The sequence below is a fragment of the Streptomyces sp. NPDC002088 genome (genome assembly GCF_040296605.1).
Classification (GTDB): Bacteria; Actinomycetota; Actinomycetes; order Streptomycetales; family Streptomycetaceae; genus Streptomyces.
The window spans coordinates 574,671-631,486 of sequence record NZ_JBEOXO010000002.1 but is presented as its reverse complement, the minus strand read 5'-3'; the positions used below and the strand labels follow the sequence as shown (position 1 = coordinate 631,486).

Here is a 56,816-nt window from a genome sequence, read left to right as displayed (position 1 = left end):
GTGACGCCGACGAGCAGAACCGTCGCCGTCGTCAGCCCGACGTCAGAGGTGACGAGTTGCCCGCCGGCGACCTTGTGGGCGACGGCCAGCGACCACTGCTGGACACTGAGCGTGCGCGCACCCGGCACCAGGGAGCCGAACAGCGCCTCCCAGACGAGGGCGTAGACCAGCCCGAAGACCACCGCGTGCCGGGACACCGTGCCCAGCAGGAGGAAGAGCGCCGCGTACGCGATGGAAGCGACCAGCGCGGCCACCGTGTACGCGACGGCGATCTGCTGCCCGTTGCCGTTGAGGATCAGCCCGGCGATCAGGGTCGGCAGCGCCGAGAACACCATCGTCACCGCGATCGCCACGATCAGCTTGGTGAAGATGATGGTCGGCCGCTTGAGCGGCTTGGACAGCAGGTACACCACCGAGCCGTCGTCGATCTCCGGCCCGATCGCGCCGGTGCCGGCGATGACGCCGATGATCGGCACCATCGTGGCGAGCGCCAGCCCGCCGAGCACGTCCGACGCCGTCTGATCGTCGGCTCCGGTGAGGGCCCGGACGGCCACGGAGATCACGATCAGCAGCAGCGGCAGCGCGCCCAGGACGAGGGCACGTCGGCGGCCGAGCAGGGCCCGGTAGGTGAGCCGGGCGACTGTGGGGTCGTACATCTTCGGCCTCCTACGCCGCGACGAGATACGAGAAGACGGACTCGAGGGACTCGTCGGACGGCGAGACCGTGAGCAGGCGGATGCCGTGGTCCCTGGCCACCCTGGGCAGCAGGGCGGTGAACCGGCCGAAGTCGACGGCCTGGATACGCAACGCGCCTTCGGCGAGGTCGACTTCGATGCCGGACGTCGACGGGTCGGCGATCAGCGCGGCCGCGAGGGCGCGGTCGTCGCTGGAGCGCACCAGGTAGCGGTGCGGGCGGTCGGTCATCAGGCGGCGGATCCTGCGGAAGTCGCCACTCGCCGCATGCCGGCCGGCGACGATCACCTCGATGTGCCAGGCGAGTTGCTCGACTTCCTCGAGAATGTGTGAGGAGAACAGCACCGTGCGGCCCTCGTCGCCCATGCGTCGCAGCAGCTCCATGAGCTGCATGCGCTGGCGCGGGTCCATGCCGTTGAAGGGCTCGTCGAGCAGGAGCAGGGAGGGCTCGTGGACCAGCGCGGAGGCCATCTTCACGCGCTGGCGCATGCCCTTGGAGTAGGTAGCGATCTTCCGGTCCTGCGCGTACTCCATCTCGACGGTGGCCAGCGCCTTCTGGGCGGCCTTCGCGCCCAGTCCGTGCAACTCGGCGTTGGCGACGACGAACTCGCGCCCGGTGAGGAAGTCGTACATCGCCTCGCGCTCGGGGACGATGCCGATGTGCTTGTAGATCTGCTCGTTGCGCCACACCGGCTGTCCGTCGAGAGTGACGGAGCCGGTGGAGGGGGCGAGGAAGCCGCCCATCATGTTGATGAGGGTGGACTTTCCGGCGCCGTTGGGGCCGAGCAGGCCGGTGACGCCGGGGCCGATCGTCATCGTGATGTCGTTGACGGCGACCACGTTGCCGAACCAGCGGGAGACGTGGTCGATGCTGAGCGTGGTCACAGTCCGGCCTTTCGGTAGCGGCGCATGAGGAGGCCGTAGCAGGCGGCGATGAGGCCCAGGACGGCGAGGACGTACACCACGCCCTCCCCGTGCGACGGGCCGATCTCGCCGGGGTACGACGAGCTCGCGCCCAGGAAGGCCGACTGCACTCCGTCGATGAGCGTGATGGGCGAGAACAGGCCGACCCAGGGGATGACGTCGGTGCTTCCCTGGTTCTCGGCGATGGCCTGGAGGGTGGAGACCGCTCCGTAGGAGATGGTCAGTACGGCGATGACGGCGGCGATGCCGAAGCCGCGGCGCGGGGTCACGGCGGCGATGACCAGGCCGAGGCCGGCGAAGAGCAGCGAGAGCAGTGCCACGGCGACTAGTCCCTGCGCGAATCCCTCGGTCTGGTCGGTGAAGTCGAGCTTGGCCAGCAGCGCGCCCACGTACAGCACGAGCAGCGGGGCGGCGGTGAGGACGAACAGCGCCGAGGCCAGTGCCGCGTACTTCGCGCGGACGTAGTCGGCGGTCTCGATGGGCCGCGAGAAGTACAGCGGGACGGTCTTGAAGCGCAGGTCACGGGAGACGGACTGGGGCGCCTGGGAGGCGACGTACAGGCTGATGACGGCCTGCATGACGATCGCGTAGCGCGTGTAGTCCAGTGGCAGGTCCTTCGCCTTGGTGGCGACCGCGACAGCGACCATGATGGCCGCGGGCACGCACATCACCACGAACAGCAGCATCGGCAGCACCTTGGACTTGACCGAGCGGCCGAGGCCGTACGCGCCGCGCAGGGACTGCGAGTACAGGGAGCGGCGGGCGTAGGCGCGGCCCAGGCGCGGGCCGTCGTAGGTGCGGTAGCCGATGTCGTGGATGCGGGTGTCGTGGACGGGGGTCCGGTCACCCGTCGGGGTGCTTGCTACGGGGTGCTCAACCGCCATGGCCGACCACCTCCTTCCGCTGTGCGGCGCTGTCCGTGTCGTTCGTGAAGACCTCGGAGATGTGGTGCCGGCGCTGTTCCATGCGCACCAGGCCGAGGCCGAGGTCGGCGACGACGTCGCGGACCAGGTCGTACGTCTCCTCGCCCTGGGCGGTGAGCAGCAGGACGTGGCCCGCGCCCGGCAGTCCGCCGCTGCCGTCGAGGACGTCCACCCCGCGCGCGTGGAGCGCGTCGCGCACCGCGCGGGTGCCGTCGGGGTGCGCGTCGGTGTCGGTGACCTCGACGGCGAGCGTGGTCGTGGTCTGGGTGAAGTCGGTGGTGGAGCTGGAGCGCAGCAGTTTGCCGCCGTCGATGACGACGACGTGGTCGCAGGTGCGTTCCAGTTCGCCGAGGAGGTGCGAGGTGACCAGGACCGAGATGCCGAAGTCCGTGTGGATGCGGCGGATGAGGCCCAGCATGTCGTCGCGGCCGACGGGGTCGAGGCCGTTGGTCGGCTCGTCGAGGAAGACCAGCTGCGGGTCGTGGACCAGGGCCTGGGCGAGCTTCACGCGCTGCTTCATGCCGGTCGAATAGCCGCCGATGGGGCGGTAGCGCTCCTCGTACAGGCCGACGTGGCGCAGTGTGTCCGCGGTGCGCTCGCGCGCGGCGGTGGGTGGCAGGCCGGACATGCGGGCCATGTGCACGACGAACTCGGTGGCCGAGACATCGGGCGGCAGGCAGTCGTGCTCCGGCATGTAGCCGACGCGCTCCCGGATGGCGGCGCCCTTGGTGGCGACATCGAGTCCGAGCACTTCGGCTCGGCCCTCGGTGGCGGGGGACAGACCCAACAGGATCTTGATCAGTGTGGACTTGCCGGCCCCGTTGGCTCCGACGAGTCCGGTCACACCGGGCCCGACATCCACGGAGAGCCGGTCAAGCGCGGTCACCCGGGGGAACCGCTTGCTCAGGCTTTCGGTCGCGATCACAGTCACGCCTTCGACGGTAGTGACGCGCGCCACGCCGGACATCACCCCGCAGAGCCGTCTTGGTGTCAGTCTGGAGTCGTACGGGGGTCTCAGGGTCACCCTGAGGTCGAACAACGTCTGGCCGGTTTTCCACATCGTCTCCGCTGTCCACAGGCTCGCCCACGCCTATTGACGCCACCTCTAACAACTGCCACATTCACCAGTGTCAAGTTACGAACACGTACCGCAGTCGGCGGCTGGGACGGGTGGGGCGTTGGCATGACGACGGCAGAGACACGCGAACTCTCCGAGGAACTGCGGGGATTCAGGCGGGTGCAGCGCCTGGCCTACGAGTGCGCGGAGGCGGTGGCGAGCCGGTTGCAACCGGGCGTGACCGAGCGCGAGGCGGCGCGCATGCAGCGGGAGTGGCTGCGCGAGCGCGGGGTACGGGACTGGTTCCACCTGCCGTTCGCCTGGTTCGGCGACCGCACTGCGTTCGTGAACTTCCGTGTGCCGCTGCAGTTCTTCCCGACCGACCGCCGGCTGGAGCCCGGGATGCCCTTCATCCTCGACATGGCCCCGGTGTACGAGGGTTACACGGCGGACATCGGCTACTCGGGCTCGCTCGGGGTCAACCCGGTGCAGGACAGGCTGATGGCCGATCTGGAGGCCCACCGCGCGCTGATCCTGCACGAGGTGCGCGAACGGCGGTCGCTGCGCGAGATCTACGAGGACGTGGACCGCCTCATGGTGCGTCAGGGCTACGCCAACCGGCACCGCGCGTACCCCTTCGGTGTGATCGCGCACAAGGTCGACCGGGTGAAGCAGCGCCGCTGGTCACCGCACGTCTTCGGATTCGGGACCCAGTCCCTCAAGGGGTTGCTGGGGGACGCGGTCCACGGCCATCGCGAGGGCTGGTCGCCCCTGTGGTCGCCGTACCGTTTCTCCGACCACCCGCCGCAGCCGGGCCTGTGGGCGGTCGAACCTCACCTCGGCTTCCGGGGGACGGGCGCGAAGTTCGAGGAGATCCTGGTGGTCACCGACTCCCGGGACCCCGGGGAGAGCGCGTTCTGGCTGGACGACGATCTGCCGCACGTGCGGCGCTGGGCGGAGGACAGGTGACGAGGGTGACGACGCTGAAGGACGCGCGGGAGCGCTGGGTGCGGACCGGCGGGGTCGAGCTGTGCGTGGCCGAGCTGGGCGACCCGGAGCAGCCGACGGTGGTCCTGGTGCACGGCTATCCGGACAGCAAGGAGGTCTGGTCGGAGGTGGCCGTCCGCCTCGCCGACCGCTTCCACGTGGTCCTGTACGACGTCCGGGGCCACGGCCGCTCCACGGCGCCGCAGCCCCTGCGTGGGGGCTTCACCCTGGAGAAGCTGACGGACGACTTCCTGGCGGTCGTGGACGCGGTCAGCCCGGACGGGCCGGTGCACCTGGTGGGGCACGACTGGGGGTCGGTGCAGTCCTGGGAGTTCGTCACGGTCGGGCGCACCGAGGGCCGGATCGCGTCCTTCACGTCGATGTCGGGGCCGTCGCTCGACCACTTCGGGCACTGGATCAACGCGCGCGTGAAGCGGCCGACGCCCCGCAGGGTGGGCCAGCTCCTCGGCCAGGGCGCCAAGTCCTGGTACGTGTATCTGCTGCACACGCCCGTGCTGCCCGAACTGGCCTGGCGCGGCCCGCTCGGCAAGCGCTGGCCGAAGATCCTCCAGCGCCTGGAAAAGGTCCCGGGCGGCGACTACCCGACCTCGTCACTGCCCTCGGACGCCGCGCACGGAGCGTGGCTGTACCGGGACAACGTACGGGCACGGCTGCGCAGGCCGCGCGAGGACGCCTACGCGCACGCGCCCGTGCAGCTCATCACGCCTCTCGGCGACGCGTTCCTGTCGGAGCGGCTCTATGACGAGCTGGAGCAGTGGGCTCCGCGGTTGACCCGCCGCACGCTCCCTGCCAAGCACTGGGTCCCCCGCACCCGGCCCGATCAACTGGCGGCCTGGATCGCCGAGTTCGCGACGGGTATCGAGGGCGGTCGACCGCGGGCGAAGGCCACCGGCCGGTACGCCGAGCGTTTCGGTGGGCAGCTCGTGCTGGTCACCGGCGCGGGCAGCGGCATCGGGCGGGCCACGGCGTTCGCGTTCGCCGAGGCCGGCGCCCATGTGGTGGCCGTCGACCGGGACGGGGAGGCCGCGGCCCGCACCGCCGAACTGTCCCACCTGATCGGCGCCCCGCGAGCCTGGGCGGAGACGGTCGACGTCTCCGACGAGCAGGCCATGGAGAAGCTCGCCGAGAAGGTCTCCGCCGAGTACGGCGTGGTCGATGTGTTGGTCAACAACGCGGGTATCGGCCTGTCGGGCTCCTTCTTCGACACGACACCGGACGACTGGCGCAAGGTCCTGGACGTCAATCTGTGGGGCGTCATCCACGGCTGCCGCCTCTTCGGCCGGCAGATGGCCGAGCGCGGCCAGGGCGGCCACATCGTCAACACCGCTTCTGCGGCGGCGTACCAGCCCTCCAAGGCCCTGCCCGCCTACAGCACCTCCAAGGCGGCGGTCCTGATGCTGAGCGAGTGCCTGCGCGCGGAACTGGCCGGGCAGGGCATCGGCGTGACGGCGATATGCCCCGGCATCGTCAACACCAACATCACGTCGACGGCGACCTTCGCGGGCGCGGACGCGGAGGAACAGCAGCGCCGCCAGAAGCGGACCGCGCGCCTTTACGGCCTGCGCAACTACCCACCGGAGAAGGTCGCCGACGCGATCCTGCGCGCGGTGGTCCGCAACGAGGCGGTGGTTCCGGTGACTCCAGAAGCGCGCGGTGCGCATCTGCTGGCGCGGTTGATGCCGGGGGCGTTGCGGGCGTTGGCGCGGGTGGAGCCTCCGATGTAGGGGCACGTCACGCCACACAAGTCGATCTTGACAAAACCACCTGAATCGACGGCCGGTTGTCCACAGATTCTTCAATTCACCTGTGGATAACTACAGTTGGCTGTGGATCAAACATCCACGGCAAAACAATATGCGTGATCCAGGTCTCGCGCGGCATGCTGTCGAGATGGACGAAAGACGCACCGTGAAGGTGTCGAAGTACCTCTCGAAACATCTGCGCCACCAGCCCGAGCGCATCGGCCTGACCCTCGACGAGGGCGGCTGGGTCGAGATCGAGACACTGATCGCGGCGGCCACCGCGCACGGGTTCCGCTTCACCCGGGCCGAACTGGACCACGTGGTCGCCGCCAACGACAAGAAACGCTTCGCGATCGAGGGCACCCGGATCCGCGCCAGCCAGGGCCACAGCGTCGAGGTCGACCTCGGACTGCCGTCGGCGACCCCGCCGCCGTACCTCTACCACGGGACCGTGGCCCGCTTCCTGGACGCGATCCGCGCCGAGGGCCTCAGGCCCATGAACCGGCACGACGTACACCTCTCCGCCGACCGCGAGACGGCGACCCGCGTCGGCGCCCGCCGGGGCCGGCCCGTCGTGCTCTCCGTGGACGCCGCCGCCATGCACCGTGACGGCCATGTCTTCCACGTCAGCGCGAACGGAGTGTGGCTGACCAAGGCCGTACCGCCGCAGTACCTGCGGTTTCCGCAGACGCACTGAACACGCCGGACCACTGGAACCCCCGCCCGCCCTGACATCCGCCGCCCACACCGGCATGATCAGCGCTGTGGCCCACCTCCTCACCACCGAAGCCGCCGTCACCGCCCTCCGCGCGATCGCCGCCGCGTACGCGCGCGAGATCGAGGTGACGCACGACATCGGCGCCGGCCAGACCTCGCGCCGCAGTGCCGCGGGCGTCGGCGTCACCACCGACCCGGACGGCTCCCTGACCCACGCGGCCCACGTCGAGTTCTGCGGCCTGCCCCGCGTGAGCGTGCGCCTCTGTCCCGAGGACGACGCCCTGATCACGGTCGAGGGCGTTGAGTGCCCCGACATCCCGCGCGATGACGTACTTCCTGATCGTGCCGCTGCCAGACGTCCGTACGGTCAAGGAGTACGTGCCGACGATCAGCCTCAGCCCGTGGTTGAGTGAACGCGTACGGTGACTGTTTCACGTGAAACACATTCGGGCGCATACGCTCGAAGCATGAGTCTGCGTCTGAGCACCGTGATCCTCCCGCACCGTCGCTGGCACGAGGGCGGCCGTTCGACATGGATGCGTGCCGAGCAGCTCGGCTTCCACAGCGCGTACACCTACGACCATCTGTCCTGGCGCAGCTTCCGGGACGGCCCCTGGTTCGGGGCGATCCCGACGCTGACGGCAGCCGCGGCCGTGACCGATGAGCTACGTCTGGGCACCCTGGTGACCTCGCCGAACTTCCGGCACCCGGTGACCCTCGCCAAAGAGCTGATCTCCCTCGACGACATCTCCGGAGGCCGCGTCACCCTCGGTGTCGGCGCGGGTGGCACCGGCTTCGACGCCACCGCGCTCGGCCAGGATCCGTGGACACCGCGCGAGCGGGCCGACCGGCTGGCCGAGTTCGTCCCACTGCTCGACCGGCTCCTGACGGAGGACTCGGTGTCGTACAAGGGCGACTTCTACTCGGCGCACGAGGCGCGCAACATCCCCGGATGCGTGCAGCGCCCGCGACTGCCCTTCGCCATAGCCGCCACCGGTCCGCGCGGGCTGAAGCTCGCGGCACGGTACGGGCAGGCGTGGGTGACCACCGGCGACCCCAAGCTGTACGAGAACGGCACTCCTGACGAGTCGGTTCGGGCCCTGCGCGGCCAGGTCGAGAAGCTCACCGACACCTGCGCCGTACTCGGCCGGGACGTGAACCAGCTCGACAAGATCCTGCTCACCGGTTTCACCCCGGACCGCGGCCGTCCACTGGAGTCGCTCGACGCGTTCGTGGACTTCGCGGGCCGGCACCAGGAGCTGGGCTTCACCGAGCTGGTGATCCACTGGCCCATCCCCGACTCGGACTTCGCCGCGGACGAGAAGGTCTTCGAGCAGATCGCCATGGAGGCACCGGCGCAACTGAGCTGACCTCGACGCCATGTCATCTGTGTCTCATCTGTGCAGGCTCCCGCACGCCCGTGCGAGCATATGCGCGAGAATGGCCGGGTGACCTCAGCGACCAGAGAGCCCGAGACCCCGGCCGCGGCCGTTCCGCCACGGCTGATCGCCACCGATCTCGACGGCACCCTGCTGCGCGACGACAAGTCGGTGTCGCCGCGCACGGTCGCCGCCCTCGCCGCCGCCGAGGAGGCGGGCATCGAGGTCTTCTTCGTCACCGGCCGCCCGGCCCGCTGGATGGACGTCGTCAGCGAACACGTCCACGGCCACGGCCTGGCGATCTGCGGCAACGGTGCCGCCGTGGTCGACCTGCACGGCGGCGCCGGCACACACCGGTTCGTGAAGGTGCGGGAGCTGGCGCGCGCGAACGCGCTGGACGCCGTAGGACTGTTGCGCGACGCGGCGCCCGGCACGGTGTACGCCATCGAGCAGACGTACGGCTTCTACCAGGAGCCGGACTACCCGAAGCTGCACATGGAGATCCCCGACAATCGGGCGCCCGCCGAGGACCTGCTGGCGCCGGACGGTCCCGGTGCAGCCGAGCCGGTGCTGAAGATCCTCGCGTACCACCCCGACCTCGATCCCGACGCCTTCCTCACCGTCGGCCGCCTCGCGATCGGCGAGCGCGCCAACGTCACCCGCTCCAGCCCGAGCGCCCTGCTGGAGATCAGCGGCCCCGGCGTGTCCAAGGCCAGCACCCTCGCCCTGTGCTGTGCCGAACGGGGCATCTCCCACGAGGAGGTCGTCGCCTTCGGGGACATGCCGAACGACGTCGAGATGCTGACCTGGGCGGGCCAGTCGTACGCCATGGGCAACGCCCACCCGGACGTGGTCGCCGCTGCCTCCGGGCGGACGGTCGCCAACAACGAGGACGGCGTGGCGGTCGTGATCGAACGGATGCTGGCGGAGCGGGTGTAGCCGCCCACGGCTGTCCGCCCGGCGCCCGCCTTCCTCAAGCCACAGCGCCGAGCCCCTCTCCGGTGCGAGGCGCACCCGGAAGTGCAGGTGGCGGGCCGGTGGAGTTGCCGGTGGTGCCCGACTGGCCGATCCACCGCCACGGGCTCGGTCGCGGTACGGGACCCGTGCGGACTGTGGTTCAGTACGGCGCCTGCCACACCACCGTCGTACCGCTGCCGTCGTCACCGATACCCGGCCCGTACCGGCTGTCGCCGCCCAGGGACTCGGCGCGCCGCTCGAGGTTGCGCAGGCCGCTGCGCCGACCGCCCTCGGGGATGCCGATGCCGTCGTCCGCGACGGTCAGGCGGATGCCGGGCCGCCCGTCCGGCAGGGTGACGGTCGCGTCGACCACGACATCGATCCGGGAGGCCTCGGCGTGCCGGAAGGCGTTGGAGAGGGCCTCGCGCAGAGCGGCGATGAGATTCGTGCCGGTGAGGTCGCCGACCAGGTCGTCGACCTCACCGACGAAGTGGTGCGAGGGCCTGAAGCCGAGCGGTACGGCGGCCATGTTGATCTCGCGCAGCACGCGCATACGCAGCCCCGACGGCGCCTGTGCGGGACCCTGCTCGAGCGCGAAGATCGCGGTACGGATCTCCTGGATGGTGATGTCGAGTTCGTCGACGGCCTTGCCGACGCCCTCCTGCACCTCGGGCACGACGGACCTGCGCTGGGCGCTCTCCAGCATCATCCCCGTCGTGAACAGCCGCTGGATGACGAGGTCGTGCAGGTCGCGGGCGATGCGGTCACGGTCCTCGTACACCGCGAGGCGCTCCCGGTCGCGCTGTGTCTCGGCCATCATCAGGGCGAGCGCCGCTTGCGAGGCGAACTGCACCGCGAGGGCGCGCTCGGTCTGCCTGAACGGCTGCTCTCCGCGCGCGCGTGGCGTGACCAGGGCGCCCAGAACGCGCCCGTCGCTCTGCAGGGGCAGCATCATGGTCGGCCCGTAGGCGTGTGTGAACCCGATGGCCATGCGCGGGTCGTCGGCCGCGTCGTCGACGAAGACCGCCTGTCCGTCGAGGAGTTCGGCGACGATTCCGCTCTCCGGCGGGATGACGGCGCCCAGCAGGACCGACGGCCGGCCGGAGGCCACGGCGACGATCTCCAGGCCCCCCTCATCGGCGGGCAGGAGCACGACTCCGGCGGCCGATCGGGAGAGTCGGCGGGCGTGTTCGGCGACGATCTGGAGGGCGTCTTCGGCGTCGCCGCCGGACAGCAGGGCGGTGGTGACGGCGACCGATCCGTCGATCCAGCGCTCGCGCTGCGTGGCGGCCTCGTACAGGCGGGCGTTGCCCACGGCGATGCCCGCCTCCGTGGCCAGCACCCGGACCATGTCGAGGTCGTGGTCATTGAACGCCTCCCCGCCACGCTTCTCGGTCAGGTAGAGATTGCCGAAGATGTCGCCGTGGACGCGGATGGGGACGCCGAGGAAGCTGCGCATCGGCGGATGGTGCCTGGGGAAGCCGCAGGAGCGCGGGTCCGTGGTCAGGTCGGCGAGCCGGACCGGTTCCGGGTCACGGATGAGCGCGCCCAGCAGCCCCTTGTGCCCGTCGGGCAAGCGCCCGATCCGCCGGGCGGTCGCCTCGTCGACCCCGTGGTGGACGAAGTCGGACAGCCCTTCCCTGTCCTCGGCAACGACGCCGATGGCCGCGTACCGCGCGTCCGTCAGGTCGGCCGCCGTCTCACAGATCCGGTCCAGCGTGGAGTGCAGCTCCAGGCCACTGCCGACGGACCGCATCGCCTCCAGCAACCGTGGCACCCGCGCGGCCAGCTCGGCCGACAGGTCCGACGGGGGTTCGGGGTGCGCTGTGGTGGGCACACCCCGAGCCTAATCAGCCCCATTTGCCACGGAAAGTCGACTTCGTTCCGCCGGCCGCCCGAGGGCACGAAGCGGCAGCCCCTCACCGCGCCCCCACCAGCAACTCCGACTCCGCCTCCCGCCGCACCATCCTGCGCAGCGGGCCTGCCACGGCGGCCAGTTCCGCGTAGGACCCTCGCTGCACCACACGCCCCTCGTCCAGTACGAGGATCTCGTCCACGGCCTCGAGACCGGCCAGCCGGTGGGTGATGAGCAGTGTCGTACGGCCCTCGGTGGCGGCCAGCAGATCGGCGGTGAGCGCGTCGGCCGTCGCCAGGTCGAGGTGCTCGGCGGGCTCGTCGAGCACGAGCACGGGGAAGCCGGCGAGCAGCGCGCGGGCCAGCGCGAGGCGCTGCCGCTGTCCGCCGGACAGCCGGGCCCCGTGCTCGCCGATCAGCGTGTCGAGCCCGTCGGGCAGGCTGTCCGCCCAGTCCAGCAGCCGGGCCCGGGCGAGCGCGTCACGCAGGTCGTCCTCGGTCGCGTCCTTCCTGGCGAGGAGCAGGTTCTCGCGTACCGAGCTGTCGAAAAGGTGCGCGTCCTGCGCGCACAGTCCGACGTGCCGCCGTACGTCGTCGCCGTCCAGCGCGTACGCATCCACGCCGCCCAGCGTGTACGAGCCCGCGTCCGCGTCCAGGAAGCGCAGCAGCACCTGCGCGAGCGTCGTCTTGCCGGACCCGGACGGCCCGACCACGGCGATCCGGCGCCCTTCCGCCAGTGTGAGGTCGACTCCGCCGAGCGCATCCCGGTCCTGGCCGGCGTGCCGGGCGGTCAGCCCCTTGACGACTACCGGGAACGGCGACGCGGGCGCCTGCCGGGGCTGTTCCGGTTCGCGGACGGGCTCGGGGGCGTCGAGCACCTCGTACACGCGCTCCGCGCTCCTGCGCACCCGCTGCCGGAACTGCGCGGCGAGCGGCAGTCCGAGGACAGCCTCGAAGGCGGCCAGCGGGGTGAGGACGACGACGGCCATCGCCACCCCGCTCAGCCTCCCGTCGGCGACCGCCCGGGCGCCCATGAGGGCGGCGGCGGCCACGGTCAGGCCGGACAGCAGCGCGGTGAGCCCGTCGCCGAGCGCGGTGGCGGTGGCGGCGCGCGAGGCGATCCGGGTGAGCGCGGTGTCGGCCTGCCTGGTCTCGGCGGTACGCGCGGGCAGAGCGCCGGCGACGGTGAGCTCCGCCGTGCCGGTGAGCAGGTCGGCCACCCGGATGGCGAGGACGCCTCGGGCGGGGGCGAGCCGGCGTTCTGCGCGCCGGGCCACGGCGCTGGTCACCAACGGCACACCGACCCCGGCCGCGAGCAGTCCGGCCGCGAGTACGGCGCCCGCCTCGGGCAGCAGCCAAGCCGTGAAGGCGACGGACCCGGCGGACACGAGCACGGCGGCTCCGGCGGGCAGCAGCCAGCGCAGCCAGTAGTCCTGCAGGGCGTCCACGTCGGCGACGAGCCGCACCAGCAGGTCGCCCCGGCGGGCCCGGCGCAACCCGGCGGGCGCCAGTCGCTCCAGCCGCCGATACACGGCGACCCGGGTGTCCGCCAGCATCCGCAGCACGGCGTCGTGCGACACCAGCCGCTCGGCATACCGGAAGACGGCCCGCCCGATCCCGAAGGCCCGCGTGGCCGTCACGGCCACCATCAGGTAGAGCACGGGAGGCTGCTGCGAGGCCCTCGAGATGAGCCACCCGGAGGTGGCCATCAGCCCGACGGCGCTTCCGAGAGCGAGGCTGCCGAGCAGCAGTGCCAGCGCGAGCCTCCCCCGCCGGGCGCCGGCCATGGCCCGGACCCGAGCCAAAGCACCGTGTGCGCTCGTCGTGGGCGGCGCTTCCGCCTCGGCGGCGAGGGACGTTCCTACGGGCTCCGCCTCTGCCGGCCGCGCCTCGGCGCTCCTGGCCCCCGCCTCCCCACGGACGGCAGGCCCCGCCTCCTCCAGCCGCACCACCCGGTCCGCCACGCCCAGCAGAGCCGGCCGGTGCACCACGAGCAGCACGGTTCGTCCCACCGCCAGCCGCCGCACCGCCTCGACGATCTCGGCTTCGGTCTCCCCGTCGAGCGCGGCCGTCGGCTCGTCGAGCAGCAGCACGGGCCGGTCCGCGAGGAACGCCCGAGCCAGTGCGAGCCGCTGCCGCTGCCCGGCGGACAGTCCCGCACCGTCCTCCCCGAGCACGGTGCCGGTCCCGGCCGGGAGGGCGTCGACGAACTCCAGCGCCCCCGCGTCCCCCAGCGCCCGGCGCACCGCACCGTCGTCCGCGTCGGGCCGCGCCAGCCGTACGTTCTCGGCGATCGTCCCGGCGTAGAGGTGGGGGCGCTGCGGCACCCATGCGATCCGGGACCGCCACTGTTCCAGGTCGAGGCCGGTCAGGTCGGTCCCCCCGACCCGGACCCGTCCCTGGGCCGGTGTCACGAAGCCCAGCAGGACGTGCAGCAGCGTCGACTTGCCCGCCCCGCTCGGCCCCACGAGTGCGACCGTCTCGCCGGGTTCGACGGTGAAGGACGTGTCGGTCACGGCGTCCGTGGACCGCCCCGGATACCGGACCGTCACCCCCTCGAAAGCCATGCCTCCCGTCGGCACGGCGGCCGTTCCCGTCGCCGGGACAGGCGTCACCAGCACGGCGAAGATCTCCTCGGCCGCCGCGAGCCCCTCCGCCGCCGCGTGGTACTGCGCCCCCACCTGACGCAGCGGCAGATACGCCTCGGGCGCCAGCACGAGGATGACCAGACCGATGTACAGGTCCATCTCGCCATGGACGAGCCGCATGCCGATCGTCACGGCGACCAGGGCCACCGAGAGCGTCGAGAGCAGCTCAAGCGCGAAGGAGGAGAGGAAGGCGATCCGCAGCGTGCGCATGGTTGCCTGCCGGTACTCGCCGGTGATACGCCGGATCGACTCGGCCTGCGCCTTGGCGCGCCCGAACACCTTCAGAGTCGGCAGCCCCGCGACCACGTCGAGAAAGTGCCCCGAGAGCCGCGACAACAGCCGCCACTGATGGTCCATCCGGGACTGGGTGGCCCAGCCGATCAACATCATGAACAGAGGGATGAGTGGCAACGTGCCGACGATGATGGCCGCGGAGACCCAGTCCTCGGTGACGATCCGCGCGAGCACCGCCACCGGCACGACCACCGCGAGCCCCAGCTGCGGCAGATAGCGGGAGAAGTAGTCGTCGAGGGCGTCGACTCCCCGCGTGGCGAGGGCGACCAGCGATCCGGTCCGCTGTCCGCTCAGCCATCCGGGACCGAGTGCCGCCGCCCGCTCCAGCAGCCGCCCGCGCAGCTCCGACTTCACGGCCGCGCTCGCACGGTGGGCCGCGAGTTCGGTGAGCCAGGAGATCAGGGCACGGCCGCCGGCGACGGCCACCAATAGCAGCAGGGGAGTCCGGAGCTCGCCGACCGACATCCCGTGCTGGAACGCGCCGACCACCACCTCGGCGATGAGCATCGCCTGCGCGATGACCAACCCGGACCCAACGGCCCCCAGGCCGACGACCGCCACCAGGAAGAAACGAGTGGCTCGGGCGTACCGCAACAGACGCGGATCGATCGGTTTCACGTGAAACATGCCCTTCGGTCCAGAGGGGTGTGTTTCACGTGAAACACACCCCCGGTCGGACTCAGTGCGCGGCTTCGGCGATGTGCTGCGTGCCGATCCGCTTGCGGAACACCCAGTAGGTCCATCCCTGGTAGAGCAGGACGATCGGCGTGGCGATCCCTGCGCACCAGGTCATGATCTTCAGGGTGTACGGGCTCGACGAGGCATTGGTGACCGTGAGGCTCCAGTCCGCGTTGAGCGAGGACGGCATGACGTTCGGGAAGAGCGACAGGAACAGCATGGCCACGGCGGCCACGATGGTGACGCCGGACAGGGCGAACGACCAGCCCTCCCGCCCCACCTGGTTCGCCACGAGCGCCGCGATCAACGCTGCCACTGCCACGACCAGAGCCACCAGACTCTCGCCGTCACCGCTGTCGGCCTGCGTCCACACCAGGAAGACCAGCGCCAGTACGGCCGACACCAGACCGACCCGGAGAGCCAGCGCCCGTGCCCGTTCCCGGATGTCCCCGACGGTCTTGAGCGCGGTGAACACCGCACCGTGGAAGGTGAACAGCGTCAGCGTCACCAGACCACCGAGGAGCGCGTACGGGTTGAGCAGATCCCAGACGTTGCCGACGTACTCGAAGTTCTGGTCGATCTTCACGCCCCGCACGATGTTGCCGAAGGCCACGCCCCACAGGAACGCCGGGATCAGCGAGGTCCAGAAGATCGCCGTCTCCCAGTTGCGCTGCCAGTTCTCCTCCGGCCGCTTGGCCCGGTACTCGAAGGCGACGCCCCGGACGATCAGGCAGACCAGGATGACCAGCAGGGGCAGGTAGAAGCCTGAGAACAACGTGGCGTACCACTCGGGGAACGCGGCGAAGGTCGCGCCGCCCGCCGTGAGCAGCCACACCTCGTTGCCGTCCCAGACGGGACCGATGGTGTTGATCAGCACCCGCTTCTCGGGCCGGTCGCGGGCGAGCAGCTTGGTGAGGATGCCGACCCCGAAGTCGAAGCCCTCCAGGAAGAAGTAGCCGGTCCACAGGACGGCGATCAGGACGAACCAGACGTCGTGCAGTTCCATGACTGTGCAGCTCCCTCGGCCTAGTACGAGAAGGCCATCGGCTTGTCGGCGTCACGGTCGCCGCCGATCTTCGTGGGCGGGTTGAGGTCGGCCTCGGTGAGCTCGGGCGGGCCTGCCTTGACGTACTTCACGAGCAGCTTGACCTCGACGACGGCGAGGATGGCGTACAGCGCGGTGAAGACGATCATCGAGGTGAGGACCTCGCCCTGGGAGACACCGGGGGATACCGCCTGCCGGGTCTGGAGCACGCCGTAGACGACCCACGGCTGGCGGCCCATCTCGGTGAAGATCCAGCCCCAGGAGTTGGCGATCAGCGGGAAGCCCAGGGTCCAGATCGCCACGAGCCAGTACAGCTTGCTGAGCTTCGGGCTGAGGGCCTTGTTCCTGAAGAGGACCAGATGCGGCACCTCGTCGTCGGCGACCCGCAGGTGCTGGGGCAGCATGAACTTCTTGCGTGTCAGCCAGAGTCCGACCAGGCCGATGGCGAAGGACGCCATACCGAAGCCGATCATCCAGCGGAATGCCCAGAAGGTGACGGGGATGATGGGCCGGTAGTCGCCGGCACCGTACTTCTCCTGCTCGGCCTTGTTGGTGTCGTTGATACCAGGGACGTACGAGGTGAAGTCGTCGTCGGCGAGGAACGACAGTATCCCCGGGATCGACAGTTCGACGCTGTTGTGGCCCTTGCTGACGTCTCCGTACGCGAAGATCGAGAACGGCGCGGAGTCCTGTCCGTCCCACAGCGCCTCGGCGGCGGCCATCTTCATCGGCTGCTGCTTGAACATGACCTTGCCGAGGGTGTCACCGCTGATCGCCGTGAGCAGGCCGGCGATGACGACGGTGACCAGCCCCAACCGCAGCGACGTCTTCATCACGGAGACGTGCTTCTTGCGGAACAGATGGAAGGCGGCGATGCCGACCATGAACGCGCCGCCGGTCAGGAAGGAGGCGCTGAGCGTGTGGAACGCCTGGGTGAGCGCGGTGTTCTGGGTCAGGACGTGCCAGAAGTCCGTGAGTTCGGCTCGTCCCTTCGCCTTGTTGATCCGGTAGCCGACGGGGTGCTGCATCCACGAGTTGGCCGCGAGGATGAAGTACGCCGACAGGATCGTGCCGATGGAGACCATCCAGATGCAGGCCAGGTGGATCTTCTTGGGCAGCTTGTCCCAGCCGAAGATCCACAGGCCGATGAAGGTGGACTCGAAGAAGAAGGCGATGAGGGCCTCGAAGGCGAGCGGGGCACCGAAGATGTCGCCGACGAAGCGGGAGTAGTCCGACCAGTTCATGCCGAACTGGAACTCCTGCACGATGCCGGTGACCACACCCATCGCGATGTTGATCAGGAAGAGCTTGCCCCAGAACTTCGTGGCCCTGAGGTACTTCTCCTTCTCGGTGCGCACCCAGGCGGTCTGCAGGCCGGCCGTGAGGGCGGCGAGCGAAATCGTCAGGGGGACGAACAGGAAGTGATAGACGGTGGTGATGCCGAACTGCCAGCGCGCCAGTGTCTCCGGCGCCAGAGCCAATTCCACGTCGTCAGTCTCCTTACGTCGCCGTGGTACAGCGGCAGTTTGCCCCATTTTGTTACGCACATCAGCGGAGCAACCGGGACTCGCTTGTGAACGCGTTCACATTCACAAGCAATTATGACGCATGGCCGTTCGAAGCCGGAGGGGCGGGGGGGTCTCTTGGCGCGGAGGCCACGAAGAGGGGTACTACGACACAGGCGTCCGTTCCACGTGGAACGGACGCCCAGTAGGTCGTCGCACCGTCTTTGTGGAGCCCTACAGCTCCTTCCGGAACCCTTCCGCCACCCTCAGGAAGATGTCGTTCGCCTCGTTCTCCCCGACCGTCACCCGCACACCCTCACCCGGGAACGGCCGGACCACGACGCCCGCCTGCTCGCACGCCGCCGCGAAAGCGACCGTGCGCTCGCCCAGACGCAGCCACACGAAGTTGGCCTGGGTCTCGGGGACCGTCCAGCCCTGGGCGCGCAGCGTGTCGACCACACGGTTGCGCTCGCAGACCAGAGAGCCGACCCGGCCGATCAGTTCGTCCTCGGCGTTCAGGGAGGCGATGGCCGCGTCCTGCGCGAGCTGGCTCACGCCGAACGGCACCGCCGTCTTGCGCAGCGCCGCCGCCACCGGCTCATGGGCGATGGCGAAGCCGACGCGCAGGCCGGCGAGGCCGTACGCCTTGGAGAACGTGCGCAGAACGCAGACGTTCGGCCGGTTGCGGTACAGCTCGACGCCGTCCGGCACCTCGACGTCGCGGATGAACTCTCGGTACGCCTCGTCGAGCACGACCAGCACATCACTGGGCACCCGGTCCAGGAAACGTTCCAGCTCGGCCCGCCGCACCACCGTGCCCGTCGGGTTGTTGGGGTTGCAGACGAAGATCAGCCGGGTGCGGTCGGTGATCGCGTCCGCCATCGCGTCCAGGTCGTGCACGTCGCCCGGCGTCAGCGGTACCTGCACCGACGTGGCACCGCTGACCTGCGTGATGATCGGGTACGCCTCGAAGGAGCGCCAGGCGTACATCACCTCGTCGCCCGGCCCGGAGGTCGCCTGGATCAGCTGCTGGGCGACGCCGACAGAACCGGTACCGGTCGCCAGGTGCGAGACCGGGACGGCGAAGCGCTCGGCAAGCTCGTTCATCAGGGCCGTGCACGCCATGTCCGGGTAGCGGTTGAAGGCGGAGGCCGCGGCCGTCACGCTCTCCATCACACCTGGCAGTGGCGGGTAGGGGTTCTCGTTGGAGGACAGCTTGTACGCCACCGGGCCGTCGGCCGCGGCGGGCTTGCCCGGCTTGTAGGTGGGGATCCCCTCCAGCTCGGCGCGCAGCTTGGGGCTTGTCTCGCTCACCGCAGTCCTCCTCGTGACCACCACCGCTTTCAATACTCCTCACCTTATGAGGATTCAGCGCGGCCGCGTACCGGTGGTACCCAACCTCGTCGGCATGCCGGGCCGCCTCCAGGTTCACCTCATTCGCCACACCAGCATCAGGAGCATCGCCGCGCGATGGCGCGCGAAGGCGCAGGAAAGCGCAGGTAGGCGCACGAACGAGGGGGGCGCGTCATACATATATCTATGCGCCGGTAGCTCACGCCGTGGCGCGCATCCCCCGTGAAGGTGAGTTGAGACCTCTTCGAGACATCGGGCACTTGGCAGGCCCGCGCCTGCCGACAAGTCACGTATTGGCATTGAATCATTCAACTGTCTTGTTTTCTAAGGTAGTTAGCCGCAAATGACCATGCAGAAACGTGCCTGTCAACGCATGCATATGCGTCCGCCCTACCCCACCACATGAGCCCTACTATCGGCTCGCCATGACAGCAGCAGGGAAGCACCAGGTGAGCCGCGCGGAAACCTCACGCCGAGGCAGCCGGCCGGGCCGGGCGGGCATCAGGGATGTGGCCGCCGCCGCCGGGGTCTCCATCACGACCGTCTCCGATGCCCTCAACGGCAAGGGCCGGCTCCCCGACGCCACCCGACGCCATGTCCGCGAAGTCGCCGACCGACTGGGCTACCGCCCGTCGGCCGCGGCCCGAACCCTCCGTACCGGCAAGTCGGGCCTCATCGGCCTGACCGTGACGACGTACGGGGACGAACCTTTTACCTTCACAGAGTTCGCGTACTTCGCGGAGATGGCCAGAGCCGCCACCTCCGCCGCGCTCGCCCGCGGCTACGCCCTCGTCATTCTGCCCGCGACCTCGCGGCACGACGTGTGGTCGAACGTCGCCCTGGACGGCACGGTCGTCATCGACCCCTCCGACCAGGATCCGGTCGTCAGCGAGCTGGTCCGCCAGGGTTTACCGGTCGTCTCCGACGGCCGCCCAGCCGGCTCGCTCCCGGTCACCGCGTGGGTCGACAACGATCACGAGGCCGCCGTCCTCGGCATCCTCGACCACCTGGCCGACGCGGGCGCCCGACGGATCGGCCTGCTCACGGGGACGACGACGGACACGTACACCCACCTGTCGACCACCGCGTATCTGCACTGGTGCGAGCGCGTCGGCCAGGACCCGGTGTACGAGGCCTATCCGGCGCACGACCCATGCGCGGGCGCCGTCGCCGCCGACCGCCTGCTCGCCCGGCCCGACCGCCCCGACGCCGTCTACGGTCTGTTCGACCCCAACGGCACCGACCTGCTCGCCGCCGCCCGCCGCTACGGGCTGCGCATCCCGGACGACCTGCTGCTGGTCTGCTGCAGCGAGTCCGCTGTGTACGCCAACACCGACCCGCCCGTCACCACGCTCTCCCTGAAGCCGCGCCGCATCGGCACGGCGGTGGTCCAGCTCCTCATCGACGCCATCGAGGGAGTCGAGTCGGACCGGCCGGTCGAGCAGGTGATACCCACCGAGCTGATCGTGCGTACCTCGTCGCAGCGACGGCCGCCACGCACGACGATCAGCCCGCCGAGAGCTCCCGAGAAGGGGTAGGGCGGCGGCTGCGGGGCGCGCCGGGCGATCGGGACATCGGCCGTGGCGCGCCGCGCCGGGGGGGTGGCTGGGCAGTCGGCAGCAGCGGTGCCCGGACGCGGCGCGTCGGGCGGAGGACGCGGCCGGATCCCTTGGCGGGTGAACATGGCTCCGTCCCCGGCAGGGGGAAGCAAGCGGCGGCCCTGTTGACGGAAGTGACCCCGGATCCGGTCGACGGGCAGCCCGAACCCGTTGACAGAGGCAGGCCGGGCCGGACCCTTCGTAGGACGTGGCTGTGAAATCGGCGCCCGGCTCGCCCGTCGGCCGGTCGATGCCTGCGTCAGCAGGTGGACAAAGCCCTGCCCAATCGGGGCGAAAGCCGCGGTGAACTGGAGTCTTGCTCTGATTCACCACCCCTGGGTCATCACACGGCCCGATCCGCATTCCTATGATGGGCCCACGGCACCCCGGGCCGCTGCGACCAGGCAGTCCGAAAAGGTGCAGATGCGGCGCGATGGTGGAGGGGTCTGATGACTCAGGGGGCCGGTCAGGGACCCGAGGTGGAACGGACGGCGACGTTGCGCGACTTCCGGGTACCCGCGTACGTCCATGAGACCGGTCCGTACGCCCACAACACCCACCCCGGCGAGGCCGTCACCCCCGTCGAGGATCCGGTGGAGCTCCCCGAGGAGTACACGCCCACCCAGCGCGACCTGCCCGTCATCAACCGGGGTGACACCCTTCAGGTGGCCGCCGAGGCGGCGGCCGCCGCGGTCCCGCAGCCCGCAGTCGGCCCGGGCCCGCTGTACGTCGTCGGCGACGTGCACGGCTATCTCGACGAGCTGGTGGCTGCCCTCCAGGCACAGGGCCTGATCGACTCGGCGGGCCAGTGGTGCGCGGGCACCGCGCGGCTGTGGTTCCTCGGCGACTTCACCGACCGCGGGCCGGACGGCATCGGCGTCATCGACCTCGTGATGCGGCTGTCCGCCGAGGCCGCCGCGGCCGGCGGCTACTGCAAGGCCCTCATGGGCAACCACGAACTGCTGCTGCTCGGCGCCAAGCGGTTCGGCGACACCCCCGTCAACTCCGGCGCGGGCACCGCCACCTTCCAGGCGGCCTGGCTGCTCAACGGCGGCCAGAAGACCGACATGGACCGCCTCCAGGACCACCACCTGCAGTGGATGGCCCGCCTCGACGCCGTCGAGGCGGTCGACGGCCACCTGCTCGTTCACTCGGACACCACCGCCTATCTCGACTACGGCGACTCGATCGAGGCGGTCAACGACACCATCCGCGAGACCCTCACCCGCAACGACCCGGACGAGGTCTGGGACCTGTTCCGCAAGTTCACCAAGCGCTTCTCCTTCCGCGACGAGGGCGGCGCCGACGCCGTGCGCTCCCTGCTCGATACGTATGGCGGCACCCGCATCGTTCACGGCCACAGCCCGATTCCCTACCTGCTGGGCGAGGTCGGCTCCGAAGACGACGAGGACGACACCGGTCCCGTGGTCGACGGCCCGCACGTCTACGCCGAAGGTCTGGCCATCGCGATGGACGGCGGCGTGACCATGGCCGGAAAACTGCTGGTCCAGCAACTGCCGCTGACTGCCTGAACGTTCACCGGACATATGTCCGGCCGTCGGGGTCCGTGCAGGCCAGCACCCAATTCTTGAAACCCCCTGTCACCCTGAGCCGTAGCCGCTCTACTATCGGCTTATCCGTAGCAGGCTCCCCTCCGTTTCTGCCCGACGGCTCGTCGCCATGCGAGCCTCAAGCCCTACGGAGCATCGGGGGATGCACATGAACAGCGTTCCGCAGCACCTGCTGAGCGAGGACCGCCAGGAGTACGAGCGGATCCTCGGTGAGGCGCTGCGCTCCGCACCAAACCGCCCGGAACTGGCCGCTGTCGGACAGCGGCTCAACTCCGAACAGCTGCGCACCATGGCGCTCAACGCCACCGCACTCATCACGGCGGCCGCGGCGACCGAGTACCAGCATTACGTGAAGGTCCGCGAGGAACTGCGCCAGCCGGCGCCGTCCACCCCGTCGTCGTCCGTGCCCGAATCCGGCTCCGCGGAGCCGGGCGCGGGCGCAATGGGGCTCGCTGCCACCATGGGAGAGGTCGCCGAGACCGCCGGCGCGGGCGCCGTCGCGGTCGTCGCGGTCCTGGCCCCCGTCCTCGCCGGAACCGCCGCGGCGATCTTCCTGCTCGTGGGCTACCTGCTGAAGATGCTCGACCCCAAACCGGCGTTCGCCCAGACCATGATCACCGCCGGATGGGTGTTCGGCGCCATGACGGCGGCCGCGATTCTCGTCGCCACCGTCGGGCTGCTGCTCACCGCACTGCACAACCGGCCCTCGCTCGAGACCGGACCGCAAGCCGAGCTGAACGAGGAAGTGGCCCGGGCCCGGGAAGCCTGGCGCGAGGCTCTGCTGGAGCGGGGCATTCTGCCTTTCCTGCGGGAGGCACTCGCCCAGCCCGGCACGACAGCCGCCGGGCGGCGTACGCCCCCGCCTACGCCGACGGGTCGCATGCCGCGCCTCGGCTACGACCGTCCGGGCTTCACCAGCCCCGACGACGGCCCGGCCGCGGGCCCGCGCCCGAGCTACTCGAGCCCGGACTTCACCAGCCCGGACTTCGGCGGACCGGAGCACCAGCCGGAATAGTCCCTCGGCTTGCGCCCCCGCAGGGGAGGCGCAGGCCGGGCAACCGGCCACCGCACCAGCGACGGACCCATACACGGGCGCCAGACAGGACACGGGCGACGGCCACCTGCACATCCGGTTCCCCCTGCCCCGCACCGCACCGCGGTCCGAGCCTCCGCACCGGCCCGCGGGCGACGGTGCTCAAGCCAGGACCACGCGTGCCGGACGGCCCCGAAAGTCACGGCGCCCGGGACCGCCACGGCCGTCAGTCCGCGATCGGCAGCTACACCGAGGCACGTCGCTGCTCGGCCTATCGCCACCGTCGCGTGCCGAGCGGTGCACGCTCATGCGGACGGCAGCTTCTCGGTGGCGTCCGTCGCGGCCCGTACGAACTCGCGGACGCGCTCTGTGGTGTTCCCCTCCAGCCAAACCGGCCCTCGTTCGATCGGCTGTGCGTCGTGGATGGGCACATAGGAAACGTCCGGTCGAGGGTAGTAACGGCGGGCATGTTCTCCGACCGGAAGGACGCCCCTGCCCATCGCAACCAGCGTGAGCATCTCGGAGAACGAACCCCCGGCCGGCCCCTTCGGAACCAGCCTGCCCGACGGGGTGTGGTCCGGTGTGCGATCCCGCTTGAACGCCACTGAGGTCACCTCCGGGTACTGCACCACGGGGTGTTCCGCGAGCACTTCGAGCGACACCGACTCCTCGCCGGCGAGCGGATGCCCGGCAGCAACGGCGAGTACCCGCTTCTCCGACAGCAGTACTGGCCCACGGGCCATTCCGTCGAACGGGTACGAGGCGATGAGGACGTCAACCGAGCCGTCAAGCAGACTCGCACGGGAGTTGGACAGCTGAACCTCCCTTACATCGACCCTGCAGTCGGGGTGTCGTTCGCTGAACAGAGCGACCGCTTTCAGGAGTGCAGGTGCCGTCCATTCGCCGAGGAAGGCGACCCGCAGTTCTCCCGTGACACCACGGCTGGCGTCGGCGGCTCTTCGCAGAGCGTCCGCCATCCCGGCGACCAACGGCACCAGGTCATCAGCCAACTGCCGCCCTATCGCGGTGAGTCGAACGGTTCTACTGGTCCGCTCGAACAGCACGCCACCGATCCGCCGTTCAAGCTTCTTGATCACCTGGCTCACCCGCCCGGTTGTGACGTGCAGGCGCTCGGCGGCACGGCCGAAGTGCAGCTCCTCGGCAAGCGTCAGAAAGATCTCGATCTCCACCCGCTCCAGCACGATCCCCCCGTCGTTTAATCAGGCTCAACGATCGTATTCCGATCGTGCCTTGATGGCGGATTTCTCCCAGTGGATGGTAAAAGGCGTCCGCCTGCCCTCCACCATCCAAGGAAGCCACCATGAACGCCTCGGACACCACCACCTACCCGGCCGAGCTCGACGGCGACCTGCGGGAAGCCGGCGAGAAGGTGCGCCCCGTCACCGATGCCGCCCTGCCGAAGGTGAAGGCATTCGACCATCTGGTCCTCAACGTCGGGGATGTCGAGCGCTCCCTGGACTTCTACGCCGGGCTCCTCGGTCTGGACCCGGTACGCGTGGCCGAGTGGCGGGCCGGCAAAATCCCGTTCCCATCGGTAAGGATCGCCCCTGAGACCATCATCGACCTGGTCAGCCGCCCTCGGGGAGAGTCCAACGTCGACCACATCTGTCTCACCGTGGAACCGCTGGACTGGGACGAATTCATCAAGTCGGGGACTTTCACGGTCCTCGAAGGCCCCGTTGAGCGCTTCGGCGCACGCGGCACCGCCACGTCGGTCTATGTCCAGGACCCGGACGGCAACACCGTGGAACTCCGCTGGTACCCGCAGGACGCCGCAGCCTGACCGCGCTCGGGCTCACGGTCCGGGTGGGCCACACCCCGGACCGGGAGCCTCGGAACGCGCTCAGTCGGCCGCTTGGCCGCGTCAGTCCGCCATGGGCAGGTACACCCTGTTACCGCTCGCCGCGAACTCCTTCGACTTCTGGAGCATCCCCTCAGCGATGTCCTCGGGAGACGCCCCCTCTGTCGCAGCACCACCGAACCGCTCTGTGATGCTTTGGCTGATCTTCATGGAGCAGAACTTCGGCCCGCACATCGAGCAGAAGTGGGCCGTCTTGGCGGGCTCTGCCGGCAGAGTCTCGTCGTGGAACTCCCGTGCCGTGTCAGGGTCGAGGGCGAGGTTGAACTGGTCCTCCCAACGGAACTCGAAGCGGGCGTCGGACAGCGCGTCGTCCCATTCCTGCGCACCTGGGTGCCCCTTGGCGAGGTCGGCTGCGTGGGCGGCGATCTTGTAGGTGATGACGCCGGTCTTGACGTCGTCACGGTTGGGCAGGCCCAGGTGTTCCTTGGGCGTGACGTAGCAGAGCATCGCCGTGCCCCACCAGGCAATCATCGCGGCACCGATGCCGGAGGTGATGTGGTCGTACGCCGGCGCGACGTCCGTCGTCAGCGGGCCGAGCGTATAGAACGGAGCTTCATCGCAGATCTCCTGCTGAAGGTCGATGTTCTCCTTGATCTTGTGCATCGGGACGTGGCCCGGGCCTTCGATCATCGTCTGAACACTGAAACGCTTCGCGATCCGGTTGAGTTCCCCGAGCGTCCGCAACTCCGCGAACTGAGCCGCGTCGTTGGCGTCCGCGATAGATCCCGGCCTGAGGCCGTCGCCGAGCGAGTACGTGACGTCGTAGGTGGCGAGGATCTCGCACAGTTCCTCGAAGTTCTCGTACAGGAACGATTCCTTGTGGTGCGCGAGGCACCAGGCCGCCATGATCGAGCCGCCGCGCGAGACGATGCCGGTCTTGCGGTTGGCCGTCAGCGGCACGTACGGCAGCCGGACGCCCGCGTGGACGGTCATGTAGTCCACGCCCTGCTCAGCCTGTTCGACGACCGTGTCCTTGTAGATCTCCCAGGTCAGCTCCTCAGCCTTGCCGTCGACCTTCTCCAGGGCCTGGTAGAGCGGCACCGTGCCGATGGGGACGGGGGAATTACGCAGCACCCACTCGCGAGTGGTGTGGATGTTGCGGCCGGTGGACAAGTCCATGACCGTGTCGGCGCCCCAACGGGTCGCCCAGGTCATCTTCTCGACCTCCTCCTCGATGGAGGAGGTCACCGCGGAGTTGCCGATGTTGGCGTTGACCTTCACCAGGAACCGCTTGCCGATGATCATCGGCTCGATCTCCGGGTGGTTGACGTTCGCGGGCAGCACGGCCCGGCCGGCAGCGATCTCCTCACGGACCACTTCCGGCGCCACGTTCTCCCGGATGGCCACGAACTCCATCTCGGGCGTGATCTCGCCGCGGCGCGCATAGGCGAGCTGGGTGACGGCCTGGCCGTCGCGGCTGCGGCGGGGCAGGCGCGGTCGCCCGGGGAAGACCGCGTCGAGGTTACGCAGACCGCCGCGCGGCGAGGTGTGCTTGATTCCGTCGTCCTCGGGGCGCACGGGACGGCCCGCGTACTCCTCGGTGTCGCCGCGGGCGGTGATCCAGTTGTCCCGCACCGGCGGCAGACCCCTGCGGACATCAGTGCCGAGCAGTGGATCGGTGTACGGGCCCGACGTGTCGTACAGCGTGACCGACTGCCCGTTGGTGAGGTGCACCTGCCGGACCGGCACCCGCAGATCGGGGCGTGAGCCCTCGACGTACGCCTTGTGCCAGCCGAGCGATTTCCCGGCCTCCTGGGGCTGTTCGCCCGGAACGGAGGCAGGCGTGCGTGCGTCCTTGTTGGTCATGAGACCTACTCCCTACGCCGGCATTACCCGGTAACAGGTTCGGCGGTCGACGCAGCAGTTTCCGTCGGCAGACGTTTCATGTGAAACACCACTCGTTCCACGTGAAACATCGCGAGACGGACGTCAGCGCCCTCTCAGCCCGGTGCTCCGAGCTCCCGCGTGTGCAAAGGTGCCTCCACGCTAGCGTCATTTGTGGCGCGGTGAACAGTGGGCCTCTGCCGCTCTTGCGATGATCGGTCGGTGACCACGACACACGAGGCCCCGTACCCACCGCCCGAGCCTCCTCGCGGACCCAGCGCCGGCCACGGCAGCGGACACCACAACGGCCCAGTGCACGGCGGTGGTTCTGGCGACGGGCACAACCACGGACATGGGCACGGGCTGGGGAACGGGCACCGGCAGGGTCCGGGGCAAGGGCCCGGACCCGGGCCCGGCGGTCACGGTTCGGGCTCAGATTTCGGGCACAGTCCTGGATCCGGTGGCGAGCACGGTCATTCACACAGCCACGGCCCGGCCGCTCCCGTATCCAAGCACCTGCGCAAGGTCATCGCGGCGATCCTCGTACCGTTCGCGGCGGCGGTGGTGGTGGGACTCGTGGTGCTGTGGCCTGGTGGTACCCCGGCGCACGAGCGCACCGGGGTCGGGTTCGACCGGCAGACCCAGCAGGCCACGGTCGCCGAGGTGGAGAGCGTGAGCTGCACGTCGGTGAACGCCTCGGGGGGCACCCCGACCGGCGACACCTCGACCGCCGAGAACTCATCCGCCCAACAGGAGGCGAACGGCACCTGCAAGAAGGCGACGATCCGGGTCGACACCGGCTCGGACAAGGGCCGTACGTTCACCGAGATCGTCCAGCCGGACCAGTCACGGCAGTTGCACCAGGGTGAGAAGGTCGTGGTCGCCTACGAGCCCTCCGCACCGAAGGACCTGCAGTACTCGGTCACCGACGTCAACCGTCGGATCCCGATGACGGTGCTCGCGGGCATCTTCGCACTCGCCGTCGTGGTCGTCGGTCGGTTGCGGGGCGTCATGGCGCTGGTCGCGCTGGCCATCAGCTTCCTGATCCTGAACTTCTTCATCCTGCCCGCCATCCTGCAGGGCTCGAACCCGCTGGTCGTGGCGGTGGTGGGGTCGAGCGCCATCATGCTGATCGCCCTGTATCTGTGCCATGGCCTGTCAGCCCGTACGTCCGTGGCGGTGCTCGGCACCCTGATCTCACTGATCCTGATCGGCGTCCTCGGTTCGCTGTTCATCGGCTGGGCCTCGCTCACCGGCAACACCGACGACAACACCGGCCTGATCCACGGTCTGTATCCGTCGATCGACATGAGCGGTCTGCTGCTCGCCGGCATCATCATCGGTTCGCTCGGTGTCCTCGACGACGTGACGGTGACACAGACATCATCGATCTGGGAGCTGCACGAGGCCAATCCGTCGATGGGCTGGCGTGGGCTGTACCGCGCGGGCATCCGCATCGGCCGCGACCACATCGCGTCCGTCGTCAACACGCTCGTCCTCGCCTATGCGGGTGCGGCGCTGCCGCTGCTGCTCCTGTTCTCGATCGCGCAGAGCAGCGTCGGGACGGTCGCCAACAGCGAGCTGGTCGCGGAGGAGATTGTGCGCACGCTGGTGGGCTCGATCGGCCTGGTCGCGTCGGTGCCGGTTACCACCGCGCTCGCGGCGCTGGTGGTCGCGGCCGACCGGCCGGGCCCGGAAAATGCCGTCGCGACGGCACCGACGGGAGCCCAGCCGGCTCCGGCACACGGCGGACGGGGCCGACGCCGCAAGCGCTGATGTAGGCCCGGTGTCAGACGTACGCCCAGCATCACCCGAACGCCTCGGCCCCCGTCACCCAAACGTCCCCATCCGGGGCACGGAAACATCCCGGCCCGGCCTCACAGAAGCGTTCCTGCACGCCCCCACGCCGGCGCTGAAGCGTCCGACGCCCTCAGCGCCGTAACGCTTCAGCCCGCGCTCTGCTCCTCCGCCAGGATGCGGTCCAGGGCCTCGTCGAGGTGGGCGTCGAAGTCGGCGAGGGAGCCCTCCTGGCCCAGCGGCACCAGCTTGTCAGTGCGGTCGAGGAATGCCACGAGGGGTGCGGTAGACGAGCGGAACAGCGCCTGGTCGACCCCGACCTGAAGCCGGATCAGGACCTCGCCCAGCGAGTCGGGTTCGACGGGCGAGACCCGTACATCCCCCTCGCCGCACGGCCGGCCCACCCCGTCGATCAGGAGCTCCCGCCCGAAGGCCCAGGTCACCGGGGAGTCGCCGGGAAGGTGAAAGGTCAGCCGCACGGCGTACGGATCACAGGACTCGTAACGCAGCTCCACCGGGATGCGGAAGGAGAGCTCCTCGGACACGAGAAAGCTCATCATGACCTCTGCCTGTACGGACTCGCGCATCGCCTACCCCGTCATATGCCGTCGACTGGCCGGGAATGAACCCCTGACATTTGGTGGCATCTTGCTGAACGTACACGGCAGATCACAAGGAGTGATTTTTCAGATGCTGATAGAGAGCGCGAGTGACCCCAGCAGACGTCCGATCCCGGCCTGCAACTGCTGCACGGCGGGGAGCAGCCGGTCGGCCTGATGACAAGGCAGCGAAATGGCCATCGTCGCGGCCGTCGCACCCAGCGTGATCGGAATCGCCGCGCACACCGTTCCCAGCGCGTACTCCTGACGCTCGGTCACCGGTCCCATCCGCCGCATCCGCTCCAGCCGCCGCAGCAGGGTGTGATTGTCACGCACCGTGTACGGGGTGAGGGACTGCACGGGATAGCGGTCCAGATGGTCGCGACGGGCGTCGTCGTCCAACTGGGACAGCAGACACTGCCCGATGGCATGCGCGTGCCCCGTCTCACGGAAGTCGGCCCACTCCTCGACAGCCGGATTGCCCGGGGTGTCGGAGACGCACATGACCTCGATCTCGCCCTCGCGGTACACGGCGTAGTACACGGGCACACCGATGGAATCGCGCCACTGCGCGAGCGCGTCGACGACCGTGCTGCGACGTTTCTGCGCCGCCCCGCTGCTACTCAGCCGCTCGGCCGCTTCGCCGAGGAAGAACAGCCCTTTGTCGCGGCGCAGATAGCCCTCGTGCACGAGGGTGCGCAGCAGGTGGTAGGCCGTGGGGAGGGCGAGTCCGGTCTCGCGGGCCAGTTGTTTGGCCGGGGCTCCGTGCTCGTGCGCAGCGACGGATTCCAGCAGGCGCATCGCGCGCTGCACCGATCCGATCAGGGTGGTTGTTGTGGAGTGCGGCTGCTCGGGAACCGACGTGGTGGGCGGACGCTGTACCAGAGGGGTGGCGGAACGCAACCGTGTGGGGGGTGCGTGCGGATCTGCGGATGCGGTGTCAACGGTGGCCAAGGGTCACTCCCGTTGCGCGAGGGGGCAGCCCGTGCGGGGGCACACGGGTGGGGGGCGTACGCCGCTCGCGGGGGTCTTCCCCGCGTCGAGTTCCGGACTTTATCCGTCTGCCACCGCTCGCAGACGGGCTGCCCGGAAAACTTCCCTCGCCCGAGGGAACCGGTGATTCCTGTTACCGATCCCCGAGTGCCCGTTCCCTCACCAGTCGTTGCGCGACGAAGAGCTCGACGTGAACTTCCGTACGACATAGACCAGTCCGCCGACCAGGGCCACGAAGATCAGCGCCTTGAAGAGCAGGCCGATCACGATGCCGACGACCGTGGCTATGACGCTGCCGAACACGAACAGGGCGATGACCGGCACCGCGATCCACTTCACCCACCACGGTAGCCCCGCGAAGATCTCTCGCATCGCCCTCGTCCTTTGCTTCTTCGCCCGGTTGTTCCGGGACCTGTTGATGTCCTGCCTCGATGCTAGGGCCGGGAAGGGGTCCGGCGGGGGCCTCGCACCCCCTGTCCTCCCCTGACCGTTCCCCTAGGGAACCCCGAGGCGGGCGTCAGGCTTCGGGCGGAGAGAAGACCACCAGGACCCTGAGGTCCTCGCTGATGTGGTGGAACTTGTGGGCGACTCCGGCCGGCACGTACACCACGCTGCCGCGCGCCACCTGGGTCGTCTCCAGGCCGACGGTGATCGAGGCGCGGCCGCTCACCACGAAGTACACCTCGTCCTGATTGTGCGGAGTCTGTGCATCATGACCGCCGGCATCGAGCGCGTAAAGGCCGACCGACATGTGCCGCTCCCGCAGAAACTGCAGGTAGGCGCCATCGTTGGCGGCGCGCTCCGCCTCCAGTTCGTCCAGCCGGAATGCCTTCATCGCTCTTGTCCGCCCTCGCCCCACTGCTCGTATCTGATCTCTTCTGCCACGATCAGACACATGAAGAATTTCGTAGTCAAGACGATCGCCAACGCGGGTGCCCTGGCGGTCGCCGTGTGGCTGCTCGACAAGATCACCCTGACCGGTGGCAGCACGGGCAAGAAGGTCGGCACGCTGATCCTCGTCGCCCTGGTCTTCGGCCTGGTGAACTTCCTGGTCAAGCCGGTCGTGAAGGTGTTGACCTTCCCGCTGTTCATCCTCACGCTCGGCCTGATCACCCTCGTCGTCAACGCGCTGATGCTGCTGCTGACCTCGTGGGTGTGCGACAAGCTCGACCTGAGCTTCCACGTCGAGGGCTTCTGGACGGCCGTCGTCGGCGGCCTGATCATCTCGATCGTCTCCTGGGCCCTCAACGTCGTCCTGCCCGACGGCAAGGGCTGAGCTCGCGATGACCTACCGCGTCTGCTTCGTGTGCACCGGCAACATCTGCCGCTCGCCGATGGCCGAGTCCGTCTTCCGCGCGCGCGTGGCGGAGGCCGGGCTCGACGACCGGGTCGAGGTCGACAGTGCCGGCACCGGCGGCTGGCACGAGGGCGACGGCGCGGACCCACGTACTGTCGCCGTCCTCGAGGACAACGGCTACGACAGCGGTCACACGGCCCGGCAGTTTCAGGCGTCCTGGTTCTCCCGCCTCGACCTGGTGATCGCCCTCGACTCCGGCCATCTCAAGGTGCTGCGCCGCCTCGCGCCCACCGAGGAGGACGCTCGGAAGGTACGGCTGCTGCGTTCGTACGACCCTGCCGCCGACGACGACCTCGACGTCCCGGACCCGTACTACGGGGGCATGGACGGCTTCGAGGAGTGCCTTGAGATGGTGGAGGCGGCAAGCACCGGGCTGCTCGCCGCGGTACGTGAACATGTGGAAGGACGGACAGCATGAGCGACTCTGCCAAGGACAGGCGAAGCGGTACGGCGGATGGTCGCAGCGCGGGTGACGGGACGCGTGCGGTGCGGGCTGGGCTGCCGGAGCCGGTCAAGCACGAGCCGACGCTGCCGGGGCCGGTGTTCGCCGCCCATTTCCACCTGCCGGGCGACCCCACGGGCCCGTACACCTACGGCCGCGACGAGAACCCGACCTGGACGCTTCTGGAGCGGGCCATCGGGGAGCTGGAGGCTCCGGGCGAGGACGGCGTCGAGACGCTCGTCTTCGCCTCAGGCATGGCCGCCATCTCCTCGGTGCTGTTCTCCCAGCTGCGCGCGGGCGACGCGGTCGTCCTGCCCAGCGACGGCTACCAGGTGCTGCCCCTGGTGCGCTCCCAGCTGGAGGCGTACGGCATCGAGGTGCGCACCGCCCCGACCGGAGGCGACGCCCAGCTCGACGTCCTCGACGGCGCCAGGCTGCTGTGGATCGAGTCCCCGTCGAACCCGGGGCTCGACGTGTGCGACATCCGACGGCTGGTCGAGGCGGCACACGCGCGTGGTGCCCTGGTAGCCGTCGACAACACCCTCGCGACGCCCCTGGGGCAGCGCCCGCTGGAACTCGGTGCCGACTTCTCGGTGGCCAGCGGGACCAAGCAGCTCACCGGGCACGGCGACATCCTCCTGGGCTATGTGACCGGCCGCGACGCCGAGGTCATGGCTGGCGTACGCCGCTGGCGCAAGATCGTCGGGGCGATCCCCGGGCCCATGGAGGCCTGGCTCGCGCACCGTTCGATCGCCACGCTCCAGCTGCGCGCCGACCGGCAGAACGCCACCGCTCTCACCCTCGCCGAGGCCTTGCGGGAGCGGGCCGAGGTGACCGGGCTGCGTTATCCGGGGCTGCCCGACGACCCGTCGCACAAGATCGCTTCGCAGCAGATGCGGCGCTTCGGGTGCGTGGTGTCGTTCACGCTGCCCACGCGCGCGCGTGCCGACCGTTTTCTCGACGCGCTGCGGCTCGTGGACGACGCGACGAGCTTCGGCGGGGTGCGCTCCACGGCCGAGCGGCGCGGGCGCTGGGGTGGCGACGCCGTGCCGGAAGGTTTCATTCGCCTGTCGGTCGGTGCCGAGGATCCCGCGGACCTGGTGGCGGATGTGCTGCGTGCGCTGGAGGAGTCGGCAGACTGACCGATTTACGGACGCCGCCGGTGTCCCGCTACGTACAACGGACGGTCCGAGCCTCCCCCCTCGTGGCTCGGACCGTCCCCGGTTCCGCGCGCCGAGAACCGCGCGAACAAGGCTAGTTGACTCTGTGTCAGTGTCCAATCACAGTAGCGACAGAGACCTATCGACATATTTATAGTTGGGGCCGGCCGGGGCCTGGAGCAGGGCAGCGAGAGGGGAGGGCGTGGCGTGGATCTCGCCTTGTTGCGCACCTTCGTGACCGTGCACCGCGCCGGCTCCTTCACCCGCGCCGCAGCCCTGCTCGGACTCTCCCAGCCGGCCGTCACCTCCCAGATCCGCGCCCTGGAACGGCAAGTGGGCCGTCCCCTGTTCCTGCGGCAGGCCCGTGGGGTGACGCCGACGACCATCGGCGACGAACTCGCCCACAAGGCCGCACCCCATCTCGACGCCCTGGTGGAGATCACCGAAACCGGGCTGGACGACGAGTCCTCCTTACGCACCCTGCACCTGGCCGGGCCCCCGGAGTTCACCGCCGAGCGGGCCCTGCCGGCACTCACGGAGCTGACCGGCCACGACGGTCAGGGCCTCACCCTGCGCGCCTCCTTCGGCAATGCCGAGGAGACCCTCGAGGGGCTGGCAGCCGGCCATCATGATCTGGCCATCAGCACGGCGCGTCCGCGCGGCGCCCTGCTCACTGCGACTCCGCTCTGCGACGAGGAGCATGTCCTGGTCGCTGCCCCGCACTGGGCCGAGCGGATCGGGTCCGGGAAGCTGCACCGCAAGGGCGCACCCGCCCTGGAAAACCTCCCCGTCGTCGAGGTCCACGAGTCGCTGCCCTTCGTCTCCCGCTACTGGGCCTCCGTCTTCGACTCCCGGCCCGCCACCTCGGGCACCGTCGTCGTCCCCGACCTGCGTGCCGTCCTCGCCTGTGCGTGCGCGGGCGCCGGGCTCGCGGTGCTGCCGCGCTATCTCTGCGCCCCCGCCCTGGAACGCGGTGACGTGATCGCGCTGCACGAACCCGCGGTGGCACCACTGCGGACCTACTTCCTTGTGGTCCGCACCGGAACTCTGGCGATGCCGCACATCGCGCGGGCCCACGAGTGGCTGCAGCGGGCCGCCACCGACTGGTGCTGAGCCGGATCTTCCGCGATGTCACGGGGAGGGCTCGCTCAATGACGTTTCGCGATGTTTCACGTGGAACCAACCGGGCCACATTTCTCCCATGACCGTCCGACCCGTGGTCAAGCGCACCGCCCGAGCCGTTCTCCTGGACGGCGACGACCTGATCCTGATCAAGCGCACCAAGCCTGGTGTGGATCCCTACTGGGTCACGCCCGGTGGCGGGGTGGAGCCGGAGGACACGACTGTCGTCGACGCCCTGCACCGCGAGGTGTACGAGGAGCTCGGCGCCAAGATCACCGATGTCGTGCCCTGCTTCGTGGACACCGTCGAACACATCGGCGCGGACGGCGGCGCGACCGGAGTGAAGGTGCAGCACTTCTTCGTCTGCCGGCTGGGGTCGATGGACCCGGCCCTGCGGCACGGCCCCGAGGTGGACGAGCCCGCCGGCGAATACGAGATCGTCAGGGTGCCGTTCACCCGGGTCGGGATCGCCTCCGTTCACCTGGTGCCGCTGTCGCTGCGGCACTACCTGGACGGCAACATCGAGGGCGTACGTGCCATGCACGCCCCCGACCTGGGCTGACACCCGTGTGACCGAGTCAGGTCCCGGCGACGACGAGCTCCTCCACCGAGTCGTGACGTATCCGCTCCGACGGGATTCCGATGTCCCTGAGCGCGTCCACACCGCTGCGGATCATTCCGGGCGGGCCCGACAGGTAGGCGTCGTACTCGTTCCAGGGGCCGTAGGCGCGGATCGCGTCGGGAAGCTGGAGGTGCGCCTGCTGGTCGACGACAGTGCGCACGGAGAGCCAGGGATGGGACTGCTGGAGCCTGAGCATCGTGTCGATGTCGTACAGGTCGTGGCCGGTGCGGGCGCCGTAGAACACCTCGACCGGTCGGCGTGCGCCGTGTTCGGCGACATCCTCGACCAGCGCCTTGATGGGAGCTATGCCGGTTCCGCCGCCGAGGCATAGCAGTCCGCTGGCGGTGGTGTGGTCGACGGTCATCGAGCCGGCCGGCGGGCCAAGACGGATGATGTCGCCGGGCCGGGCGCGGTGCACCAGGGCGTTGGAGACCCAGCCCGCGGGGACCGCCTTCACATGGAACGTCAGCAGTCCGTCGGAGCGGGGCGAGGAGGCAAAGGAGTAGTGCCGCCACACTCTGGGCCACCAGGGCGTCTCCAGGCTGGCGTACTGCCCGGCGAGGAACGGATAGGGCTGGTCCGGGCGGACGGTGACGACCGCGACGTCCGGGGTTCTGAGGTCGTGCGAGACGACCTCCGCGTACCACCAGGCCGGGGCGCGCAGTTCGTCCACGGCCGCCGCGTCGATCATGACCTGGGAGATCGTCGTGTACGCCCGGACCCAGGCCGCCTCCGTCTCAGCGTCCCAGACAGCGGAGGCGTACTTGTTGAGCGCGCCGATGAGGCACTCGCCGACGGCCGGGTAGTGCTCGGCCCGCGTGCCGTACTTGCGGTGGCCCCGGCCGAGGTTCTGCAGGTAGTCGACGAGGACGGGTGCGTTGTCGATGTGCTCGGCGGCGGTGAGGAGCGCCTTCAGCAGCCGGTCGCGCTGGGTGTCCATGGCGGCCGGGAACAGCGAGCGCAGGTCGGGGTGGCGTACGAAGAGCAGCGCGTAGAAATACGAGGTGACCTTGTCGGCCACGGGTGCGACCTCGGTCATGGTGCGGCGGATGAGGATGGCGTCCGGGGACGCCTTCTCGTCGGCTGCGGTCCGCTGAACGGGCACACGACGCTCAGCGGACAGGGCTTCGGCCGGGGCGGGCGGGGCTTCGACGGGCGTGGGCGGCGCTCCGGTCGGTGCGGCGGGCGTCTCGGCCGAAGCAGCCGGAGCCGGAGCCATGGTCGGGGCAGCCGATGCTTCAGCGGGCGCCGACGGGGCTTCCGCGGGTGCTGGCGCGGCAGGCGGTGTCCAGGTGGCGGAGTGCGGTGCGGCGCCTGTTGGTGCCATCCGCGTGTCGGCGGGTGACACATCCTCCGCCGACCGTATTCGGGGGTCGGCCGGTGCTGCCGCGCGGTCGGCGTTGCGTTCCACGTCCTCCGTCGGCGGTTCGCCGCCGGCGGGGGACGCCTGGGTTCGGCCCATCGGGCGCATCGCGGCCAGGCGGCTGCCCTCGGTCGTCTCCCGTTCGCTGCCCGGAGCCGACTCCGGCTGCTTGCGCGGGGTGAACCAGCCGCCCCCGCCTCCGGAAGTGCCGTTGTCGGCCGACGCGGTGGTCGGAGCGTCCATGGTGTGCCTCGCCTCGAACATCTTTCGGTCGGTCTGCGCACTTCCTCAGTCGGAAGATGCCTGGCTTCCCCGTAGACGGCTTGCAGTTCCTGTTCGTGCCGCAACCAATGCGGCCACATTCAGCCCGTAATCCTGCTCCGCCCCGACAAGTAGGGCGAGAGTGTGACATGAGCCGCAGTACACACGGCAGCGTCCCACTCCGTGCGGTCGGCCCAGTCGCATAGCCGAAAATACGGGTCTTCGATCTCTCCGTTCCCTTAGGCTGCGTTGCCCTGCGGTCGGCCCGCACAGGGTGTGTGCACCCCGCGCCGGAGTGAAACCGGCGCGAACCGGAGTCGACCCTACCGGGCACCGCTCCGCGCACAAGTCCCGTCCTCACCCGGGACAGGCGACTGTGTCGGGTGAACCACGAATTCGTCAATTACCGGGCGCCACACACCAATTCATAGGCATCCCACAGATCTTTCCCCTCGTAGGAGTGGGTCGCGAGACCGGACAGATGACTGTCCCCATTGACCGCGACCGAGACGGACACCACGCCGAACAGGTCCCTGTCCGACATCGAATCGCCGTACGCGACACAGTCGGACCGTGTCACTCCGAACTCCTTGCAGAGCCGGTCGGCGATCTGCACCTTGGCCGCGGCATTGAGAGCTCCGGCCGGATCCACGGGCTCGGTGAAAGGAATCGCTGGAAAACGTGACCCGTACGCAGCGTGGGCACCCCAGCCCAGAAGCCGTTCCACGAAGAAAGACGGTGAGAGTGACACGACGGCGCAGTAGTCGCCCTTCTGTCTGATCGCCGCCCAGACCTCGCGGATGCGAGTGAGCCACGGCGCCCCCTCGAAGGCCGCCGTCACATGCGACTCGGTGAGATGCGTCCAGAGCGCGTGTACCTGCGTCGCATACTCCGGCGGGCCGATCCGCCCCGCCGAGATCGCCAGATCCAGCGCCATGGTCTCGGCTTCGAGTCCGAGTTGCCGTGAGATCTCCACCGGAGCGGAAGTGCCGTGCAGCAACGTGCCATCGAGATCGAAGAGATGAAGTCTCGCCATGAGCCCCGAGGTTAGTGGGATGCCCTGTCAGCCCTGGGTGAGGCCATCAGACGCCTACCGTTCGCCGGTGTTTCACGTGAAACACCCCATACCTGTCCGCGTACTGTGCTGTTGGCCACGACATGGCCAAAAGCACGTGCGTCTCCCCCGAAACAGGTGGACGCCGAGGGCACCGGTCAGACAGCCTGACCTGCGTGCCAACTCCTTCCCCCGCCACTCTCCCCGTCCGTCGTCTGACGCTTCGCGATCTCCCCGCCTGCGCCGACTTGTCCGAGGACCGGGGGTGGCCCCGGGAGGAGCACAAGTGGGGTTTCTTGCTCACGGCCGGAAAGGGTTACGGCATCGACGACCCTGACGGCGGTCTCGTCGCCGCTTGTGTGGTCACCGAGTACGGTCCGCCGGACCGACCCGATCTGGGGGCCATCGGCATGGTGCTGGTCGCCGACCGGCACGCCCGCCAGGGCGTCGGGCGTCGGCTGATGCGCCACGTCGTCTCCGCGATGGCCCCCACCCCACTGACCCTCCACGCGACACCGAACGGTCGTCCGCTGTACGAGGAACTGGGCTTCAAGGTCACCGCTCGGGCTGAGATGGTGCGTGGGCACTTCACGCCCGGTGGGACGCAGTCCGGCATCGCGACGCGTGCGGCCACCGCCAAGGACCTGCCCGCGATCCTCCGCCTTGACGAGGAGGTGTTCGGCCTCGATCGCACGCACATCGTCACGCGTCTGCCCGCCTTCGCGGACCGGCTGCGCGTAGCAGTGGAGAACGGCGGGATCATCGGTTACGCGGCCGTCTGGCCCAACATGGACACCCACGTGGTGGGTCCGCTGATCGCCCGTGACACGGAGACGGCCAAAGCCCTTGTCGCCTCCCTCGCCGCCCACTCCGACCGCCCGCTGCGGACCGACATCGACGTACGACACGAGGGGCTGCTGGCGTGGATGAAGGAGCGGGGCTTTACGTCCGTCGCCTTCAATGCGGTCATGACGTACGGCATCCCGGAACTGCCGGGTGACTGGAACCGGCGGTTCGCTCCCGTGACGGTGGCGGCGGGCTGACCACCGCCTCACGACGAAAGCGCCGGTCCCCCGTAGGGAACCGGCGCTTCCTGCTCTGGACGGCGACGTCAGGCAAGCGCCTCCACGGCGGCCGTGGCGAAGCCGTGATCCTGCTCCGGTGCGCCACCGCCGACCCCGATCGCGCCGATCAGACGGCCGTCGCGGCGCACGGGCACGCCACCCGCGATGAACAGCAGCGGCCGGTCGAGTGCGGTGGGCAGGGTGTGGAAGAGGCCTCCGGGCTGCACGGCGTCGACGAGGTCGGCGGTGGGGGCGTCGAGCTGGAGCCCGTGTACGCCTTGCGAGTGCTCGTCTCCCCGGAGATCAGCACGGCCCGGTCGTCCCGCCGGAAGGCAAGGAGATGGCCACCGGCGTCCAGGAAGCCTCCCTGCGTGAGGCGCTCGACGAGGCCACGAAGAATCCCGAGCTTGCACCGCTGGTCCGGGTCGTGGAGTCGCTGACCGTGCCCGCATAAGGTGCGGGCATGGGAGATCTTGAGATACGGCCCGCCACCACGGACGACATCCCGGCGATTGTCGCGATGCTCGCGGACGATCCGCTGGGCGCCCAGCGGGAGTCACCGGACGACCTGACCCCGTATCTCGCAGCGCTGGAGCGCCTGAGCGCGGATCCGAACCAGCATCTGGTCGTGGCGGTACGTGAAGGCCGCGTGATCGGCACCCTTCAACTGACGGTCGTCCACGGGCTCTCCCGCAAAGGTGCCGCCCGCTCGATCATCGAAGGCGTACGGATCCACGCCGACGAGCGCGGCAGCGGCCTGGGAACGCAACTCATCGAGTGGGCGGTCGACGAATCCCGGCGCCAAGCCTGCCAGTTGGTGCAGCTGACATCCGACAACTCCCGCACGGATGCCCACCGCTTCTACGAGCGACTCGGCTTCACGGCGTCGCACGTGGGCTTCAAGCTCCAGCTCTGAACGTCAGAAGCGCCCTGTTTCACGTGAAACAAGGCGCCTCCATCGTCGACGCGTCACGGGCGGAGCACTGGCAGCCTTACTTGATGCCTCGCCATCCGTCGGGGTCCACCCCGCCGGGCACCGAGGCCTCCTCGTCGTACGGCTGACGCGTAAACACGAACGACCCGAGGTCCAGGTGGTCCACGGACCCGTCCGGGCGCCGTACGGCCCGCAGGAGCTCTCCGGCGAAGTAGCCCTCCAGCCCCGTCCAGGTGCCGTCGCCGTTCGCCCGGAACCGCGAGCGTCGGCCGTTGCCGGACAGCGGCTCCAGCGAGGCCAGCCCGTCGGCCGTCAACCGCAGCGCGAAGGCATGGGTCCCCCAGTACCACTGCCCCGCCAACTCCAGAACCTCCGGATCGACTTCGGCCAACGGCCGCCAAGGCGCGGGGATCCGCGGCTCGGCCTCGGCGACGATACGGACGAGATCGGCACCCACAGCGCCCAGCAGCGTCCCAGAGGTGCAGTTGGCCAGCACCACCGCGGCAACGTCGTCCGCCACACTGATGGTGAGGTTCGCGAGGAAGCCCGGCAGAGAACCGGAGTGACCGACGAGCAGCCGCCCGTCCCGCTGCTGGATCTGGATGCCGAGACCGTAGCTGACACCGTCCGCCACGTCCGCGGCCTCGGCCGGTGCCGCCGGCGTCCGCATCTCCCGCACGGTTTCGGCGCTCAGCACCCGGTCGTCACCCTGGGCCAGGAAGACGGCGAAGCGGGCCAAGTCACCTGTCGTGGACCACAGTTGGCCGGCCGGTGCCATGCGCCCGAGGTCCTGCACGGGCTCGGGCAGCAGCGCGTCGGCCCACGGGTGTACGGCCCACCCGCCCGCATGGGGCGACTGCGGTCGCACGCTCGTCCGGTCCAGGTCCAGGGGTTCGAGCACTTCCCGCCGAAGAACGTCCTCCCATGGGGCACCCCTCAGCTCCTCCACCAGCGCACCCAGCAAGGTGTAACCGGGGTTCGAGTAGTGGAACCGACGGCCGACAGGATGCAGGGAAGGCCGCTCACCCAGCACATCGGCGAGTTCGGGCCGCAGTGATCCCGGGGTGCGCTCCCACCACGGCGCGGGCGACTCGGCCGCGAGCCCGCTCGTGTGGGCGAGCAGGTCGGCGATGGTGGCGTCACCCACGCCGGTGCCCGGCAGATGCTTCTCCAGCGGATCACCCAGGTCGAGCACGCCTGCGTCACGCAGCCGCAGGACAAGAACGGCGGTGAAGGTCTTGGTGATCGAGCCGATCCGGTACTGCACGTGCTCGTCCGGCGCATGCCCGTCCACCGAGGTCCGGGCGCCGTGCCACACGGCCTGCCCGTCCCGTACCACCGCCGCGACCAGCGACGGCGCCCGCCCCTCGGTCTGGGCCACGGCGATCCGGTGGAGCAGCGCACGTCGCGTACCAGGAAGCAGTTGTTCGTGAGAAGACGTCATGGGCCCAGTCCACCCGGCCCGGCACCCTGCGTCGAGTGCATTTCGCCGGAGACCCCGATCAGGTCTGCGCCATGTCCACGAATCGCGAGTAGTGGCCCTGGAAAGCCACCGTGATCGTCGCCGTCGGGCCGTTACGGTGCTTGCCCACGATGATGTCCGCCTCGCCGGCGCGCGGCGACTCCTTCTCGTAGGCGTCCTCACGGTGCAGCAGGATCACCATGTCGGCGTCCTGTTCGATGGAGCCGGACTCACGCAGGTCGGAGACCATCGGCTTCTTGTCCGTGCGCTGCTCGGGACCACGGTTGAGCTGGGAGAGCGCGATCACCGGAACCTCCAGCTCCTTGGCGAGGAGCTTGAGGTTACGGGACATGTCGGAGACCTCCTGCTGACGGCTCTCGGAGCGCTTGGACCCACCGGATTGCATCAGCTGCAGATAGTCGATGATCACGAGCTTGATGTCGTTGCGCTGCTTGAGCCGACGGCACTTCGCACGGATCTCCATCATCGACAGGTTCGGGGAGTCGTCGATGAAGAGCGGCGCGGACGACACCTCGGGCATCCGACGTGCCAGTCGTGTCCAGTCCTCGTCCGTCATGGTGCCGGAGCGCATGTGGTGCAGGGCGACACGGGCCTCGGCGGACAGCAGACGCATCGCGATCTCGTTGCGTCCCATTTCGAGAGAGAAGATGACGCTCGGCAGATTGTGCTTGATCGACGCGGCCCGGGCGAAGTCCAGCGCGAGGGTGGACTTACCCATGGCGGGACGCGCGGCGATGACGATCATCTGGCCCGGGTGCAGGCCGTTGGTGAGCGAGTCGAGGTCGGTGAAGCCGGTGGGCACACCGGTCATCTCGCCGCTGCGGGAGCCGATCGCCTCGATCTCGTCGAGTGCGCCCTCCATGATGTCGCCGAGCGGCAGGTAGTCCTCGCTCGTGCGCTGCTCGGTGACCGCGTAGATCTCGGCCTGGGCGCGGTTGACGATCTCGTCGACGTCGTCGTCGGCCGCGTATCCCATCTGCGTGATCCGCGTACCGGCCTCGACGAGGCGGCGGAGCACCGCTCGCTCGTGAACGATCTCCGCGTAGTACTCGGCGTTCGCCGCCGTCGGCACCGTCTGGACGAGCGTGTGCAGATAGGAAGCGCCGCCGACCTTGTTGATCTCGCCGCGTTTGGTGAGTTCGGCGGCGATGGTGATGGGGTCGGCCGGCTCACCCTTGGCGTAGACGTCCAGGATCGCCTGGAAGATCTTTTCGTGCGCGGGCTTGTAGAAGTCGTGGCCTTTGAGGACCTCCACGACGTCGGCGATGGCGTCCTTGGACAGGAGCATGCCGCCGAGGACGGACTGCTCGGCGTCCAGGTCCTGCGGCGGTACACGCTCGAAGGACGTACCCCCGCCGTCCCACTCGCCGTCGTCCCGGCCACGGTCGTGCTGTTCGCCTCGGCCCCGGCCCCCCTCGCCACGTCGACGGGCGGCGGGCAGACGATCACTCGGACCACTGTCGGCCCACGGATCGTCCAAGGGCTCGGAAATACTCACCGAGCCACCTCCTCCCGTCCGCGGAGCGGACCTCACCGTGCCCCTCTGTTCTACGGCACGGCACTGACAAATAAGAGGCCCTTCTCCGGTTCTGCCGCGTCGGTTTTGTGATGGTTCCACGGCCGACGGGCGGAGCGGGCGCCGGACCACGGTAGGCCTGTCGGCACCGTCAGCCAATCTGGTTATCCACAGGCCATGTGGACGACGGGCCGGATGCTGTGGAGAACTCCGCAAAACCTGTGCACGACACGGTGGACAGGCCTGTGAACAAGCTCCCACCCCCTCGGATCGGAGTGCCCTGACCTGCAGCTTCCCCTTCCACTGGCTGTGCAGAAGAAAAACTTTCCCGGTCGGATCAAGATCGCTTCGAACGGTGCGCGAAAGTCCACACGACAAGAAGCCGAGTAAGGGTCCCTCTCGCATTGCATCTCTTACCTGTGGACGATTAGATTGGTGCTCATGACACAGGCTCCCGCGCCCCCCAGGGCCACCCGGCGACCGCACGACCGCGAGATCGTCGCGCTGGCCCTCCCGGCCTTCGGCGCACTCGTCTCCGAGCCGCTTTTCGTCATGGCCGACAGCGCGATCGTCGGCCATCTGGGCACGGCACAACTCGCCGGACTCGGCGTCGCCTCGGCCCTTCTCACAACGGCCGTCAGCGTCTTCGTCTTCCTCGCCTACGCCACCACAGCGGCCGTGGCCCGCCGCGTCGGCGCCGGCGACCTCCAGGCGGGCATCCGCCAGGGCATGGACGGCATCTGGCTGGCGTTGCTGCTCGGAGCCGTTGTCATCGCCACCGTCCTGCCCTCCGCTCCGGCCCTCGTGGAAATCTTCGGCGCCTCGGATACAGCCGCTCCGTACGCGACTACCTATCTGCGTATCTCGTCGCTGGGCATCCCTGCCATGCTCGTCGTGCTCGCCGCCACCGGAGTCCTGCGCGGTCTGCAGAACACCAGGACGCCGCTCTACGTCGCCATCGCGGGCTTCGTCGCCAATGCCGCCCTGAACGCGGGCCTCGTCTACGGCGCCGACCTCGGCATCGCGGGCTCCGCGTGGGGCACCGTCATCGCCCAGTGCGGCATGGCCGTGGCCTACCTTGTGGTGGTTGTCCGCGGAGCCCGCAAGCACGGCGCCTCGCTGCGCCCCGACGCCGCCGGGATCAGGGCCTCCGCACAGGCCGGCGTGCCCTTGCTGGTCCGCACACTCTCCCTGCGGGCGATCCTGATGATCGCCACGGCAGTTGCGGCCCGCCTCGGGGACGCCGACATCGCGGCGCACCAGATCATCCTGTCCCTGTGGAGCCTGCTGGCCTTCGCCCTGGACGCCATCGCCATCGCGGGGCAGGCCATCATCGGCCGCTACCTCGGCGCCGACGATGCCGAGGGCGCCCGTGAAGCCTGCCGTCGCATGGTGCAGTGGGGGATCGCGACCGGCTTCGTGCTCGGCGTGCTCGTGGTGATCGCCCGACCGCTCTTCCTGCCACTGTTCACCAGCGACACGGTGGTCAAGGACACCGCCCTGCCCGCCCTCCTCCTGGTGGCGCTCTCCCAGCCCATCTGCGGCATCGTCTTCGTTCTGGACGGAGTTCTGATGGGGGCGGGCGACGGCCCCTATCTGGCCTGGGCGATGGTGCTCACCCTGGTGGTCTTCACTCCGGTCGCACTACTCGTGCCGGTTCTCGGCGGTGGCCTCACGGCGCTGTGGGGAGCCATGACGTTGATGATGACCGTGCGAATGCTGACCCTCTGGCTACGCGCCCGCTCCGGGCGGTGGATCGTCACGGGCGCCACGCGCTGACCGTTTCACGTGAAACCGACGTTTCACGTGAAACAGGCTCGCTACCCCGCCGGCTCCGGGCGCCCTGCTAAGTACTGCTTGTACCCGAGCACGCAGAAGGGGCCGCACCCTGGCGGGTGCGGCCCCTTCTCGGCTGTTCAAGCCGAGCGCAGCGATCAGGCCGCGACGACCTCGATGTTGACCTTGGCGGCAACCTCGGGGTGCAGACGCACGGACGTCTCGTGGGCGCCCAGGGTCTTGATCGGCGCGCCCAGCTCGATGCGGCGCTTGTCGACCTCGGGGCCACCGGAAGCCTTGATCGCCGAGGCGATGTCGGCCGGGGTGACGGAGCCGAAGAGACGACCGGCGTCGCCGGAGCGGACGGCCAGGCGGACCTTGACACCCTCGAGCTGGGCCTTCACGGAGTTGGCCTGCTCGATGGTCTGGATCTCGTGGATCTTGCGAGCACGACGGATCTGCTCGACGTCCTTCTCGCCACCCTTGGTCCAGCGGATCGCGAACTTCCGCGGGATCAGGTAGTTGCGAGCGTAACCGTCCTTGACGTCGACGACGTCGCCCGCGGCACCGAGGCCGGAGACCTCGTGGGTGAGGATGATCTTCATTAGTCGGTCACCCTTCCCTTATCGCGCGGTGGAGGTGTAGGGCAGCAGCGCCATCTCACGGCTGTTCTTGACGGCCGTGGCGACGTCACGCTGGTGCTGCGTGCAGTTGCCGGTCACGCGGCGGGCACGGATCTTACCGCGGTCGGAAATGAACTTCCGCAGCATGTTCGTGTCCTTGTAGTCCACGTACGTGACCTTGTCCTTGCAGAAAGCGCAGACCTTCTTCTTAGGCTTGCGCACAGGCGGCTTCGCCATGGTGTTTCTCCTGTGTGATCAAGAAGTTGGGATACGACCCGCCTTCGACCCGGTCGGGCCTGAAGGGCCCTGCCCGTAGGCCTAGAAGGGGGGTTCGTCCGAGTAGCCGCCACCGCCGCCGGAGTTTCCACCCCAGCCGCCGCCACCGCCGCTGCCCTGCTGGCCGCCGGCGGGAGCGCTGGAAGCCCACGGGTCGTCGGCAGGAGCGCCGCCGCCCTGCTGGCCGCCACCGGGGCCACCGCCCCAGCCGCCGCCACCCTGGCCGCCACCGCCGCCGTAACCGCCCTGGCCGCCCTGACCACCGCGGCCGGCGGTCTTGGTGACCTTGGCCGTGGCGTTGCGCAGGCTGGGGCCGACTTCCTCGACGTCCAGCTCGTAGACCGTGCGCTTGACGCCCTCGCGGTCCTCGTAGGACCGCTGCTTCAGCCGGCCCTGCACGACGACGCGCATGCCTCGCTGGAGCGACTCGGCGACGTTCTCCGCCGCCTGACGCCAGACTGAGCAGGTCAGAAAGAGGCTTTCGCCGTCCTTCCACTCGTTCGTCTGGCGGTCGAAGGTGCGGGGGGTCGACGCGACGCGGAACTTCGCGACCGCCGCACCGGACGGGGTGAAGCGCAGCTCGGGGTCATCGACAAGATTGCCGATGACCGTGATGACGGTCTCGCCTGCCATGGGGGAACCTCTCGGCGGGTTTGCTGCTGGCTGCTGGTGCTGCTACTCGAATCCCGAGATCAGCTGAGCGGAAGAGCTCAGTGGGTCTCGGGACGGAGGACCTTGGTCCGGAGGACCGACTCGTTCAGGTTCATCTGGCGGTCGAGCTCCTTGACGACCGCAGGCTCGGCCTGCAGGTCGATGACCGAGTAGATGCCCTCGGGCTTCTTCTTGATCTCGTACGAGAGACGACGACGGCCCCAGGTGTCGACCTTCTCGACCTTCCCGTTGCCCTCACGGACGACGGAGAGGAAGTTCTCGATCAGGGGGGCGACAGCGCGCTCCTCCAGATCGGGGTCGAGGATGACCATCACCTCGTAGTGACGCATGTGGAACCCACCTCCTTTGGACTCAGCGGCCACGGTCGTTCCGTGGCAGGAGGGTTGTGATGCGTACGCAACGGTATCGGCCGCCACTGACAATCGGGGGTCGACTGGCGACGTCCCCGGTTGGCCTGGGCGGATCCCTGGCTCTGCCTGGGCAGACACCGGTGCAGACGCTACAGACTACCTGCACACCTGCTTCCGGTTGAAATCCGGCCGGGGAGACCGTCAATCTGTACACATCGGGTGTGCGCGGCGCTACGATGCGCCGCCTTCCGCAGGAGGTGTCCCATGACACAGGCATTGCGACCCAACACCGTCGGCGGCCTTTTCGCCACGGACGGAAAGTCCCACCCACTCCAGGACACGCTGCTCGCAGTGACCCTGGTGCTGGGCATCACGGCTTTCGTCTCGGCGATGTTCCACAACCTGCACTTGCTCAGCTCCTGGGCCGGCCTGGTGGGAATCTTCACCGGCGCCTACGGGCAGTGGATCTCCGAGACGACCCGCGAGCGCTTCGGGCTGATCCTGGGCCTCGGTGCCTCAGCCATCGGATTCTTCCTCGGCATGGCACACGGCGGACTCTTCGGCGGACTCTTCTGAGCCCGTCGAGGCATCCTCGAACACCGCGTAAAGCACCGCGTAACGCCCCGGCCGCCCTCCGGGCCGGGGCGGGGCTCCCGTACGCCCAGTCGGGCCGCTCGCGAGGCGCAGTAGGCTTCGGCGCGAGAGCCGGAGCCCCTGTACCCATGGGGACACACCAGCCCGAGGAGCGCCCCGAATGAGCCTGACCCTGAGGACCATCAGTCGCGAGCAGCATCTGGCATACATCCAGAGCCTGCCGTCGGCGAGTCACATGCAGGTTCCGGCCTGGGCGGACGTAAAGACGGAGTGGCGCTCCGAGAACCTCGGCTGGTTCGACGACCGCACCGGCGAGATGGTCGGCGCGGGCCTGGTCCTCTACCGGCAGCTCCCCAAGATCAAGCGCTACCTGGCCTATCTGCCCGAGGGGCCGGTCATCAACTGGTTCGCGCCGAATCTCACCGACTGGCTGGAACCGATGCTCGCGCACCTCAAGCAGCAGGGCGCCTTCTCCGTGAAGATGGGGCCGCCGGTGATCATCCGGCGCTGGGAGGCCACCTCCATCAAGGCCGGCATCCAGAACCCGGACGTGAAGCGGCTGCGCGACATCGAGGCCGACTTCATCGAGCCGCGTGCTTTCGAGGTGGCCGACAAGCTGCGCCGCATGGGCTGGCAGCAGGGCGAGGACGGCGGCGCCGGGTTCGGCGACGTCCAGCCCCGCTACGTCTACCAGGTGCCACTGGCCAACCGCTCCCTGGAAGAGGTCCACAAAAACTTCAACCAGCTGTGGCGCCGCAATATCAAGAAGGCCGAGAAGGCCGGTGTCGAGGTCGTCCAGGGCGGCTACCACGACCTGGAGGAGTGGCAGCGGCTGTACGAGATCACGGCTGTGCGCGACCACTTCCGGCCCCGCCCGCTGTCGTACTTCCAGCGCATGTGGACTGCCCTCAACACCGAGGACCCCAACCGCATGCGGCTGTACTTCGCCCGGCACAACGGCGTGAACCTGTCGGCGGCCACCATGCTGATCGTCGGCGGCCACGTCTGGTACTCCTACGGCGCCTCCGACAACATCGGCCGTGAATTCCGCCCCTCCAACGCGATGCAGTGGCGGATGCTGCGCGACGCCTACGCGCTCGGCGCCACCGTCTACGACCTGCGCGGAATCTCCGACTCGCTGGACGAGACCGACCACCTCTTCGGCCTGATCCAGTTCAAGGTCGGCACGGGCGGGCAGGCCGCCGAATACCTCGGCGAGTGGGACTTCCCGCTGAACAAGTTGCTCCACAAGGCGCTCGACATCTACATGTCGCGCCGCTGACGTCGCGTTCGGTGCTTCCATACCTTTGATACACCGCAGTCACGAGAAAGGTTCCAGGTCCGGCCATGGCGCTCACGCTCTACGTCGACACCGCGCGCTGGCGGGCGCACCACAAGCACGTGCAGGAGCAGTTCCCGGGGCTCGTCCCGGTCTGCAAGGGCAACGGCTACGGCTTCGGCCACGAGCGGCTGGCGGAGGAGGCCACGCGGCTGGGCTCGGACGTCCTGGCCGTCGGCACGACGTACGAGGCCGCGCGTATCAAGGACTTCTTCGGCGGTGACCTGCTGGTGCTGACGCCGTACCGGCGCGGCGAGGAGCCCGTACCGCTGCCCGACCGTGTGATCCGCTCGGTGTCGTCGATCGACGGCGTGTACGGCCTGGTCGGCGCACGGGTGGTCATCGAGGTGATGTCGTCGATGAAGCGCCACGGCATCAGCGAACAGGATCTGGCCCAGCTGCACTCCGCCATCGAGAACGTCCGTCTCGAGGGCTTCGCGATCCATCTGCCGCTGGACCGCACCGACGGCTCGGACGCCGTCGAGGAGGTCATCGGCTGGATGGACCGGCTGCGCGCGGCCCGCCTGCCGCTGCACACGATGTTCGTCAGCCACCTCAAGGCGGAGGAACTCGCCCGGCTGCAGCAGCAGTTCCCGCAGACCCGCTTCCGTGCCCGCATCGGCACGCGACTGTGGTTGGGGGACCACGAGGCCACCGAGTACCGGGGCGCCATCCTGGACGTCACGCGCGTCTCCAAGGGCGACCGGTTCGGCTACCGGCAGCAGAAGGCAGCCTCGGACGGCTACCTGGTGGTCGTGGCGGGCGGTACGTCGCACGGGGTGGGCCTGGAGGCCCCCAAGGCCCTCCACGGCGTCATGCCGCGCGCCAAGGGCGTCGCCCGCGCCGGCCTCGCCACGGTGAACCGGAACCTTTCACCGTTCGTCTGGGGTGGCAAGCAGCGCTGGTTCGCCGAGCCGCCGCACATGCAGGTCTCCATCCTGTTCGTGCCCACGGACGCCCCGGAGCCGAGGGTCGGCGAGGAGCTGGTGGCCCATCTGCGGCACACCACCACGCAGTTCGACCGGATCGTGGACCGCTGAGCGGCGCGGGTAAGCCCCTGAGCCGTACGGCAACACCGAAAGGCCGTACACGGAGTCTTCGTGTACGGCCTTTCGCATGGCTCACTCACACCTTGTTCGCTCAGAGCGAACCGTCGACCGGCCCCTGCTTGCCCCACTCCACCTGCGGCCCGTCGAAGTAGGCCGCGTGCCGCGGCGGATGGGCCGCCGGGCCGAGGACGAACACGTCCTCCGCGCCGTCGAGCACCCCACCCGAGGGGTCGTCGTCGCCTGCCCGGCGCACCACGTCCCGCTCCGGCATGAAGATGTCGCGTACGACGACGGCGCACAGGTACAGCGTCCCCAGCAGGTGCACGCCGATGGCCCAGTGATAACCGTCGGTCGGCAGTCCCTTGTGGGCGTCTCCGCTGGTCGTGTACGCAAGGTACATCCAGATCCCCAGGTAGTACGCCACCTCGCACGCCTGCCAGATCAGGAAGTCCCGCCACTTCGGCCGGGCCAGCACGGCCAGCGGCACGAGCCACAGGACGTACTGCGGGGAGTACACCTTGTTGGTGAGGATGAACGCCGCGACGATCAGGAAGGCCAGCTGGGCGAAGCGCGGCCTGCGCGGAGCGGTGAAGGTCAGCGCCGCGATGCCCCCGCAGCAGAGCACCATCAGGACGGTGGCCAGGGTGTTGACCGTGTCGGTGCTGAGCGGATTGGTCGAGTTCTGCGCCATGATCAGCCAGAAGGAACCGAAGTCGACGCCCCGCTCCTGGCTGAACGTGTAGAACTTCGACCAGCCCTCGAAGGCGAAGAGCATCACCGGCAGGTTCACCACGAGCCAGGAGACGACCGCGCCGCCCAGGGCCTTGCCGAAGTCCCGCCACTTGCCCGCGCGCCAGCACAACAGGAACAGCGGTCCCAGCAGGAAGAGGGGATAGAGCTTGGCGGCTGTGGCGAGCCCCAGCAGGACGCCGAAGGCGAGGGAGCGGCCCCGTGACCACATCAGCATCGCGGCGGCTGTCAGGGCCACCGCCAGCAGGTCCCAGTTGATGGTCGCGGTCAACGCGAAGGCGGGCGCCAGAGCGACCAGCAGGCCGTCCCAGGGGCGACGGGCGTGCGTACGGGAGACGCAGACCACGATGACGGCCGCGCAGACCATCAGCATCCCAGCGTTGACCATCCAGTACCACTGCTCCTGGTGCTGGATGGTGCCGCTGCCGGGCGTCAGCCAGGCGGCCACCTCCATGAACACACCGGTCAGTACCGGGTACTCGAGGTACTGCATGTCGCCGGAGAGCTTGTCGAAGTACGGCACGAGCCCGTCGGCGAACCCCCGCCCCTGGTAGAGGTGCGGGATGTCCGAGTAGCACGCGTGCGTGTACTGGGAACTGGCACCGAAGAACCAGCCGCCGTTGTAGCAAGGTGCCTTCTGGACCAGACCGAGGGCGAACATGCCGATCGCCACGAGCGCGACGACTCGTACCGGAGTCCACCAGGACGTCCCCAGCAGGGCACGCCGTCCGATGGGGCCGCCGATCAGCTCACTGCCGGCCGCGGCGACCTCATCGTCCCTGGTCGGTCGTACCGGATCGGGCTCGTGCACGCTCGTCGGCGTCGATTCTGCACTGGGCATGGGGCACATCCTGCCGTACGCACCTAGGAATACGCCGAGGGCCGCCGCACCTGGGTCAGTGCGGCGGCCCTCGTTTCACGTGAAACATCCGGGCGTTTCACGTGAAACACCCATGGCAGGGGATAGGCGACTATCCGGTTGGGCCTCCGAAGAGGCCTCCGTTGCCGTTGGCGTTGCCTCTGGTGTTGCCGCTCGTCTCCGTGGCTGTCGGTGACGAGGTCACACCACCGTCGGTGCTGCCACCGTCCGTGCTGCCCGCGTCGGTACCGCCATTGCTGCAGTTCCAGCTGAAATTGCCGCAGGTGTCACTCGCCGAGGGAGATGGGCTGGTCAGCGTCTCCGAGGGCGTGGGACTCGGCGTCGGGCTGGCTTCCTCGGTCTCACTGGCCGATGGCGTGGGAGTCGGCGACGGCTCCTCGTTCACGACCTCACCGATGGACTCGGGGGTCGGGAACTTCTCCGCCTTCTCGCCCTTCAGCGCGTCTTCCATGTAGTCGTGCCAGATCTGGGCCGGGAAGGAGGCACCGTGGATCTTCTTCTGGCCACCCGTTCCGTACATCTCGAGGAACGTACGGTTCTTCTTGGTCTCGTCGTCGTCCAGGCGGAACATGGCGATCGACGTGGACAGCTGAGGCGTGTAGCCCACGAACCAGGCGGACTTGTTGCCGTCGGTGGTACCGGTCTTGCCGGCCACGTCCCGCCCGGTGAGCTGGGCGGCAGTACCCGTACCCTTCTCGACCACGGTCTTCAGGACGTCCGTGACGTTGTCCGCGACCTTCGCGGTGAAGGCCTGCTTCGTCTGGACCTTGTGCGTGAAGACCACGCCGTCCTTGCTGGTGACCTTCTCGACGGAGTACGGGTCGCGCTGCTCGCCGCTGGCCGCGAAGGTGGCGTACGCGCCCGCCATGCGGATCGCGCTCGGGTCGGAGATACCGATGGAGAACGACGGGTAGCTGGTGCCGGTCAGGCTGCTTTCGAGCAGGCCCGCGTCGGTGGCCGACTCCTTCACCTTGTCCAGACCGACGTCCATGCCGAGCTGGACGAAGGCGGAGTTCACCGACTCCCTCATCGCCTCACGGAGGTCGATGTTGTACTTCGGCGCCGAGCCGTACGAGGCGTTGCCGTCATTGGTCTGCAGCCACTCCTCGCCCTTCTCGTTCGTCCACACATCTCCCTTGTAGTCCTCGATCTTCAGCTTGTTCTTGCCGCTGAACAGACTCTTCGGGGAGACGATGGTGCGCTCGTCCTGCGCCTGCTCCTCGGGGCCGTCAGGATTGCGCACACCCCATTTCATGGCCGCGGCGAGCACGAACGGCTTGAACGTCGATCCGACCTGGGCACCGGTGGCGTCGGCGTTGTTGGTGAAGTGCTTGGTCGCGTCCTCACCGCCGTAGATGGCCTTGATGGCGCCGGACGCCGGATCCACGGAGGCCCCGCCGAACTGGACGTGCGTGTCCGTCTCCGGGCGCTCCTTGGGCTTGATGTTCGCCTTCTGGACCTTCGTGACGGCTGCTGCGAGCTCGTTGACCTTGTTCTTGTCGAAGGTCGTGTAGATGGAGTAACCGCCCTGCGTCAGCTTCTCCTGGGTGATGCCGGTTTCATCGCTGTGGGTGACCACGTAGCTGTTGGCGAGGTCGACGAGGTAGCCGATCTGGCCGCTCAGCTCGGTGTTCGACCGCGGGTTCTTCCAGTCGGGCATCGTGGTGTACTTGGCCCGGTCCGTGGCGCTCAGATGGCCGTACTCGACCATCTTGTCGAGGGTGTCCTGCATCTGGAGCAGGGCCCGCTTGGTGTTCGCCTCTTGGGTGGCGGAGGTATCGAAGGCTGTCGCGCCGGCGGGGTCGTAGTACGTGGCGCCCTTGAGCATCGCGGCCAGGAAGGCACACTCGCCCGGGTTCAGCTTGATGGCGTCCTTGTTGAAGTACGCGCGTGCGGCGGCCTGGATCCCGTAGGCGTTGCGCCCGTAGTACGCGGAGTTCAGGTAGCCGGCCATGATGTCGTCCTTCTTGACCGTGGCCCCGACCTTTATGGAGATGAAGATCTCCTTGAACTTACGCGTGATGGTCTGCGACTGGTCGTCCAGCCGCGCGTTCTTCACGTACTGCTGGGTGATGGTGGAGCCACCCTGCGTCTCACCGCCCCTGGCCATGTTCAGCACTGCGCGGGCGATGCCCTTGGGGTCGATGCCGCTGTCGGTGTAGAAGGTCTTGTTCTCCTGCGACACCACGGCGTACTGCATCGCCTTGGGAATCTGCGACAGGTTGATGATCTGGCGGTTCGTCTCACCGCCCGTGGCGACCATCTGGCTGCCGTTGGACCAGTAGTAGACGTTGTTCTGGGCCTCCGCGGTATCCGCGACGTTCGGGACGCTCACCATGGCGTACCCGATGCCCGCCACGGCCACCAGGCTGCCGATGAAGCCGATGCACAGGCCGGAGACGAGCTTCCAGGACGGCACCCAGCGGCGCCACCCGTACTTGCCGACGCGCGGGTAGTCGATTAGGCGCTTCTTGCCGGGAGCAGTCGCGCGCCCTCTGCCCCGTCCGGGACCGTTCGGGCCGCCGGGGCCGCCGCGGCGGCCGCCGGTTCCGTTCTCGGCCGCTCTACGGCGGCCGCTACCTCTCTGTGCCGCGCGCCTGGCCTCGGCGCGGCCGCCGTACGACGGGTCCTCGCCTCCCGGCTCATAGGAACCCGACCCGTACGAATCGGACAGAGATCCGGTGGCGCCTCGCGGTGCCGCACGGCGGCCGGAGGACGAACCGGACTGGCCGCGTCGGGCCGCGGCACGTCCGCCTCCCTGCGGCTGCGGCGGTTTGCGACGGTGCTCGCTCATCGAACGATTACTCCTCGGGCAGGCGCACCCTTGCGCGCCTGGAAACGGCGGCTGGTTTCCGGTCCCCCCGAAGTACGGATGTGGTCGGTCGCGCATTCACCCGTACTGCACCGAGGACAAGGACGTCCCCAGGCGTCACTCGGTTCCCGGTGGTGTGCATGGCGCACAGACTACGCACCGCCAAAACCTGCCGGGACCCGAAGTTCACCCCAAATCAGGCAACTCGCGTCCAACGAATCGGGGATGTGATCCCGTTCACCCTCTCCCCTCTTGTCGCATGCGGAAGGCCGTTCTATCGTCATGATGTATCGAGTCGATACATCAGCTCGGCATAAAGACCGTCACGGCCCGTCCGCGGCAGAGAGGAGGCGACGATGAGCCGGCGTTCCGGGATCCTCGAGTTCGCCGTACTCGGCCTGCTCCGCGAGTCCCCGATGCACGGCTATGAGCTGCGCAAACGACTCAATACGTCACTGGGTGTGTTCCGTGCGTTCAGCTACGGGACGCTGTATCCCTGCCTCAAGACGCTGGTCGCCAACGGCTGGTTGATCGAGGAGACGGGAAACGCCCCCGAGGACGCCCTCGCCGCTCCACTCGCAGGGCGTCGCGCCAAGATCGTCTATCGGTTGACGGCGGAAGGTAAGGAGCACTTCGAGGAGCTGCTCTCGCAGACGGGACCCGACGCGTACGAGGACGAACACTTCGCCGCTCGCTTCGCCTTCTTCGGGCAGACGTCGCGCGACGTACGCATGCGCGTGCTGGAGGGCCGCCGCAGCCGGCTGGAGGAGCGTCTGGAGAAGATGCACGCCTCCCTGGCGCGCACCCGGGAGCGCCTCGACGACTACACGCTTGAGCTCCAGCGCCACGGAATGGAGTCCGTGGAGCGCGAAGTGCGCTGGTTGAACGAGCTCATCGAGAGCGAGCGAGCCGGGCGGGACCTGAAAGGTTCCGCCTCCGGGGGGCTCGCTCAGCAGGACACGACATCTGGAGCGGCGGGCGGCCTGCCCCGGCCGGGGGACGACCCCCGGCCGGATACGCCCGACGACACCACCACGTGAGTCCCACTCAGGGCCTCACTCGTACACACAGGGAGCAACCGGAATGGGTTCGGTTCGCGTAGCCATCGTCGGCGTGGGCAACTGCGCCGCCTCGCTGGTGCAGGGCGTCGAGTACTACAAGGATGCCGACCCGGCGTCCAAGGTCCCGGGCCTGATGCACGTGCAGTTCGGCGACTACCACGTCGGTGACGTCGAGTTCGTCGCCGCCTTCGACGTCGACGCGAAGAAGGTCGGCCTCGACCTCTCCGACGCCATCGGCGCCAGCGAGAACAACACCATCAAGATCTGCGACGTCCCGAACAAGGGCGTCACGGTCCAGCGCGGCCACACCCTCGACGGTCTCGGCAAGTACTACCGCATGACCATCGAGGAGTCGGCCGAGGCCCCGGTCGATGTCGTCCAGATCCTCAAGGACAAGCAGGTCGACGTCCTCGTCTGCTACCTTCCCGTCGGTTCCGAGGACGCGGCGAAGTTCTACGCCCAGTGCGCCATCGACGCCAAGGTCGCCTTCGTCAACGCCCTCCCGGTCTTCATCGCCGGCACCAAGGAGTGGGCGGACAAGTTCACCGAGGCGGGCGTCCCGATCGTCGGCGACGACATCAAGTCGCAGGTCGGCGCGACCATCACGCACCGTGTGATGGCGAAGCTGTTCGAGGACCGCGGTGTCCGTCTTGAGCGCACCATGCAGCTCAACGTCGGCGGCAACATGGACTTCAAGAACATGCTGGAGCGCGACCGCCTCGAGTCGAAGAAGATCTCGAAGACGCAGGCTGTCACCTCGCAGATCCCCGACCGTGACCTGGGCGAGAAGAACGTCCACATCGGTCCCTCGGACTACGTGCAGTGGCTCGACGACCGCAAGTGGGCGTACGTCCGTCTCGAGGGCCGCGCCTTCGGTGACGTCCCGCTGAACCTGGAGTACAAGCTCGAGGTCTGGGACTCCCCGAACTCCGCGGGTGTCATCATCGACGCCCTGCGCGCCGCGAAGATCGCCAAGGACCGCGGCATCGGCGGCCCGATCCTGTCGGCTTCCTCGTACTTCATGAAGTCCCCGCCGGTCCAGTACTTCGACGACGAGGCCTTCGCCAACGTCGAGAAGTTCATCAAGGGCGAGGTCGAGCGCTAGCGAGACACAGCCGCTGTGGGCCGGCGAGACCGATCCCCACGGCGCTGACACTGCTCCTGCCAGGGCGGTTGAGGGTCCCCGGGTTCCACGACCCGGGGACCCTCCGCATGTGTGAGGCTGTGCCCCATGTCCGTCGTCCGCGATCTGCGTGTTCTGCTGCGCTTCCGGAACTTCCGGCGCCTGTTGGGCGTAAGGCTGCTCTCCCAGGGCGCCGACGGCGTCTATCAGGTGGGTCTCGCCACGTACGTCGTCTTCTCGCCGGAGAAGCAGACCTCGGCCGCCGCGATCGCCTCCGCGATGGCGGTGCTGTTGCTGCCGTACTCCCTGGTGGGCCCCTTCGCCGGCGTCCTGCTGGACCGCTGGCGCCGTCGTCAGGTCTTTCTGTACGGCAATCTGCTGCGCGCCCTGCTGGCAGCGGTGACGGCGGCCCTGATGATCAGTCATGTCCCCGACTGGCTCTTCTACGTCTCCGCCCTGTGTGTCACCGCCGTCAACCGCTTCGTCCTCGCGGGACTGTCCGCAGCGCTGCCCCGGGTGGTCGACACCGAGCGCCTCGTGATGGCCAACTCCCTCTCCCCAACCGCCGGAACGCTTGCCGCGACGGCGGGCGGCGGCCTCGCCTTCGTCGTCCGGCTGGTGGTCGCTGACTCCGACGCGGCCGTGGTTCTGCTGGGCGCGGTGTTGTACCTGTGCGCGGCCCTCGCGTCCCTGCGCATGGCGCCGGAACTGCTGGGTCCCGACCGCGCATTGGTACGGCCACGGCTGGTGGCGGCGCTGAACGGTACCGCGCGCGGGCTTGCGGCCGGGGTACGGCATCTCGCCGAGCCGGGCAGAAGGGAGGCCGCCTGGGCGCTGGCCTCGATGACGCTGATGCGGTTCTGCTACGGCGCCCTGACCGTCATGGTCCTGATGCTCTGCCGGTACGCCTGGTCGTCCGGTTCGGACGAGGGACTGGCGCTGCTGGGAGTGGCCGTGGGCGTCTCGGGAGCGGGTTTCTTCGCGGCGGCCGTGGTGACACCGTCGGCGGCAGGGCGACTGGGGCCGGGCCGCTGGATCGTCACCTGCTCCGCAGCCGCT

At 68.8% G+C, this 56,816-nt stretch carries 49 protein-coding genes and 4 pseudogenes (2 of these 53 cut by a window edge); 26 read left to right on the top strand and 27 right to left on the bottom strand.

All coding sequences use genetic code 11. From position 1 onward, the window contains the following. The 4 genes in view from ABT114_RS06605 to ABT114_RS06590 are tightly spaced (at most 10 nt apart) and all read right to left on the bottom strand, a layout consistent with a single transcriptional unit that may run on beyond the window. Window positions 1-656 carry the 5' portion of an ABC transporter permease subunit gene (locus ABT114_RS06605; RefSeq protein WP_351139267.1) on the bottom strand. 64 nt of this gene lie to the left of the window's left edge, so only the first 656 of its 720 coding nucleotides appear in the window; it begins with the start codon at window positions 654-656; its stop codon lies beyond the left edge, outside the window. 10 nt (window positions 657-666) lie between these two features. Beyond that, window positions 667-1,578, bottom strand: coding sequence for an ABC transporter ATP-binding protein (locus ABT114_RS06600; RefSeq protein ID WP_351139265.1), 912 nt, complete (start codon window positions 1,576-1,578; stop codon window positions 667-669). Further along, on the bottom strand, window positions 1,575-2,501 hold the full coding sequence (locus ABT114_RS06595; protein ID WP_351139263.1) for an ABC transporter permease subunit: 927 nt from the start codon (window positions 2,499-2,501) through the stop codon (window positions 1,575-1,577). Before ABT114_RS06595 ends, ABT114_RS06600 begins: the two co-directional genes overlap by 4 nt. Beyond that, the gene (locus tag ABT114_RS06590) at window positions 2,491-3,465 is read right to left on the bottom strand and encodes an ABC transporter ATP-binding protein (RefSeq protein WP_351139535.1); all 975 of its coding nucleotides are present in this window, start codon (window positions 3,463-3,465) and stop codon (window positions 2,491-2,493) included. The genes ABT114_RS06595 and ABT114_RS06590 overlap by 11 nt, the downstream gene beginning before the upstream one ends. Before the next feature lie 258 nt (window positions 3,466-3,723). Here ABT114_RS06590 and ABT114_RS06585 point away from each other — a divergent pair, with 258 nt between their 5' ends. The 6 genes and pseudogenes from ABT114_RS06585 (at window position 3,724) to ABT114_RS06560 (ending at window position 9,382) form a co-directional block, all read left to right on the top strand. Next, a complete protein-coding gene (locus ABT114_RS06585; protein ID WP_351139261.1) occupies window positions 3,724-4,566 on the top strand; it encodes a M24 family metallopeptidase in 843 nt (280 codons plus the stop codon). 5 nt (window positions 4,567-4,571) lie between these two features. Next, window positions 4,572-6,329, top strand: coding sequence for an SDR family oxidoreductase (locus ABT114_RS06580; protein ID WP_351139258.1), 1,758 nt, complete (start codon window positions 4,572-4,574; stop codon window positions 6,327-6,329). A gap of 166 nt (window positions 6,330-6,495) precedes the next feature. Next, complete coding sequence (locus ABT114_RS06575) at window positions 6,496-7,044, top strand: RNA 2'-phosphotransferase (protein WP_351139256.1); 549 nt, start codon at window positions 6,496-6,498, stop codon at window positions 7,042-7,044. A 55-nt stretch (window positions 7,045-7,099) separates the two neighbouring features. Further along, a pseudogene (locus ABT114_RS06570) lies at window positions 7,100-7,490 on the top strand (hypothetical protein). A gap of 41 nt (window positions 7,491-7,531) precedes the next feature. Beyond that, window positions 7,532-8,434 (top strand): LLM class flavin-dependent oxidoreductase, encoded by a 903-nt coding sequence (locus tag ABT114_RS06565; protein WP_351139254.1) that lies wholly within the window; start codon window positions 7,532-7,534, stop codon window positions 8,432-8,434. A 60-nt stretch (window positions 8,435-8,494) separates the two neighbouring features. Next, window positions 8,495-9,382 (top strand): HAD hydrolase family protein, encoded by an 888-nt coding sequence (locus ABT114_RS06560; protein WP_351139252.1) that lies wholly within the window; start codon window positions 8,495-8,497, stop codon window positions 9,380-9,382. Between the two features lie 24 nt (window positions 9,383-9,406). On the opposite strand, the pseudogene ABT114_RS50545 reads toward ABT114_RS06560, so the two are convergent. The 6 genes and pseudogenes from ABT114_RS50545 to hisC all read right to left on the bottom strand — a co-directional run. Then, a pseudogene (locus ABT114_RS50545) lies at window positions 9,407-9,533 on the bottom strand (M23 family peptidase); the annotation flags it as partial. 27 nt (window positions 9,534-9,560) lie between these two features. Beyond that, on the bottom strand, window positions 9,561-11,237 hold the full coding sequence (locus ABT114_RS06555) for a GAF domain-containing sensor histidine kinase (RefSeq protein WP_502987726.1): 1,677 nt from the start codon (window positions 11,235-11,237) through the stop codon (window positions 9,561-9,563). An 82-nt stretch (window positions 11,238-11,319) separates the two neighbouring features. Continuing rightward, window positions 11,320-14,823 carry a thiol reductant ABC exporter subunit CydD gene (gene cydD, locus ABT114_RS06550; protein ID WP_351139250.1) on the bottom strand — a complete coding sequence of 1,168 codons (3,504 nt, stop codon included), beginning with the start codon at window positions 14,821-14,823 and terminating at the stop codon, window positions 11,320-11,322. Window positions 14,824-14,875: 52 nt separating this feature from the next. Further along, window positions 14,876-15,880 carry a cytochrome d ubiquinol oxidase subunit II gene (gene cydB, locus ABT114_RS06545; RefSeq protein ID WP_351139248.1) on the bottom strand — a complete coding sequence of 335 codons (1,005 nt, stop codon included), beginning with the start codon at window positions 15,878-15,880 and terminating at the stop codon, window positions 14,876-14,878. A 20-nt stretch (window positions 15,881-15,900) separates the two neighbouring features. Continuing rightward, window positions 15,901-17,406: a cytochrome ubiquinol oxidase subunit I gene (locus tag ABT114_RS06540; protein ID WP_351139246.1), complete on the bottom strand. Its 1,506-nt coding sequence runs from the start codon at window positions 17,404-17,406 to the stop codon at window positions 15,901-15,903. 252 nt (window positions 17,407-17,658) lie between these two features. Continuing rightward, entirely contained in the window at window positions 17,659-18,738 is a 1,080-nt protein-coding gene (gene hisC / locus ABT114_RS06535; RefSeq protein ID WP_351139244.1) for a histidinol-phosphate transaminase, read from the bottom strand. Between the two features lie 464 nt (window positions 18,739-19,202). Here hisC and ABT114_RS06530 point away from each other — a divergent pair, with 464 nt between their 5' ends. The 3 genes from ABT114_RS06530 (at window position 19,203) to ABT114_RS06520 (ending at window position 22,961) form a co-directional block, all read left to right on the top strand. Further along, window positions 19,203-20,315 (top strand): LacI family DNA-binding transcriptional regulator, encoded by a 1,113-nt coding sequence (locus ABT114_RS06530; protein WP_351139242.1) that lies wholly within the window; start codon window positions 19,203-19,205, stop codon window positions 20,313-20,315. A 509-nt stretch (window positions 20,316-20,824) separates the two neighbouring features. After that, the gene (locus tag ABT114_RS06525) at window positions 20,825-21,907 is read left to right on the top strand and encodes a metallophosphoesterase family protein (protein ID WP_351139240.1); all 1,083 of its coding nucleotides are present in this window, start codon (window positions 20,825-20,827) and stop codon (window positions 21,905-21,907) included. Between the two features lie 181 nt (window positions 21,908-22,088). Beyond that, window positions 22,089-22,961, top strand: a complete 873-nt coding sequence (locus tag ABT114_RS06520) for a hypothetical protein (protein ID WP_351139238.1) — start codon at window positions 22,089-22,091, stop codon at window positions 22,959-22,961. Window positions 22,962-23,284: 323 nt separating this feature from the next. On the opposite strand, the gene ABT114_RS06515 is transcribed toward ABT114_RS06520, so the two are convergent. Further along, a complete protein-coding gene (locus ABT114_RS06515) occupies window positions 23,285-24,169 on the bottom strand; it encodes a LysR family transcriptional regulator (protein ID WP_351139236.1) in 885 nt (294 codons plus the stop codon). Window positions 24,170-24,300: 131 nt separating this feature from the next. Between ABT114_RS06515 and ABT114_RS06510 the strand changes: the two genes are divergently transcribed. Next, on the top strand, window positions 24,301-24,783 hold the full coding sequence (locus ABT114_RS06510; protein ID WP_502987716.1) for a VOC family protein: 483 nt from the start codon (window positions 24,301-24,303) through the stop codon (window positions 24,781-24,783). Between the two features lie 81 nt (window positions 24,784-24,864). On the opposite strand, the gene thiC is transcribed toward ABT114_RS06510, so the two are convergent. After that, a complete protein-coding gene (thiC, locus tag ABT114_RS06505; RefSeq protein WP_351139234.1) occupies window positions 24,865-26,667 on the bottom strand; it encodes a phosphomethylpyrimidine synthase ThiC in 1,803 nt (600 codons plus the stop codon). A gap of 240 nt (window positions 26,668-26,907) precedes the next feature. Here thiC and ABT114_RS06500 point away from each other — a divergent pair, with 240 nt between their 5' ends. Next, window positions 26,908-28,461: a YibE/F family protein gene (locus ABT114_RS06500; RefSeq protein WP_351139232.1), complete on the top strand. Its 1,554-nt coding sequence runs from the start codon at window positions 26,908-26,910 to the stop codon at window positions 28,459-28,461. Between the two features lie 170 nt (window positions 28,462-28,631). Here ABT114_RS06500 and ABT114_RS06495 read toward each other — a convergent pair whose 3' ends face one another. The 4 genes from ABT114_RS06495 to ABT114_RS06480 all read right to left on the bottom strand — a co-directional run bounded on the left by ABT114_RS06495 (window position 28,632) and on the right by ABT114_RS06480 (window position 30,909). Further along, complete coding sequence (locus ABT114_RS06495) at window positions 28,632-29,069, bottom strand: SsgA family sporulation/cell division regulator (protein ID WP_351139230.1); 438 nt, start codon at window positions 29,067-29,069, stop codon at window positions 28,632-28,634. Between the two features lie 99 nt (window positions 29,070-29,168). Continuing rightward, window positions 29,169-30,035 carry an IclR family transcriptional regulator gene (locus tag ABT114_RS06490; protein WP_351139228.1) on the bottom strand — a complete coding sequence of 289 codons (867 nt, stop codon included), beginning with the start codon at window positions 30,033-30,035 and terminating at the stop codon, window positions 29,169-29,171. 198 nt (window positions 30,036-30,233) lie between these two features. After that, window positions 30,234-30,446, bottom strand: coding sequence for a DUF5326 family protein (locus ABT114_RS06485; RefSeq protein ID WP_351139226.1), 213 nt, complete (start codon window positions 30,444-30,446; stop codon window positions 30,234-30,236). A gap of 145 nt (window positions 30,447-30,591) precedes the next feature. Then, window positions 30,592-30,909, bottom strand: coding sequence for a cupin domain-containing protein (locus ABT114_RS06480; RefSeq protein ID WP_351139224.1), 318 nt, complete (start codon window positions 30,907-30,909; stop codon window positions 30,592-30,594). Window positions 30,910-30,969: 60 nt separating this feature from the next. On the opposite strand from ABT114_RS06480, the gene ABT114_RS06475 reads away from it, so the two are divergent. From ABT114_RS06475 to ABT114_RS06455, 5 genes are all read left to right on the top strand, one after another. Next, on the top strand, window positions 30,970-31,350 hold the full coding sequence (locus tag ABT114_RS06475; protein ID WP_351139222.1) for a phage holin family protein: 381 nt from the start codon (window positions 30,970-30,972) through the stop codon (window positions 31,348-31,350). 7 nt (window positions 31,351-31,357) lie between these two features. Beyond that, window positions 31,358-31,849, top strand: coding sequence for a low molecular weight protein-tyrosine-phosphatase (locus ABT114_RS06470; protein ID WP_351139220.1), 492 nt, complete (start codon window positions 31,358-31,360; stop codon window positions 31,847-31,849). Further along, a complete protein-coding gene (locus tag ABT114_RS06465) occupies window positions 31,846-33,015 on the top strand; it encodes a cystathionine gamma-lyase (RefSeq protein ID WP_351139218.1) in 1,170 nt (389 codons plus the stop codon). Before ABT114_RS06470 ends, ABT114_RS06465 begins: the two co-directional genes overlap by 4 nt. A 225-nt stretch (window positions 33,016-33,240) precedes the next feature. Continuing rightward, window positions 33,241-34,146: a LysR family transcriptional regulator gene (locus ABT114_RS06460; protein WP_351139216.1), complete on the top strand. Its 906-nt coding sequence runs from the start codon at window positions 33,241-33,243 to the stop codon at window positions 34,144-34,146. Window positions 34,147-34,234: 88 nt separating this feature from the next. Beyond that, window positions 34,235-34,717: an NUDIX domain-containing protein gene (locus tag ABT114_RS06455; RefSeq protein WP_351139214.1), complete on the top strand. Its 483-nt coding sequence runs from the start codon at window positions 34,235-34,237 to the stop codon at window positions 34,715-34,717. 16 nt (window positions 34,718-34,733) lie between these two features. Here the strand turns inward: ABT114_RS06455 and ABT114_RS06450 are convergent, their stop codons facing one another. Together ABT114_RS06450 and ABT114_RS06445 are read right to left on the bottom strand one after the other, a co-directional pair. Continuing rightward, window positions 34,734-36,383 (bottom strand): globin domain-containing protein, encoded by a 1,650-nt coding sequence (locus ABT114_RS06450; protein ID WP_351139212.1) that lies wholly within the window; start codon window positions 36,381-36,383, stop codon window positions 34,734-34,736. Between the two features lie 421 nt (window positions 36,384-36,804). Beyond that, window positions 36,805-37,437 (bottom strand): HAD family hydrolase, encoded by a 633-nt coding sequence (locus ABT114_RS06445; protein ID WP_351139210.1) that lies wholly within the window; start codon window positions 37,435-37,437, stop codon window positions 36,805-36,807. A gap of 194 nt (window positions 37,438-37,631) precedes the next feature. Here ABT114_RS06445 and ABT114_RS06440 point away from each other — a divergent pair, with 194 nt between their 5' ends. Beyond that, window positions 37,632-38,498 (top strand): GNAT family N-acetyltransferase, encoded by an 867-nt coding sequence (locus ABT114_RS06440; protein WP_351139208.1) that lies wholly within the window; start codon window positions 37,632-37,634, stop codon window positions 38,496-38,498. A 68-nt stretch (window positions 38,499-38,566) separates the two neighbouring features. Here ABT114_RS06440 and ABT114_RS06435 read toward each other — a convergent pair. Further along, a pseudogene (locus tag ABT114_RS06435) lies at window positions 38,567-38,877 on the bottom strand (GlcG/HbpS family heme-binding protein); the annotation flags it as partial. Window positions 38,878-38,880: 3 nt separating this feature from the next. Here ABT114_RS06435 and ABT114_RS06430 point away from each other — a divergent pair. Then, window positions 38,881-38,973 (top strand): annotated as a pseudogene (locus tag ABT114_RS06430) (MarR family transcriptional regulator); the annotation flags it as partial. 9 nt (window positions 38,974-38,982) lie between these two features. Next, window positions 38,983-39,435 carry a GNAT family N-acetyltransferase gene (locus ABT114_RS06425; protein ID WP_351139206.1) on the top strand — a complete coding sequence of 151 codons (453 nt, stop codon included), beginning with the start codon at window positions 38,983-38,985 and terminating at the stop codon, window positions 39,433-39,435. 76 nt (window positions 39,436-39,511) lie between these two features. Here the strand turns inward: ABT114_RS06425 and ABT114_RS06420 are convergent, their stop codons facing one another. Both ABT114_RS06420 and dnaB read right to left on the bottom strand, forming a co-directional pair. Continuing rightward, window positions 39,512-40,897: a serine hydrolase domain-containing protein gene (locus ABT114_RS06420; RefSeq protein ID WP_351139204.1), complete on the bottom strand. Its 1,386-nt coding sequence runs from the start codon at window positions 40,895-40,897 to the stop codon at window positions 39,512-39,514. 58 nt (window positions 40,898-40,955) lie between these two features. After that, complete coding sequence (gene dnaB / locus ABT114_RS06415; protein ID WP_351139202.1) at window positions 40,956-42,434, bottom strand: replicative DNA helicase; 1,479 nt, start codon at window positions 42,432-42,434, stop codon at window positions 40,956-40,958. Window positions 42,435-42,893: 459 nt separating this feature from the next. Between dnaB and ABT114_RS06410 the strand changes: the two genes are divergently transcribed. Beyond that, window positions 42,894-44,231 (top strand): MATE family efflux transporter, encoded by a 1,338-nt coding sequence (locus tag ABT114_RS06410; protein WP_351139200.1) that lies wholly within the window; start codon window positions 42,894-42,896, stop codon window positions 44,229-44,231. A gap of 155 nt (window positions 44,232-44,386) precedes the next feature. Here the strand turns inward: ABT114_RS06410 and rplI are convergent, their stop codons facing one another. From rplI to rpsF, 4 genes are all read right to left on the bottom strand, one after another. After that, window positions 44,387-44,833, bottom strand: coding sequence for a 50S ribosomal protein L9 (gene rplI, locus ABT114_RS06405; RefSeq protein ID WP_030665943.1), 447 nt, complete (start codon window positions 44,831-44,833; stop codon window positions 44,387-44,389). A gap of 18 nt (window positions 44,834-44,851) precedes the next feature. Next, window positions 44,852-45,088: a 30S ribosomal protein S18 gene (gene rpsR, locus ABT114_RS06400; protein WP_003949403.1), complete on the bottom strand. Its 237-nt coding sequence runs from the start codon at window positions 45,086-45,088 to the stop codon at window positions 44,852-44,854. 81 nt (window positions 45,089-45,169) lie between these two features. Beyond that, on the bottom strand, window positions 45,170-45,760 hold the full coding sequence (locus ABT114_RS06395) for a single-stranded DNA-binding protein (protein ID WP_351139198.1): 591 nt from the start codon (window positions 45,758-45,760) through the stop codon (window positions 45,170-45,172). A 77-nt stretch (window positions 45,761-45,837) separates the two neighbouring features. Further along, window positions 45,838-46,128, bottom strand: a complete 291-nt coding sequence (gene rpsF, locus ABT114_RS06390; RefSeq protein ID WP_005482942.1) for a 30S ribosomal protein S6 — start codon at window positions 46,126-46,128, stop codon at window positions 45,838-45,840. 285 nt (window positions 46,129-46,413) lie between these two features. On the opposite strand from rpsF, the gene ABT114_RS06385 reads away from it, so the two are divergent. From ABT114_RS06385 to ABT114_RS06375, 3 genes are all read left to right on the top strand, one after another. Next, window positions 46,414-46,725, top strand: a complete 312-nt coding sequence (locus ABT114_RS06385; RefSeq protein WP_351139196.1) for a hypothetical protein — start codon at window positions 46,414-46,416, stop codon at window positions 46,723-46,725. 178 nt (window positions 46,726-46,903) lie between these two features. Next, window positions 46,904-48,025 (top strand): peptidoglycan bridge formation glycyltransferase FemX, encoded by a 1,122-nt coding sequence (femX, locus tag ABT114_RS06380; protein WP_351139194.1) that lies wholly within the window; start codon window positions 46,904-46,906, stop codon window positions 48,023-48,025. A gap of 65 nt (window positions 48,026-48,090) precedes the next feature. Beyond that, complete coding sequence (locus ABT114_RS06375; RefSeq protein WP_351139192.1) at window positions 48,091-49,122, top strand: alanine racemase; 1,032 nt, start codon at window positions 48,091-48,093, stop codon at window positions 49,120-49,122. 100 nt (window positions 49,123-49,222) lie between these two features. On the opposite strand, the gene ABT114_RS06370 is transcribed toward ABT114_RS06375, so the two are convergent. After that, window positions 49,223-50,722 (bottom strand): glycosyltransferase family 87 protein, encoded by a 1,500-nt coding sequence (locus ABT114_RS06370; RefSeq protein WP_502987681.1) that lies wholly within the window; start codon window positions 50,720-50,722, stop codon window positions 49,223-49,225. Window positions 50,723-50,852: 130 nt separating this feature from the next. Then, window positions 50,853-53,555 (bottom strand): transglycosylase domain-containing protein, encoded by a 2,703-nt coding sequence (locus ABT114_RS06365; RefSeq protein ID WP_351139187.1) that lies wholly within the window; start codon window positions 53,553-53,555, stop codon window positions 50,853-50,855. Between the two features lie 374 nt (window positions 53,556-53,929). Between ABT114_RS06365 and ABT114_RS06360 the strand changes: the two genes are divergently transcribed. The 3 genes from ABT114_RS06360 to ABT114_RS06350 all read left to right on the top strand — a co-directional run. After that, the gene (locus tag ABT114_RS06360) at window positions 53,930-54,613 is read left to right on the top strand and encodes a PadR family transcriptional regulator (protein ID WP_351139185.1); all 684 of its coding nucleotides are present in this window, start codon (window positions 53,930-53,932) and stop codon (window positions 54,611-54,613) included. 43 nt (window positions 54,614-54,656) lie between these two features. Beyond that, on the top strand, window positions 54,657-55,739 hold the full coding sequence (locus tag ABT114_RS06355; RefSeq protein WP_351139183.1) for an inositol-3-phosphate synthase: 1,083 nt from the start codon (window positions 54,657-54,659) through the stop codon (window positions 55,737-55,739). Window positions 55,740-55,865: 126 nt separating this feature from the next. Beyond that, on the top strand, window positions 55,866-56,816 hold the 5' portion of the coding sequence (locus tag ABT114_RS06350; protein ID WP_351139181.1) for an MFS transporter. Its footprint extends 312 nt past the window's final position; 951 of the gene's 1,263 nt are visible here — the first part of the coding sequence; its start codon is at window positions 55,866-55,868; its stop codon lies off the right edge, out of view.

Excerpts from the sequence above, each read along its gene's own strand:
- ABT114_RS06355 (WP_351139183.1), top strand. The coding sequence starts at position 54,657 with ATGGGTTCGGTTCGCGTAGCCATCGTCGGCGTGGGCAACTGCGCCGCC.
- ABT114_RS06360 (WP_351139185.1), top strand. The coding sequence starts at position 53,930 with ATGAGCCGGCGTTCCGGGATCCTCGAGTTCGCCGTACTCGGCCTGCTC.
- rpsF (WP_005482942.1), bottom strand. The coding sequence starts at position 46,128 with ATGCGTCACTACGAGGTGATGGTCATCCTCGACCCCGATCTGGAGGAG.
- ABT114_RS06410 (WP_351139200.1), top strand. The coding sequence starts at position 42,894 with ATGACACAGGCTCCCGCGCCCCCCAGGGCCACCCGGCGACCGCACGAC.
- ABT114_RS06520 (WP_351139238.1), top strand. The coding sequence starts at position 22,089 with ATGCACATGAACAGCGTTCCGCAGCACCTGCTGAGCGAGGACCGCCAG.
- ABT114_RS06475 (WP_351139222.1), top strand. The coding sequence starts at position 30,970 with ATGAAGAATTTCGTAGTCAAGACGATCGCCAACGCGGGTGCCCTGGCG.
- femX (WP_351139194.1), top strand. The coding sequence starts at position 46,904 with ATGAGCCTGACCCTGAGGACCATCAGTCGCGAGCAGCATCTGGCATAC.
- ABT114_RS06365 (WP_351139187.1), bottom strand. The coding sequence starts at position 53,555 with ATGAGCGAGCACCGTCGCAAACCGCCGCAGCCGCAGGGAGGCGGACGT.
- ABT114_RS06575 (WP_351139256.1), top strand. The coding sequence starts at position 6,496 with ATGGACGAAAGACGCACCGTGAAGGTGTCGAAGTACCTCTCGAAACAT.
- ABT114_RS06395 (WP_351139198.1), bottom strand. The coding sequence starts at position 45,760 with ATGGCAGGCGAGACCGTCATCACGGTCATCGGCAATCTTGTCGATGAC.
- ABT114_RS06485 (WP_351139226.1), bottom strand. The coding sequence starts at position 30,446 with ATGCGAGAGATCTTCGCGGGGCTACCGTGGTGGGTGAAGTGGATCGCG.
- ABT114_RS06465 (WP_351139218.1), top strand. The coding sequence starts at position 31,846 with ATGAGCGACTCTGCCAAGGACAGGCGAAGCGGTACGGCGGATGGTCGC.
- ABT114_RS06370 (WP_502987681.1), bottom strand. The coding sequence starts at position 50,722 with ATGCCCAGTGCAGAATCGACGCCGACGAGCGTGCACGAGCCCGATCCG.
- thiC (WP_351139234.1), bottom strand. The coding sequence starts at position 26,667 with ATGACCAACAAGGACGCACGCACGCCTGCCTCCGTTCCGGGCGAACAG.
- ABT114_RS06530 (WP_351139242.1), top strand. The coding sequence starts at position 19,203 with ATGACAGCAGCAGGGAAGCACCAGGTGAGCCGCGCGGAAACCTCACGC.
- ABT114_RS06445 (WP_351139210.1), bottom strand. The coding sequence starts at position 37,437 with ATGGCGAGACTTCATCTCTTCGATCTCGATGGCACGTTGCTGCACGGC.
- ABT114_RS06470 (WP_351139220.1), top strand. The coding sequence starts at position 31,358 with ATGACCTACCGCGTCTGCTTCGTGTGCACCGGCAACATCTGCCGCTCG.
- ABT114_RS06420 (WP_351139204.1), bottom strand. The coding sequence starts at position 40,897 with ATGACGTCTTCTCACGAACAACTGCTTCCTGGTACGCGACGTGCGCTG.
- ABT114_RS06595 (WP_351139263.1), bottom strand. The coding sequence starts at position 2,501 with ATGGCGGTTGAGCACCCCGTAGCAAGCACCCCGACGGGTGACCGGACC.
- ABT114_RS06585 (WP_351139261.1), top strand. The coding sequence starts at position 3,724 with ATGACGACGGCAGAGACACGCGAACTCTCCGAGGAACTGCGGGGATTC.
- cydD (WP_351139250.1), bottom strand. The coding sequence starts at position 14,823 with ATGTTTCACGTGAAACCGATCGATCCGCGTCTGTTGCGGTACGCCCGA.
- ABT114_RS06450 (WP_351139212.1), bottom strand. The coding sequence starts at position 36,383 with ATGGACGCTCCGACCACCGCGTCGGCCGACAACGGCACTTCCGGAGGC.
- ABT114_RS06510 (WP_502987716.1), top strand. The coding sequence starts at position 24,301 with ATGAACGCCTCGGACACCACCACCTACCCGGCCGAGCTCGACGGCGAC.
- ABT114_RS06565 (WP_351139254.1), top strand. The coding sequence starts at position 7,532 with ATGAGTCTGCGTCTGAGCACCGTGATCCTCCCGCACCGTCGCTGGCAC.
- ABT114_RS06495 (WP_351139230.1), bottom strand. The coding sequence starts at position 29,069 with ATGCGCGAGTCCGTACAGGCAGAGGTCATGATGAGCTTTCTCGTGTCC.
- ABT114_RS06455 (WP_351139214.1), top strand. The coding sequence starts at position 34,235 with ATGACCGTCCGACCCGTGGTCAAGCGCACCGCCCGAGCCGTTCTCCTG.
- ABT114_RS06525 (WP_351139240.1), top strand. The coding sequence starts at position 20,825 with ATGACTCAGGGGGCCGGTCAGGGACCCGAGGTGGAACGGACGGCGACG.
- ABT114_RS06375 (WP_351139192.1), top strand. The coding sequence starts at position 48,091 with ATGGCGCTCACGCTCTACGTCGACACCGCGCGCTGGCGGGCGCACCAC.
- cydB (WP_351139248.1), bottom strand. The coding sequence starts at position 15,880 with ATGGAACTGCACGACGTCTGGTTCGTCCTGATCGCCGTCCTGTGGACC.
- ABT114_RS06425 (WP_351139206.1), top strand. The coding sequence starts at position 38,983 with ATGGGAGATCTTGAGATACGGCCCGCCACCACGGACGACATCCCGGCG.
- rplI (WP_030665943.1), bottom strand. The coding sequence starts at position 44,833 with ATGAAGATCATCCTCACCCACGAGGTCTCCGGCCTCGGTGCCGCGGGC.
- ABT114_RS06560 (WP_351139252.1), top strand. The coding sequence starts at position 8,495 with ATGCGCGAGAATGGCCGGGTGACCTCAGCGACCAGAGAGCCCGAGACC.
- ABT114_RS06385 (WP_351139196.1), top strand. The coding sequence starts at position 46,414 with ATGACACAGGCATTGCGACCCAACACCGTCGGCGGCCTTTTCGCCACG.
- ABT114_RS06480 (WP_351139224.1), bottom strand. The coding sequence starts at position 30,909 with ATGAAGGCATTCCGGCTGGACGAACTGGAGGCGGAGCGCGCCGCCAAC.
- rpsR (WP_003949403.1), bottom strand. The coding sequence starts at position 45,088 with ATGGCGAAGCCGCCTGTGCGCAAGCCTAAGAAGAAGGTCTGCGCTTTC.